The 56,271-nt window shown below is 68.9% G+C and carries 50 protein-coding genes (1 of these 50 cut by a window edge); 26 read left to right on the top strand and 24 right to left on the bottom strand.

Features of this window, described 5'->3' with window-relative positions:
- Window positions 1-103: 103 nt before the first annotated feature.
- Window positions 104-1,612 carry a glycerol kinase GlpK gene (gene glpK, locus D5S08_RS10205; protein ID WP_121118194.1) on the top strand — a complete coding sequence of 503 codons (1,509 nt, stop codon included), beginning with the start codon at window positions 104-106 and terminating at the stop codon, window positions 1,610-1,612.
- Here glpK and D5S08_RS10200 read toward each other — a convergent pair.
- Both D5S08_RS10200 and D5S08_RS10195 read right to left on the bottom strand, forming a co-directional pair.
- The gene (locus D5S08_RS10200; RefSeq protein WP_121118107.1) at window positions 1,609-2,493 is read right to left on the bottom strand and encodes a DMT family transporter; all 885 of its coding nucleotides are present in this window, start codon (window positions 2,491-2,493) and stop codon (window positions 1,609-1,611) included. The genes glpK and D5S08_RS10200 overlap by 4 nt on opposite strands.
- 70 nt (window positions 2,494-2,563) lie before the next feature.
- On the bottom strand, window positions 2,564-4,324 hold the full coding sequence (locus tag D5S08_RS10195) for an SLC13 family permease (protein WP_121118105.1): 1,761 nt from the start codon (window positions 4,322-4,324) through the stop codon (window positions 2,564-2,566).
- Window positions 4,325-4,494: 170 nt separating this feature from the next.
- Here D5S08_RS10195 and D5S08_RS10190 point away from each other — a divergent pair, with 170 nt between their 5' ends.
- Genes D5S08_RS10190 through D5S08_RS16985 form a run of 3 tightly spaced genes read left to right on the top strand, consistent with a single transcriptional unit; the run spans window position 4,495 to window position 7,442 of the window.
- Complete coding sequence (locus D5S08_RS10190; protein WP_162301956.1) at window positions 4,495-6,441, top strand: ATP-binding protein; 1,947 nt, start codon at window positions 4,495-4,497, stop codon at window positions 6,439-6,441.
- A gap of 6 nt (window positions 6,442-6,447) precedes the next feature.
- Window positions 6,448-6,828 carry a response regulator gene (locus D5S08_RS10185; RefSeq protein ID WP_121118101.1) on the top strand — a complete coding sequence of 127 codons (381 nt, stop codon included), beginning with the start codon at window positions 6,448-6,450 and terminating at the stop codon, window positions 6,826-6,828.
- Window positions 6,825-7,442, top strand: coding sequence for a DUF533 domain-containing protein (locus D5S08_RS16985; RefSeq protein WP_206610314.1), 618 nt, complete (start codon window positions 6,825-6,827; stop codon window positions 7,440-7,442). The genes D5S08_RS10185 and D5S08_RS16985 overlap by 4 nt, the downstream gene beginning before the upstream one ends.
- Here the strand turns inward: D5S08_RS16985 and D5S08_RS10175 are convergent.
- Window positions 7,423-7,830, bottom strand: a complete 408-nt coding sequence (locus D5S08_RS10175; RefSeq protein ID WP_121118192.1) for a CBS domain-containing protein — start codon at window positions 7,828-7,830, stop codon at window positions 7,423-7,425. The two genes, D5S08_RS16985 and D5S08_RS10175, sit on opposite strands and share 20 nt — an antisense overlap.
- A 318-nt stretch (window positions 7,831-8,148) precedes the next feature.
- Here D5S08_RS10175 and D5S08_RS10170 point away from each other — a divergent pair, with 318 nt between their 5' ends.
- The 3 genes from D5S08_RS10170 to D5S08_RS10160 are packed head-to-tail and all read left to right on the top strand — an operon-like array spanning window position 8,149 to window position 13,987.
- Window positions 8,149-9,330, top strand: coding sequence for an efflux RND transporter periplasmic adaptor subunit (locus D5S08_RS10170; protein ID WP_338322967.1), 1,182 nt, complete (start codon window positions 8,149-8,151; stop codon window positions 9,328-9,330).
- An 8-nt stretch (window positions 9,331-9,338) separates the two neighbouring features.
- Window positions 9,339-12,563, top strand: coding sequence for an efflux RND transporter permease subunit (locus D5S08_RS10165; RefSeq protein ID WP_121118097.1), 3,225 nt, complete (start codon window positions 9,339-9,341; stop codon window positions 12,561-12,563).
- Between the two features lie 2 nt (window positions 12,564-12,565).
- Entirely contained in the window at window positions 12,566-13,987 is a 1,422-nt protein-coding gene (locus D5S08_RS10160; protein WP_121118095.1) for an efflux transporter outer membrane subunit, read from the top strand.
- 58 nt (window positions 13,988-14,045) lie between these two features.
- Here D5S08_RS10160 and trpC read toward each other — a convergent pair whose 3' ends face one another.
- Genes trpC through D5S08_RS10135 form a run of 5 tightly spaced genes read right to left on the bottom strand, consistent with a single transcriptional unit; the run spans window position 14,046 to window position 19,920 of the window.
- Window positions 14,046-14,831, bottom strand: coding sequence for an indole-3-glycerol phosphate synthase TrpC (gene trpC / locus D5S08_RS10155; RefSeq protein WP_121118094.1), 786 nt, complete (start codon window positions 14,829-14,831; stop codon window positions 14,046-14,048).
- Window positions 14,832-14,869: 38 nt separating this feature from the next.
- Window positions 14,870-15,844, bottom strand: coding sequence for an anthranilate phosphoribosyltransferase (gene trpD, locus D5S08_RS10150; protein ID WP_277750407.1), 975 nt, complete (start codon window positions 15,842-15,844; stop codon window positions 14,870-14,872).
- Entirely contained in the window at window positions 15,841-16,449 is a 609-nt protein-coding gene (locus D5S08_RS10145; protein WP_121118188.1) for an anthranilate synthase component II, read from the bottom strand. Before D5S08_RS10145 ends, trpD begins: the two co-directional genes overlap by 4 nt.
- A gap of 8 nt (window positions 16,450-16,457) precedes the next feature.
- Complete coding sequence (locus D5S08_RS10140; RefSeq protein ID WP_121118092.1) at window positions 16,458-17,984, bottom strand: anthranilate synthase component I family protein; 1,527 nt, start codon at window positions 17,982-17,984, stop codon at window positions 16,458-16,460.
- Between the two features lies 1 nt (window position 17,985).
- A complete protein-coding gene (locus D5S08_RS10135; RefSeq protein WP_162301955.1) occupies window positions 17,986-19,920 on the bottom strand; it encodes a peptidylprolyl isomerase in 1,935 nt (644 codons plus the stop codon).
- 242 nt (window positions 19,921-20,162) lie between these two features.
- Between D5S08_RS10135 and tpiA the strand changes: the two genes are divergently transcribed.
- From tpiA to D5S08_RS10110, 5 genes are all read left to right on the top strand, one after another.
- Complete coding sequence (gene tpiA / locus D5S08_RS10130; RefSeq protein WP_121118088.1) at window positions 20,163-20,927, top strand: triose-phosphate isomerase; 765 nt, start codon at window positions 20,163-20,165, stop codon at window positions 20,925-20,927.
- 117 nt (window positions 20,928-21,044) lie between these two features.
- Complete coding sequence (gene secG / locus D5S08_RS10125) at window positions 21,045-21,449, top strand: preprotein translocase subunit SecG (RefSeq protein ID WP_421757459.1); 405 nt, start codon at window positions 21,045-21,047, stop codon at window positions 21,447-21,449.
- Between the two features lie 170 nt (window positions 21,450-21,619).
- Window positions 21,620-23,251 carry a CTP synthase gene (locus tag D5S08_RS10120; RefSeq protein ID WP_121118086.1) on the top strand — a complete coding sequence of 544 codons (1,632 nt, stop codon included), beginning with the start codon at window positions 21,620-21,622 and terminating at the stop codon, window positions 23,249-23,251.
- A gap of 46 nt (window positions 23,252-23,297) precedes the next feature.
- Window positions 23,298-23,804 carry a GNAT family N-acetyltransferase gene (locus tag D5S08_RS10115; protein ID WP_121118184.1) on the top strand — a complete coding sequence of 169 codons (507 nt, stop codon included), beginning with the start codon at window positions 23,298-23,300 and terminating at the stop codon, window positions 23,802-23,804.
- A 122-nt stretch (window positions 23,805-23,926) separates the two neighbouring features.
- Complete coding sequence (locus D5S08_RS10110) at window positions 23,927-24,592, top strand: hypothetical protein (protein WP_121118084.1); 666 nt, start codon at window positions 23,927-23,929, stop codon at window positions 24,590-24,592.
- Between the two features lie 47 nt (window positions 24,593-24,639).
- On the opposite strand, the gene D5S08_RS10105 is transcribed toward D5S08_RS10110, so the two are convergent.
- Genes D5S08_RS10105 through trpB form a run of 5 tightly spaced genes read right to left on the bottom strand, consistent with a single transcriptional unit; the run spans window position 24,640 to window position 28,994 of the window.
- Window positions 24,640-25,938, bottom strand: a complete 1,299-nt coding sequence (locus D5S08_RS10105) for a bifunctional folylpolyglutamate synthase/dihydrofolate synthase (RefSeq protein ID WP_121118082.1) — start codon at window positions 25,936-25,938, stop codon at window positions 24,640-24,642.
- A gap of 11 nt (window positions 25,939-25,949) precedes the next feature.
- The gene (gene accD, locus D5S08_RS10100; RefSeq protein ID WP_121118080.1) at window positions 25,950-26,798 is read right to left on the bottom strand and encodes an acetyl-CoA carboxylase, carboxyltransferase subunit beta; all 849 of its coding nucleotides are present in this window, start codon (window positions 26,796-26,798) and stop codon (window positions 25,950-25,952) included.
- Window positions 26,795-27,586 (bottom strand): tryptophan synthase subunit alpha, encoded by a 792-nt coding sequence (gene trpA, locus D5S08_RS10095; RefSeq protein ID WP_121118077.1) that lies wholly within the window; start codon window positions 27,584-27,586, stop codon window positions 26,795-26,797. The genes accD and trpA overlap by 4 nt, the downstream gene beginning before the upstream one ends.
- Complete coding sequence (locus tag D5S08_RS16685) at window positions 27,583-27,756, bottom strand: hypothetical protein (protein ID WP_155522968.1); 174 nt, start codon at window positions 27,754-27,756, stop codon at window positions 27,583-27,585. Before D5S08_RS16685 ends, trpA begins: the two co-directional genes overlap by 4 nt.
- A gap of 5 nt (window positions 27,757-27,761) precedes the next feature.
- On the bottom strand, window positions 27,762-28,994 hold the full coding sequence (trpB, locus tag D5S08_RS10085; protein ID WP_121118074.1) for a tryptophan synthase subunit beta: 1,233 nt from the start codon (window positions 28,992-28,994) through the stop codon (window positions 27,762-27,764).
- A 104-nt stretch (window positions 28,995-29,098) separates the two neighbouring features.
- On the opposite strand from trpB, the gene D5S08_RS10080 reads away from it, so the two are divergent.
- From D5S08_RS10080 to D5S08_RS10070, 3 genes are read left to right on the top strand one after another with little or no spacing between them, the layout of a single operon-like run.
- On the top strand, window positions 29,099-30,712 hold the full coding sequence (locus D5S08_RS10080; protein ID WP_206610313.1) for a (2,3-dihydroxybenzoyl)adenylate synthase: 1,614 nt from the start codon (window positions 29,099-29,101) through the stop codon (window positions 30,710-30,712).
- The gene (locus D5S08_RS10075) at window positions 30,709-30,945 is read left to right on the top strand and encodes a phosphopantetheine-binding protein (protein WP_121118072.1); all 237 of its coding nucleotides are present in this window, start codon (window positions 30,709-30,711) and stop codon (window positions 30,943-30,945) included. Before D5S08_RS10080 ends, D5S08_RS10075 begins: the two co-directional genes overlap by 4 nt.
- A complete protein-coding gene (locus tag D5S08_RS10070; protein WP_121118070.1) occupies window positions 30,942-34,781 on the top strand; it encodes a non-ribosomal peptide synthetase in 3,840 nt (1,279 codons plus the stop codon). The genes D5S08_RS10075 and D5S08_RS10070 overlap by 4 nt, the downstream gene beginning before the upstream one ends.
- On the opposite strand, the gene D5S08_RS10065 is transcribed toward D5S08_RS10070, so the two are convergent.
- Window positions 34,762-35,913: an amidohydrolase gene (locus D5S08_RS10065; protein ID WP_121118068.1), complete on the bottom strand. Its 1,152-nt coding sequence runs from the start codon at window positions 35,911-35,913 to the stop codon at window positions 34,762-34,764. The genes D5S08_RS10070 and D5S08_RS10065 overlap by 20 nt on opposite strands.
- Entirely contained in the window at window positions 35,910-36,872 is a 963-nt protein-coding gene (locus D5S08_RS10060; protein ID WP_121118066.1) for a hypothetical protein, read from the bottom strand. Before D5S08_RS10060 ends, D5S08_RS10065 begins: the two co-directional genes overlap by 4 nt.
- A 266-nt stretch (window positions 36,873-37,138) precedes the next feature.
- On the opposite strand from D5S08_RS10060, the gene D5S08_RS10055 reads away from it, so the two are divergent.
- Both D5S08_RS10055 and D5S08_RS10050 read left to right on the top strand, forming a co-directional pair.
- Entirely contained in the window at window positions 37,139-38,200 is a 1,062-nt protein-coding gene (locus D5S08_RS10055) for a FecCD family ABC transporter permease (protein ID WP_206610311.1), read from the top strand.
- Window positions 38,193-38,978, top strand: a complete 786-nt coding sequence (locus D5S08_RS10050) for an ABC transporter ATP-binding protein (protein WP_121118064.1) — start codon at window positions 38,193-38,195, stop codon at window positions 38,976-38,978. Before D5S08_RS10055 ends, D5S08_RS10050 begins: the two co-directional genes overlap by 8 nt.
- A gap of 118 nt (window positions 38,979-39,096) precedes the next feature.
- On the opposite strand, the gene D5S08_RS10045 is transcribed toward D5S08_RS10050, so the two are convergent.
- Together D5S08_RS10045 and D5S08_RS10040 are read right to left on the bottom strand one after the other, a co-directional pair.
- Window positions 39,097-40,506, bottom strand: a complete 1,410-nt coding sequence (locus D5S08_RS10045) for a hypothetical protein (RefSeq protein WP_121118061.1) — start codon at window positions 40,504-40,506, stop codon at window positions 39,097-39,099.
- Between the two features lie 4 nt (window positions 40,507-40,510).
- Window positions 40,511-41,665, bottom strand: coding sequence for an ABC transporter substrate-binding protein (locus D5S08_RS10040; protein WP_121118059.1), 1,155 nt, complete (start codon window positions 41,663-41,665; stop codon window positions 40,511-40,513).
- A gap of 65 nt (window positions 41,666-41,730) precedes the next feature.
- Between D5S08_RS10040 and D5S08_RS10035 the strand changes: the two genes are divergently transcribed.
- The 3 genes from D5S08_RS10035 (at window position 41,731) to D5S08_RS10025 (ending at window position 43,830) form a co-directional block, all read left to right on the top strand.
- The gene (locus D5S08_RS10035; RefSeq protein WP_162301954.1) at window positions 41,731-42,540 is read left to right on the top strand and encodes an alpha/beta hydrolase; all 810 of its coding nucleotides are present in this window, start codon (window positions 41,731-41,733) and stop codon (window positions 42,538-42,540) included.
- A 252-nt stretch (window positions 42,541-42,792) separates the two neighbouring features.
- Window positions 42,793-43,509, top strand: a complete 717-nt coding sequence (locus D5S08_RS10030; RefSeq protein ID WP_121118056.1) for an acylneuraminate cytidylyltransferase family protein — start codon at window positions 42,793-42,795, stop codon at window positions 43,507-43,509.
- Window positions 43,510-43,599: 90 nt separating this feature from the next.
- Window positions 43,600-43,830, top strand: a complete 231-nt coding sequence (locus D5S08_RS10025; protein ID WP_121118054.1) for a hypothetical protein — start codon at window positions 43,600-43,602, stop codon at window positions 43,828-43,830.
- A 4-nt stretch (window positions 43,831-43,834) separates the two neighbouring features.
- On the opposite strand, the gene D5S08_RS10020 is transcribed toward D5S08_RS10025, so the two are convergent.
- From D5S08_RS10020 to purB, 4 genes are read right to left on the bottom strand one after another with little or no spacing between them, the layout of a single operon-like run.
- Window positions 43,835-44,482, bottom strand: a complete 648-nt coding sequence (locus tag D5S08_RS10020; protein WP_121118052.1) for a phosphoribosylanthranilate isomerase — start codon at window positions 44,480-44,482, stop codon at window positions 43,835-43,837.
- Window positions 44,482-45,168: an orotidine-5'-phosphate decarboxylase gene (pyrF, locus tag D5S08_RS10015; RefSeq protein WP_121118050.1), complete on the bottom strand. Its 687-nt coding sequence runs from the start codon at window positions 45,166-45,168 to the stop codon at window positions 44,482-44,484. Before pyrF ends, D5S08_RS10020 begins: the two co-directional genes overlap by 1 nt.
- On the bottom strand, window positions 45,165-45,527 hold the full coding sequence (locus D5S08_RS10010; RefSeq protein WP_121118048.1) for a DUF1049 domain-containing protein: 363 nt from the start codon (window positions 45,525-45,527) through the stop codon (window positions 45,165-45,167). Before D5S08_RS10010 ends, pyrF begins: the two co-directional genes overlap by 4 nt.
- 24 nt (window positions 45,528-45,551) lie before the next feature.
- Window positions 45,552-46,871 (bottom strand): adenylosuccinate lyase, encoded by a 1,320-nt coding sequence (gene purB, locus D5S08_RS10005; RefSeq protein ID WP_121118046.1) that lies wholly within the window; start codon window positions 46,869-46,871, stop codon window positions 45,552-45,554.
- Window positions 46,872-47,019: 148 nt separating this feature from the next.
- Here purB and D5S08_RS10000 point away from each other — a divergent pair, with 148 nt between their 5' ends.
- A complete protein-coding gene (locus tag D5S08_RS10000) occupies window positions 47,020-49,812 on the top strand; it encodes a DUF3857 domain-containing transglutaminase family protein (RefSeq protein ID WP_121118044.1) in 2,793 nt (930 codons plus the stop codon).
- Between the two features lie 88 nt (window positions 49,813-49,900).
- Here the strand turns inward: D5S08_RS10000 and D5S08_RS09995 are convergent, their stop codons facing one another.
- The 3 genes from D5S08_RS09995 to D5S08_RS09985 are packed head-to-tail and all read right to left on the bottom strand — an operon-like array spanning window position 49,901 to window position 53,732.
- Window positions 49,901-50,284: a YdbL family probable chaperone protein gene (locus tag D5S08_RS09995; RefSeq protein WP_121118042.1), complete on the bottom strand. Its 384-nt coding sequence runs from the start codon at window positions 50,282-50,284 to the stop codon at window positions 49,901-49,903.
- Window positions 50,284-50,523 (bottom strand): YnbE family lipoprotein, encoded by a 240-nt coding sequence (locus tag D5S08_RS09990; RefSeq protein WP_121118040.1) that lies wholly within the window; start codon window positions 50,521-50,523, stop codon window positions 50,284-50,286. Before D5S08_RS09990 ends, D5S08_RS09995 begins: the two co-directional genes overlap by 1 nt.
- Window positions 50,520-53,732 carry an intermembrane phospholipid transport protein YdbH family protein gene (locus D5S08_RS09985; protein ID WP_121118038.1) on the bottom strand — a complete coding sequence of 1,071 codons (3,213 nt, stop codon included), beginning with the start codon at window positions 53,730-53,732 and terminating at the stop codon, window positions 50,520-50,522. Before D5S08_RS09985 ends, D5S08_RS09990 begins: the two co-directional genes overlap by 4 nt.
- A gap of 47 nt (window positions 53,733-53,779) precedes the next feature.
- Between D5S08_RS09985 and radC the strand changes: the two genes are divergently transcribed.
- From radC to D5S08_RS09960, 5 genes are all read left to right on the top strand, one after another.
- A complete protein-coding gene (radC, locus tag D5S08_RS09980; RefSeq protein WP_121118036.1) occupies window positions 53,780-54,508 on the top strand; it encodes a RadC family protein in 729 nt (242 codons plus the stop codon).
- 109 nt (window positions 54,509-54,617) lie between these two features.
- Window positions 54,618-54,935 (top strand): AtpZ/AtpI family protein, encoded by a 318-nt coding sequence (locus tag D5S08_RS09975; protein ID WP_121118178.1) that lies wholly within the window; start codon window positions 54,618-54,620, stop codon window positions 54,933-54,935.
- A gap of 121 nt (window positions 54,936-55,056) precedes the next feature.
- The gene (locus D5S08_RS09970) at window positions 55,057-55,815 is read left to right on the top strand and encodes a F0F1 ATP synthase subunit A (RefSeq protein WP_421757460.1); all 759 of its coding nucleotides are present in this window, start codon (window positions 55,057-55,059) and stop codon (window positions 55,813-55,815) included.
- 45 nt (window positions 55,816-55,860) lie between these two features.
- Window positions 55,861-56,085: a F0F1 ATP synthase subunit C gene (locus tag D5S08_RS09965; RefSeq protein ID WP_039094371.1), complete on the top strand. Its 225-nt coding sequence runs from the start codon at window positions 55,861-55,863 to the stop codon at window positions 56,083-56,085.
- A gap of 90 nt (window positions 56,086-56,175) precedes the next feature.
- On the top strand, window positions 56,176-56,271 hold the beginning of the coding sequence (locus D5S08_RS09960; RefSeq protein WP_121118032.1) for a F0F1 ATP synthase subunit B family protein. Its footprint extends 399 nt past the window's final position; the window shows 96 of its 495 coding nt (coding positions 1-96); it begins with the start codon at window positions 56,176-56,178; its stop codon lies off the right edge, out of view.

Below are 56,271 nucleotides of genomic sequence, written 5' to 3'. Positions count from 1 at the left end.
CATCCTTCGGGTGCCGTGCGGGCGTTGGCATCCTGCGCCTCTTTCCGGCCCGTAAGGCAGGGTGTGCCGCAATGCGCGCCATATCAGGCAGGAGAGCGAGCGCGTGAGCCGGCCAACCCACATCCTGGCGATCGACCAGGGGACCACCTCCACCCGCGCGAGCGTGTTCGATGCGCGGGCGCGCCCGGTCTCCATCGCGCAGGTGGAGTTCGGGCAGCATTACCCGCAACCCGGTTGGGTGGAGCACGATCCAGAGACGATCTGGCGTGACACGCTGGCGACCGCACGGTCCGCGATCGAGCGAAGCGGAGTGGGCGCGGCCGGAATCGCCGGCATCGGCATCACCAACCAGCGCGAAACCGTGGTGGTTTGGGATCGCGCCACGGGCGAGCCGATCCACAACGCCATCGTCTGGCAGGACCGCCGCACCGCCGAATGGTGCCGCCGGCTGAACGAGGATGGGGTCGAGGCCGATGTGCGCGCCCGCAGCGGCCTGCTGATCGACCCCTATTTTTCCGCCACCAAGCTCAGCTGGATCCTGGATCACGTGCCCGGTACGCGCGCCCGCGCGGAGAGGGGCGAGCTGGCCATGGGCACGATCGACAGCTTCCTGCTGTGCCGGCTGACGGGCGGCGCTGTCCATGCGACCGATGTCACCAACGCGGCGCGCACCATGCTCTACAACATCCATGACCAGTGCTGGGATGAAGAGCTGTGCCGCCTGTTCCGGGTGCCCGTGGCGCTGCTGCCTGAAGTGCACGACAATTCCCGCATCTTCGGCACCACGGCGGCCAATCTGTTCGGTGCGGCCATCCCGGTGGCAGGCATGGCGGGGGACCAGCAGGCGGCGCTGTTCGGCCAGGCCTGCTTTGCGCCCGGTACGGTCAAGTCGACCTATGGCACAGGCTGCTTCATGCTGCTGAATACGGGATCGGATGCAATCCGGTCGAACAACCGGCTGCTGACGACGCCGGCCTACCGACTGGGCGGGCAGATGACCTACGCGCTGGAAGGATCGATCTTCGTGGCCGGAGCGGCGGTGAAGTGGCTGCGCGACGGGATTGGCGTGATCACCCACGCCAGCCAGACCGACGACATGGCGACCCAGGTTCCCGACAATCACGGCGTCTACATGGTGCCGGCCTTTGTCGGCCTGGGCGCGCCCCACTGGGATCCGGATGCCCGTGGCGCGATCTTCGGGCTGACGCTGGGCGCCACGCAGGCGCACCTCGCGCGCGCCGCGCTGGAGGCGGTCGGATACCAGTCCATGGATCTTGCCGCGGCGATGGTCGCCGATGGGGCCGCCAACCCGGAAACGTTGCGGGTGGACGGGGGGATGGCGGCCAATGACTGGCTGTGCCAGTTCATGGCCGACATGATGGACGTACCGGTGGAGCGGCCCGCCCAGCTGGAGACCACCGCGCTGGGGGCCGCCTTCCATGCGGGCCTGGCCACCGGCATCTGGCCCGACCTGGATGCGCTCGCCCGAACCTGGCAGCGGGGCGACGTGTTCCGTCCCCGGATGGATGCCGACAGCCGCCGACGGCTCGCCAGCGGGTGGCGCGACGCGGTCGGCAGGACGCTGAGCGCTGGACGGGTGCTCGCGACCTAGCGCCGGATCGCCGCGCCCACTCCGGAGCCTGCGATCAGGATCATCCCGATGACGCTGAGCCAGTCCGGCAGATGGCCAAAGATCAGCCAGCCCAGCAGACCGGCCCAGAACAGCTGCAGATAGCTGAGCGGCGCCAGGACGGAGGCGTCGGCGTGACGGTAGGCGGCCGTGAAGAGGTAGTGGCCTAGCCCGCCGTAAACCCCCAGGCTCAGGAACAGGACGAGCTCGAGACCGGTTGCGAACTCACCCTCCCACAGCCAAAGTCCCATGATGCCGAAGATGACGGTACCGACCAGGGCGGCGTAGAAGAGGAGGGCAGTCGTCCGTTCGGTGCGCGCCAGGGTTCGGGACAGGAGCTGGTAGGCAACGTTCGCGCCGACCGCGGCCAGAGCACAGGCAAGCCCGGTCAGTTCCAGACCGCTGCCCGGCCGCGCGATCAGCAGCACGCCGCCAAACCCGATCAATGCCGTAGCCCAGCTCGCTGCTCCGACCTTTTCGCCGAGCAATGGTCCTGCAACCACGACGACAAGCATGGGGGCGAGGAAGTTGATGGCGGTCGTTTCCGCCACCGGCATGCGCTGCAGCGCCAGTCCCACGAGCAGGGAGGCGACTGCCAGGCTGCAGGCCCTGACGAGGACGAGGCCCGTCCGATGCGTCCGGACCAGGCGGCCCCGGCAGACCGGGCCGACGATCGCCACCAGCAGCAGCCAGTTCACCAGATAGCGCACGGCAACGATGATCGGAACGTCGTGCCGCATCGCCAGATATTTGATGGTCGCATCCATGCAGGCGAACAACAGCACGCCGAGGCAGCAGAAGAGCACGGCCTGAACGGAGCCAGTAAGGTGCAGGCGTTCGCGCCAGGCTGCGGTTGCGAGCATGTGGGGGATCAGTCGTTCGGGAAGGCGGAGTGCAAGGTTTGCGAAGGCCGCGCGGAATATCCGGTCGTGCTCACAGCGGCCAGAAGTGCATGATGAGCGCGGTGCCCAGGACCAGGATCATCAGCGACAGAGGAATACCCAGCCGCGGATAATCAGCGAACCGGTACCCGCCCGGACCCATGACCAGCGTGTTGCACTGATGGCCGATGGGGGTGAGGAAATCGCTCCCCGCGCCCACGGCCACCGCCATGAGGAAGGCGTCAGGCCGCAGGTCGAGCTGCTGGGCCATGGTGGCGCCGATGGGGGCCATCACCAGCACGGTGGCGGCATTGTTGAGGAACGGCGTCACCGCCATCGCCGCCGCCATGACCAGCGCGATGATCGCGAAGGGTGGCAACCCGCTGGCGATCTGGGACAATCCACTGGCGATAAGCGCACTGCCGCCTGTGGTTTCGAGCGTGGCACTGACGGGAATGAGGGCGCCGATCAGGACCAGGATCGGCCATTCCACCGTATTGTAGGCTTCTTCCGGTTTCAGCACACCCGTGACGATCATGGCGGTTGCCGCCGCCAGAAAGGCGATGGCTACAGGCACGATCTGGAATGCAAGCACGATGATGGTTGCAGCGATGATGCCGCCGGGGACCCAGAGGGAGCGGCGCTGCCCGATCTGAAGCCGCCGCTCCGCTAGGGGGAACAGGCCGGCCGAGATCAGGCGATCGCCAAGGCCGTCCTCAGAGCCGCGCAACAGCAGCAGATCGCCTTCCTGGAATGACACGCGACCCAGCCGGCGCCGTGCCTGATGACCCTTCCGGCTGAGCGCCAGCACGGTGAGCCCGAACACGTCCCCAAGACGGGCAGCATGCGGGGTCTGCCCGATCAGCGGGGATCCCTTCTGGATAACGGCTTCCGCGATGGCCGATTCGTCCCTGCCGGTCTCGAGCCTGGCGACCGGCAGCAGACCGGCACCCACGATCGCGCGCTGCAGGGCGGGGGCATCTCCTTCGATGACCAGCACATCGTCCGACGAAATCGACCAGTCCGGGTCCGGAACAAGCCGCCGATATTGCTCGCGCACGATGCCCACCACGCGGATCTCCCCGGGCGCAAGCTTCTCCAGCTCGGCAACGGTCCGGCCAACGAAGGTCGAGGTTTCGCTCAGCCGCAGTTCCGACACGTAGTCCTCGACGGAGAAAGCGTCCTCGGCTGGCCTTGAGCCCTGCCGGTCGGCAGGCAGAAGGCGCCAGCCGACCGACAGGAACAGCATGCCGGCGATCGTGATGCCGAGGCCCACGGGAAGGTAGTCGAACATGCCGAATGGCTGCCCCACAATGTCCTGCCGCACCCGGCTGACCACCAGGTTCGGCGACGTCCCCACCAGCGTCATCAGGCCCCCCATCAGGGAGGCGAAAGCCATTGGCATCAGCAGATAATGCGGCTTGGTACCGTGCCGCCGCGCAAGCTGCGATGCGACCGGCATGAAGATCGCCAGCGCGCCGATGTTCTTCATCACGGCCGACAGCAGGGCCACCGCCGTGCCCAGCCCGATGATCTGCCGGCCGGATGTGCTCAGCCAGCCGGCGATGGGGCGGATCACCACATCCACGATTCCCGATCGCGCGATGCCGGCGCTGACCACCAGGGCCGAGGCGATGATGATGACGATGTCATCGGCAAAGCCGTCAAACGCCTCGTCCGCGGGTACGAGCCCGATCACCACGCTGACGAGCAGCGCGAGTATCGCCACCACGTCGTACCGCAATCTGTCCCAGATCAGCAGAACGACCACGGCACCGATAATGCCGAATGATGCCACCTGATCGACGTTCAACGATAATTCCCCGTGTTGCGGATCTCAACTACAGCATACCGCCGGTGTTCCGCATCTTTCCGCAGGGACCGATAACGTGATCGGGCGTTTGGACAGGCATGAGCGTCAGCGACGAGGGCCTGAGCCGCAATCTGAGACTTGGAATCGGTGCGATCGGGGCAGTCGCCCTTGTGAGCGCATCGTGGCGGGCGCGGGTTTATGCCCGCTCCCGCGCCGCGATCCGTCGCGTGGAACGGGACAAGCGCGTGAGCGAGGCCCGGTTCCGCTCCCTGATCGAGGCGACCGCCGCGATCGTGTGGACGGCCGACAGCCGGGGCTCCTTTGTCGAGGACCAGCCGCGCTGGCGGGCGTTCACCGGCCAGACCACCCAGGAGATGATCGGTTACGGATGGCTGGAGGCGATCCATCCCGATGACCGGGCGGGATCGCTGGCAGCGTGGCGGGCCGCGGCGGCGGCGAACACCGCCTATGAGGTGGAACATCGCGTGCGCCGGCGCGATGGAATTTATGTCGACATGCAGGCCCGGGCCGCGCCGATGGCGGAGGACGGCACGATCGCCGAATGGGTCGGCGTTCACAACGACATAAGCGCGCGCAAGGCGGATGAGCGCGCGCTGACCGCGGCGAAGGAGGGGGCGGAGCAGGCCGCTCTCGCCAAGAGCCAGTTCATCGCGAATATGAGCCACGAACTGCGTACTCCGCTGAGTGCCGTGATCGGGTATGCCGAGATGCTGGAAGAGGATCTCGAGGCGGTCGATCCGGACGAGGTGCGGGCAGATCTGGGCAAGATCACCGCCAACGCCCGCCACTTGCTGGAACTGATCAATTCGGTGCTCGACCTTTCCAAGATCGAAGCTGGCAAGGATGAGCTGTATCTGGAGCAGGTGGACGCGGATGCGCTGGTCCGCACCGTGGCGGACACGGCGGCCGGGCTGGTGGAGCGCAACAGCAATCGGCTGGTCGTCGATCTGACTTCCTCGCTCGGCGAGATCACCTCCGACGTCGTCAAGCTGCGCCAGTGCCTGTTCAACCTCGTCAGCAATGCAGCGAAGTTCACCAGCAATGGCACGGTCACGATCAGCGCGCGCCGGGACGAGGACACGCTTGTCTTCGCCGTGTCCGACACAGGGATCGGCATGACGCCGGAGCAGCTCGCCCGCCTGTTCGAACGCTTCGTGCAGGCCGACAATTCCGTGACCCGCCGCTATGGTGGCAGCGGGTTGGGGCTGGCCCTGACGCGCGGCTTTGCCGAACGGCTGGGTGGTACTATCGAGGTGGAGAGCGAAGTGGGGAAGGGCTCGACCTTCCGGTTGCGTGTGCCGCTGGAGACGCTGCCCGACCAGAAGGCGGAAGATGCCGACACCCACGGTACCGCGCCGGGCGGAACCGCCCCGGTGGTCCTGGTGATCGACGATGAACACGAGATGCGCGAATTGCTGGACCGGTTTTTGCGCCGGGAAGGCTTCGACGTCGTCACTGCGGCCGATGGGGAGCAAGGCATTGCGCTCGCCCGCAGCGTTCGCCCCAGTGCGATCATGCTGGACGTGATGATGCCGCAGGTGGACGGCTGGTCGGTGCTTGGCACGTTGAAGGCCGATCCCGAGCTCCAGGCCGTTCCCGTGGTGATGGTCACTGCGGCCCGCGAACGTGCCCTGTCCTTGTCGATGGGGGCGGTCGATCACCTGGCGAAGCCGGTCGACTGGCAGCGGCTCAAGGGGCTACTCAACCGCTACGCCCTCGCCACGGAACGCCGCATCCTGCTGGTTGGCGCGGACGCAGACACCTCGGCCACCATCGAGGCGGCCGTGGCGCAGGAAGGCTGGAAACTGGAAAAGGCCAGCGTGGACGCGGTCACCGGGGAGGGGATAAGTGCTCCGCACGATCTTGTTCTCGTCGATGGAGACCGTCTGGCGGATGTGTTGCCCGCCTTGCGGCGCCAGTTCGGTTTTGCCATGCCGCTGGCGGTGATTTCCGAAGGGCTGGGATCGTCGGAACGCGCGGCGGTCGCTGCCGCCCATGCCGACACCATCGACGGCAGCGATATCGAACTGCTCGTTGCCGAGCTGAAGGACAAGCTGGCCGAGCTGAAAACGGCGCCGGCGATCAACGGAGATTAGATTACAATGGCAAGGCTGCTGCTGGTCGAGGATCACGAGGAGATCTGGGACTTCCTTTCGCGCCGTTTGCGCCGCAAGGGTCACGAGGTGGCGCTCGCCTTCGATGGCCGGGCAGGGCTGGAAAAGGCGCGCGCGGAACGGCCCGAACTGATCCTGATGGACGTTAACCTGCCCGTGCTGGACGGTTATTCCGCCGTGCGTGAACTGCGTCAGGATCCAAGCTTTGCCGATGTTCCCGTGATCGCCCTGACCGCTCACGCCATGGCCGGTGATCGCGACAAGGCAATCGAGGCCGGATGCACGGACTACCATCCCAAGCCGATCGACTTCTCCTTGCTGCTGAAGCAGATCAACGCGGCCACCGGTACGGAAGAAGCCCTGCCGTGACGGGGCGTGACCTGGCCCGTGCGCCCGACGGCGTCGCCAACGCCGACTGGATTGCCGCCGAAGCCGTCACGCCATCATCATGGCCGCCCCAGTCTGCGCCCGTCGGGGCGGACTCCCCACCGGCAGAGCTACGATTGCGCCGCGTGGAACTTGCGCTCGCCTCGAAGCTGCTCGACGCCCACCTGCGCAACCGGCGCCAGCTGATGCAAAGCGATCCCGCCGATCTGACCGGATTGAGCCCGTCCGACACCCGGCTGCTCATTCGCGGGATGATCGCCGCCGCTCACGCTGACGGAGCCGTGAGCGATGAGGAACGCCAGCGGCTGAGCAAGCTGGTACGATCCTGGATCGAGGACGCTGCGGTTCGGGATCAGCTATGGAGCGAACTGGACGCGCCGCCCTCGATCGAGCAGTTGATCCGGACCGTAGGGACGCCCGTACTGGCGGAACGGTTCTACGCCGTGTCCGTGGAGATCGTCGGCTTCGACCGTCCGGTGGAGCGCACCTACCTGGCCTATCTGGCCGCACGGCTGGACATCGCGGCCGACGTCGTGCTGCGGATTAATCGGGAGCGCACCGGACAGCGGACACGGGTCAGAGAGCCGTCCGGTTGAGTTCATCCAGCCCGTCGCGCACGACCGGGCTGTCGATCAGGAGGCGGCGCGCAATATCGCTGAGGGTGATCCAGCCAACCATCCGACCGTCCGCGTCGCTCACCATCAGCCTGCGGACATGATGGGCCGCCATCACGTCCATCGCCGCGCCAAGGTCATCTTCCGTCGAGCAGGCGAAGATGTTCGGGCTCATCACCTGCCTGACAGACGTGCTCGCGGGATCAAGCCCTGCCGCGCACAGCCGATACACAAGGTCACGTGTGGTCACGATCCCCAGCGGCTGTTCCCGCGTACCCACGGGTAGTCCGCCGACGTCGATCTCGCCCATCAGCACGGCAGCGTCCTGGACACTGGCGTCGGGCGAGACAAACTCGACGTCCTCGCTCATGACGTCCGATACCTGCATCTCGACCCCGGCTGAAGATTTCCACTCGAATGGTCGTGGCGCCGCGATGTTCCCCGCGTCATCTAGGGGACTGGATCGGCGCGCCAGGCAGCAGCACGGTTGCAGATCGGCCTTGGTGCAAGCCGGCTTCGATGGTGGCCACCGACATGCATCCGTTTGCCCGGATCGGGCCGCCACCAAATTCGTCGCCCGCGGTTGACGCCCATCTGCGATGGCTGCAATATTTCAGTGTATTACGGCGACGTTTGCGCCATGGACAATGGTGACCGTCTGCCGACGGCCTGCAGGGAATCACTGGATTTGACGAGGTTTCTTCGGGCTGTTCGTGTCGGCAGCCTCGCCATGGGTCTTGCGGCGCTCTCCGGATGTTCGTCTGGCGAGGAGCGTGCTGCCGAGCCGGCTCCGCAGGTCGGGTTCGTCATGGTCGAGCCGGTGGCAGTGCCGATCTCCGTCACGCTCGCGGGCCGGACCGTCGCCTACGAGACGAGCGAGGTCCGCCCGCAGGTGAGCGGGATCATCCGCCGCCGGCTGTTCGTGGAAGGCAGCTTCGTCCGGGCCGGGCAGCAGCTGTACGAGATCGACGATCGACTGTTCCGCGCCGCCGTTCGCCAGGCGGAGGCGAACCTTGCCAGCGCGCGCGCCACGGCCCAGGGTGCCGAGGCTCTCGCCCGCCGCTACAAGCCGCTGGCCGAGATCGAGGCGGTTGCCGAGCAGGACTACACCAATGCGGAGGCCCAGGCCGGGGTGGCGCGGGCAACCGTGGCGCAGGCCCAGGCGGCGCTGGAGACTGCGCGCATCAACCTGCGTTTCACACGGGTCGATGCGCCCATCAGCGGGCGTATCGGCCGCTCGCTGGTCACGAATGGCGCGCTCGCCAATGCCGCCCAGACACAGCCGCTGGCGATCATTCAACGGTTGGACCCGATCTTCGTCGACATGCAGCAATCGAGTGCCGAGCTGACCTCCTTGCGCCGGGCGCTGCGCGACGGCGAGGTGGATGCCGGCAGCACCAGTGCCCGGCTGCAGCTGGAGGATGGCAGCACCTATGGCGCGGCGGGCACCGTGCAGTTTTCGGACGTGACGGTTGATGTGAGCACCGGCACCGTGGCGCTGCGCGCGCGCTTTCCCAATCCACAGGGCGTGCTGTTGCCCGGCATGTTCGTGACCGCCGTGTTCGATCAGGCGGTGCGGCCTGCCGCCTTCGTGGTTCCGCAGCCCGCGGTGCAGCGCGACTTCAACGGCTCTGCCTTCGTCTACGTGGTCGGGCCCGGCAACAAGGCGCTGCGCCGGCCGGTCACCACCAGCCGCACGCAGGGCCGGAACTGGGTGATATCCGACGGGCTGCGCAGCGGAGACCGGGTGATCACCCAGACGCCAAAGGCGTTGCGGCATGACACGGAGGTCCGGCCGGTCCCCCAGGGTACGCCGCAGCGGATCGGCGTTCCCGCTGGTCCGACGGCCGCCCCGGCGCGGGCGGACTGACCAGACCCATGTCGCGGATATTCATCGAACGGCCGATCTTTGCCTGGGTGCTCGCCATCATCGTGATGCTGGCGGGCGTGGGGGCGCTGCGGGCGTTGCCGGTCGAGCAATATCCGGACATCGCGCCCACCAACGTCAATGTCAGCGCCTCCTTCCCCGGCGCCTCGGCGGAGACGATCGAGAACAGCGTGACGCAGGTGCTGGAGCAGACGCTCACCGGCCTCGACGGGCTGTTGTACTTCAGCTCGCAATCGAGCTCGCGCGGGCAGGCGAGCATCACCGTCACCTTTGCCAAGGGCACCGATCCGGACATCGCCCAGGTGCAGGTGCAGAACGCCATCCAGAGCGCCATCGCGCGGCTTCCGGGCGAGGTGCAGCAGCAGGGCGTGCGGGTCAGCAAGTCCAATCCCGATGCCCTGCTGCTGGTGGCAGTTTATGACGTGACAGACACCCGCACGTTCCAGGACGTGTCGGACTACCTTTCGTCCAACATCCAGGACCCGCTGTCGCGCGTGGCGGGCGTGGGTGAGGTCAATGTGTTCGGCAGCCCCTATGCCATGCGGATCTGGCTCAATCCCCACCGGCTGGCCGCCTTTCAGCTGATCCCCGGCGACGTCATCAGCGCCATCCAGACCCAGAATGCGGAAGTCGCAGCGGGTGACGTGGGCGGCCTGCCGGCGCCCCCGGACCAGCTGCTTAACGCCACAGTCACCGCGCAGTCCCGGCTGCAGACGCCGGAGCAGTTCCGGGCCATCGTGCTCAAGACGCTGCCCAACGGCTCCACCGTGACGATCGGCGACGTGGCGCGGGTGGAGCTGGGCTCGCAAAGCTACAACGCCATCCTGCAGATGAACGGCCATCCGGGTGCGGGCATGAGCATCTCGCTGTCCCCCGGCGCCGATGCGCTGCGCACGGCGGAGCTGGTCAAGGCCGAGATGGACACCCTCGCGCGCGATCTGCCCGACGGTCTCGACTATGCCTACGCCAACGATTCCACCAACTTCATCCAGCTGTCCGTGGACGAGGTGGTCAAGGCGCTGCTTGAGGCGATCGTGCTGGTGGTGATCGTCATGTTCGTGTTCCTGCAGAGCTGGCGCGCGCTGCTGGTGCCGGTGATCGCGGTGCCGGTGGTGCTGCTGGGCACGCTGGCGGTGTTCTATGTCGCCGGGCTGACGCTGAACACGCTGACGCTGTTCGGCATGGTGCTGGCGATCGGGCTGCTGGTCGATGACGCGATCGTGGTGGTCGAGAATGTCGAGCGCCTGATGGAAGAGAACCCGGGCATGGGCCCGCGCGAGGCGACGATCGAATCGATGCGCGAGCTTAACGTGGCACTGGTCGCGATCGCGCTGGTGCTGTCGGCGGTGTTCCTGCCGATGGCCTTCTTCGGTGGCTCCACCGGCGTCATCTACCGGCAGTTTGCGGTGACGATCATCTCCTGCATGATCCTGTCGGTGCTGGTCGCACTGATCCTGAGCCCGGCGATTACCGCAACTCTGCTGAAGCCCAAGGCGGCGCACCTTGCCGGTGGTGGCTCGGGTCCGGACGCGGATTCAGGTCCGGCCCACCCACGCGGCCGCCTCGCCCGGATGCAGGACCGGCTCCGCCGGGCGGGCGACTGGTTCAACCGCAACTTCGAACGGATGGTGGCCCGCTACCTCGTTGCGGTGCGCGCGGTGGTGGATCGCAAATGGCTGTTCCTCGTCATCTATCTGGCGACGCTGGTGCTGCTGGCGTGGCTGTTCATGCGCCTGCCCGGCGGGTTCCTGCCGATCGAGGATCAGGGGCGGGTACAGGTCCAGTTTCGCCTGCCCGCCGGCGCCACCCAGGCGCGGACGCTGGAGGTGCGCGACCTTGTCCGCAGCTACATGGCGGGGCCGGAGGCCGAGAACATCGATTCCACCTTCCTTGTCGCGGGTGGCGGGGGCGGTGGGGCCTCGGGGCAGAACACCGGCCAAGGCTGGATGAACCTGAAGCATTGGGATGACCGCCCCGGACCGGAGAACACCGCCCAGGCGATTGCCGACCGGGCGAGCAAGGCCTTCGCCGGGTTGCGCGACGCGCAGGTGTTCACGCAGGTGCCTGGCGCGGTGCGCGGCCTGGGCGATGCCGGCTTCAACATGCAGTTCCAGAACACCAGCGGCCTCAGCCGGGCGCAGTTTGCCGAGGCGCGCGACCGGCTGATTGCACAGGCCAACGGCAATCCCCTGCTCGCGCAGGTGCGCCTTGGCGACCTGCCCGATGTGGCGACGCTGAAGGTGGATTTGGATACACGGCGCCTCAGTGCCTACGGCCTGTCACCGGCCGACGTGAATGCCACCCTCGGAACAGCCTGGGGTGGGCGCTACGTCAACGACTTCATCGACCGGGGCCGCGTGAAGCGGGTGTATGTCCAGGGAGACGCCGAATACCGCGCCAAACCCGAAGATCTTTCCCAATGGTTCGTGCGGTCCAACACCGGCACGATGGCGCCGTTCTCCTCCTTCTCGCAGCTGGGCTGGGCGACCACTCCGTCCACCACCAGCCGGTTCCAGGGCGTACCCGCCTATGGCATCTCCGGGCAGCCGGCCGCCGGCGTGAGTTCGGGCGAGGCGATGGCGGAAATGGAGCGGCTGGCCTCCGCCTTGCCCGGCACGGGCGTGGCCTGGGCCGGATCCTCGTACGAGGAGCGGATATCCTCCGGCCAGGCGCCGCTGCTGTACGGGCTGTCGCTGCTGGTGGTGTTCCTGTGCCTGGCGGCGCTGTACGAAAGCTGGTCCATCCCGATCGCGGTGCTGCTGGTGATCCCACTCGGCCTGGTGGGGGCGGTGTTCGCAGCCACGATCCGGGGGCTGGAGAACGACGTCTTCCTGCAGATCGGGCTGCTGACCACGATGGGGCTGACCGCCAAGAACGCGATTCTGGTGATCGAGTTCGCCGAGCAGGAGGAGAAGAAGGGCGCCCGCGTCATCGATGCCGTGGTCAGTGCCGCGCGCATCCGTCTGCGCCCGATCCTGATGACCAGCTTCGCCTTCATCTTCGGCGTGCTGCCGCTGGCCATCGCCACCGGCGCCGGAGCCAACAGCCGCATCGCCATCGGCACATCGGTGATCGGCGGAATGCTGACGGCCACTCTGCTGGCGATCTTCTACATCCCGTTGCTGTTCGTGCTGGTGCGGCGCGGCACCCGCGACGGATTGAAGGCGCTGCGCCGCAGGATTGGTCGCCAGCCCCGCAGAGAAGGTCTGGCGTGACCATGCGCCCATCATTCCGGCTGCTGGTGCTGGCGCTCGCCGCGCTGGCGAGTGCGTGTTCGCTGGCGCCCGACTACGCCCGGCCGCAAGCGCCGGTGCCGCCCACGTTCCCCGTGGGCCCGGCCTATGCGCCGTCGGGGGCGGCGCTGCCCGATGTCTCCTATACCGACCTGTTCCGCAATCCTCGCCTGCTCCAGCTGGTGGGGCTCGCGCTCGACAACAATCGCGACCTCCGCATTGCCGCCGCCAACATTGCGGAGGCGCGCGCGCTCGTCCGGGTGACCCGCTCGGCCCAGTTCCCCGTGGTGGCAGTGGGTGCCTCTGCCGATGCCACCACGCAATCCGCGCGGGAAGGGCAGGCCTATGCGCTGCAGGGCGGCATCGCCAGCTACGAGCTGGACCTGTTCGGCGGTCTGGCCAATGCGACCGCAGCGCAGCGGGAGCTGGCACTGGCAAGCGAAGCGGCGGCGGCATCGGTGCGGATCGGCCTGGTGGCGGACATCGCCTCCGTCTGGGCAACCTATGCGGCCGACGAGGACCTGCGCGCCATCGCCCAGGACACGGCCGACAATGCCCGCCGCAGCGTGGAGCTGACGCAGGCCCGGCTGGAGGGCGGGATCGCGCCCCGCACGGATGTGCGCCAGGCCGAGCAGGTGCTGGCGACGGCGGAGGGCGATCTGGCCCGCCAGACCGCCGCGCTGGCGGAGGACGTGAACCTGTTGCAACTGCTCGTCGGCGCGCCGGTCGACCCGGCACTGCTGCCCGGCGGCCTCGCTGAGATCATGGAGGCGGTCGGCACCCTGCCAGCAGGCACCAGTTCCGAAGTATTGCTACGCCGGCCCGACGTGCAGGAGGCCGAGTTCGTGCTGCGGGCCGCCAACGCCGATATCGGCGTCGCCCGGGCGGCGCTGTTCCCGAGCCTCACATTGACCGGGCTCCTTGGCCTCGCCGGCGACGGGCTTGGCGGCCTGTTCACCGGCGGCGCGTTCAGCGCGTCCGGCGGGGCAGGCCTGGCGCAGACGATCTTCGATGCCGGCGGGCGGCGGGCGAATGTGGAGGCCACCGCGGCACGACGCGATGCGGCGCTGGCGGGTTACGAACGCGCTATCCAGACCGCCTTCCGGGAGGTCGCCGACACGCTCGCCACTCAGAGCACGATCCTGGACCAGACAGAAGCCGCGCGCCGCAACACGTTTGCGGCGGCGGACACTGCGCAGCTGACCGAGGAGCGTTACCGGGGCGGCGTCGAGAGCTTCCTGGCCAATCTCCTGGCGCAGCGAACGCTTTACCAGGCGCGGCGCGAGGAAGTGGCGATCCTGCTGATCGCGCTGCAGAACCGCTTCCAGCTCTACCGGGTGCTCGGAAGCGATGCGGAATTGGCACGCGTTTCTTCCCCAGCCTTGCCCGCCCCCACATCGAGGTAGCCGCCAACGGCATCAGAGGGTCCGAAGGCGCGCGCCATGCCGGCGCGACGTTGCCGGATTACCCGCCCAGCAAGGCCCGTGTGGCTGCAGCGATGTCGGGCTGGCGCATCAGGCTTTCGCCCACCAGGAAGGTGCGCACGCCGCTCTGCGCCAGGGTCATGCAATCGGCGTGAGTGGCAATGCCGCTTTCGCCGACCAGCAGTGTACCTTCCGGCGCCAGCGGGGCCAGTGCCTGCGTGATGCCCAGGTCGGTGCTGAACGTCCTGAGGTCGCGATTGTTGACGCCGATCAGCCGCGATCGCAGCCGGGCGGCGCGCTCCATCTCGGCGGCGTCGTGGACCTCCACCAGCACGTCCATCCCGCGTTCCAGCGCGGCGGCTTCCAGTTCGGCCATCTGGCCATCTTCCAGCGCGGCGACGATCAGCAGGATCGCGTCGGCGCCGATCGCCCGGGCTTCGGCTACCTGCCACGGATCGAGCGTGAAATCCTTGCGCAGCACCGGCAGGCCGCATGCGGCGCGGGCGTCCATCAGGTAATCCTCGTGCCCCTGGAAGTAGGGCGCATCGGTCAGGACGGAGAGGCAGGCGGCGCCGCCCTGTTCGTAAGCCAGCGCGTGTTCCGCCGGGCGGAAATCGGCGCGGATCAGGCCCTTGCTGGGGGAGGCTTTCTTGATCTCCGCAATCACGGCGAAGCCAGTGGCGGCCTTCGCCTCCAGCGCGGCGCGGAAGCCGCGGGGCGGGGTGGCCTCGGCCGCGCGCCGGTCGAGATCGGCAATGGTGGCGTGGCCCTTGCGGTCGGCCACTTCCTCACGCTTGGTGGCGCAGATCTCGATCAGCTTGTTCATGGCGCGCGCTATGCCGCGAGTGGTGGCCGGTGTCGAGATTACCGCGCGGCCGCGATCCAGCGGGCGAGCAGGTCGCGCGCGGCGCCGCTGTCGATCGCTTCGGCGGCGCGGGCGGCACCGGCCTGCCAATCGGGGGCGGCTTCCGCCACGATCAGCCCGGCGGCGGCGTTCAGCAGCACGGCATCGCGGTAGGGGCCCGCCTGCCCGTCCAGCAGGGCGGACAGGGCGGCGGCATTGTGCGCCGCATCGCCGCCGCGGATGGCGCTGACCGGCGCGGTGGGCAGGCCTGCATCGGCCGGGTCCATGCGGCCCATGCGCACTTCGCCGTCGCGGATGGTCGCGACTTCGTTGCCGCCGGCAAGGCTCAGTTCGTCCAGTCCCTCATCGCCCGAAACGATCAGGGAGTGGGCGGTGCCGAGTTGCGCCAGCGCGTCGGCATAGATGGGCACGTAAGCGGGGCGGGCGATGCCGATCAGCTGGCGGGTGACGCCGGCGGGGTTGGCCAGCGGGCCGAGCAGGTTGAAGATGGTGCGCCGGCCGATCGCCCGGCGGATCGGCATGATGCGGCCCATGGCCGGATGATGCGCGGCGGCGAACAGGAAACCGATGCCGATGCTGTCCAGCGTCGTCTCCGCCGTGCGGGCGGCGGCATCGAGGTCAAGGCCCAGCGCCTCCAGCGTGTCCGCCGCGCCGGCCTTGCTGCTGGCCGCGCGGTTGCCGTGCTTGGCCACGGGCACTCCACAGGCGGCGATGATGATCGCGACCGCGGTGGACACGTTCAGCGTATGGTGCCCGTCGCCGCCCGTGCCGCAGACGTCGATCGCGCCGGCCGGTGCGGCGACGGGGATCATGCGCGCGCGCATTGCGCGGGCGGCACCGGCGATCTCGGCCGCGCTCTCGCCCCGTTCGGTCATGGTGATCAGCGTGCGGGTGATCGTGGCATCGTCGATCTGCCCGTCCAGCATCCGGCCGAACAGCGCCTCCGCCTCCTCGGCAGTGAAGGGGTGGCTCACGCTCGCGCCTGCGGCTCTATGCCGCAATCGCGCAGGAAGTTGGCCAGCAGGTCGTGGCCATGTTCGGTGGCGATGCTTTCCGGGTGGAACTGCACGCCATGGATCGGCAGGTGTGCGTGGCGGAAGCCCATGGCGACGGTACCGTCCAGCCCGGGCGTCTCGCTGTGGGCGTTGACCACCAGCACCTCCGGTATGTCGACCACCACCAGCGAGTGATAGCGGGTGGCGGTGAACGGGCTGGGCAGGCCGGCGAACACGCCGCTGCCATCATGGGTAACGGGGCTGGTCTTGCCGTGCATCAGCCCGCCACGGGTGACGGTGCCGCCGAAATATTGCCCGATCGCCTGATGGCCCAGGCACACGCCCAGCAGCGGCCGGCCGGCATCGGCGCAGGCACCGACCAGGTCCAGGCTGATGCCGGCTTCCGTGGGGGTGCAAGGGCCGGGGGAGATCAGGATGCCGGCGGCGCCGGTGTCGAGCGCCTGGGCGGCGGTCAGGGCATCGTTGCGCACCACCTCCACCGCGGCGCCCAGTTCCATCAGGTAATGGACCAGGTTGAAGGTGAAGCTGTCGTAATTGTCGATGACGAGGATGGGTGCGGTCATGGTCGCGCTCATTGGCCGAAGCCGGGTTCGCCGGCAATCCGGGCGGCTTCGCGGGCAGCGGCGATCAGCGCGCCGGCCTTGGCCTCGCATTCGCGCTGTTCGTAGGCGGGGTCGCTGTCGGCGACGATGCCGGCCCCGGACTGGACGTGCATGGTGCCTTCCTTGACCACGGCGGTGCGCAGCACGATGCAGCTGTCGACCGAGCCGTCGGGCGCGAAATAGCCGACGCCGCCGGCATAGGGCCCGCGTGTCTCCGGCTCCAGCCCGGCGATGATCTCGCAGGCGCGGATCTTGGGGGCACCGCTGACCGTTCCGGCGGGGAAGCCGGCGAACAGTGCGTCCAGCGCGTCCTTGTCCGGAGCAAGCTGGCCGACCACGTTGCTGACGATGTGCATGACGTGGCTATAGCGTTCGACGGTGAAGCTGTCGGTCACCGTCACGCTGCCCGCCGTCGCCACGCGGCCGACATCGTTGCGGCCGAGATCCAGCAGCATCAGGTGCTCCGCTAGTTCCTTGGGATCGGCCAGCAGATCCGCCTCCGCCGCGCGGTCCGCCGCCTCGCCGAGCCCGCGCGGGCGGGTGCCGGCGATGGGGCGGATGGTCACCTCGCCATCGCGCACCCGGACCAGGATCTCCGGGCTGGAACCAACGATGGCAAAGCCGGGCAGGTCGAGGAAGTACAGGAATGGGGACGGGTTCACCCGCCGCAGCGCCCGGTAGAGCGCCAGCGGCGGCAGCGGGAAGGGGCAGGTGAAGCGCTGTGCCAGCACAACCTGGAAGATGTCGCCGGCGGTGATGTACTCCTTCGCCCGGGCCACCATCGCCGGGTAATCGCCGGGGGCGAGCACCGGGTTCAGCGCCATGTCCGGCAGCGGCTGCGCAGCCCCGGGCAGGGCCGGCGCAGGCTGTGCCAGGCGGCGCAGCGTGTCGTCGATCCGTTCGCCGGCTTGGGCCAGCGCCTGTTCGGCGGCGGTGCCGTCGGCCCATAGCGGGGCGACGCAGAACAGCGCATCCGTCAACCCGTCGAACACCAGCACCACCGTCGGCCGCACGAACAGCATGTCCGGCAGCTCCAGCGCGCCCTGCGGCGCGCGCGGCAGGTCTTCCACCAGGCCGATCGTCTCGTAGCCGAAATAGCCGACCAGGCAGGCGAGCGCGGGCGGCAGTTCGGCGGGCACGTCGATGCGGCAGGCGGCGGCGAGCGCGCGCAGTTCGGCCAGCGAGTCGCCGGGCAGGGCGGCAAAGGCGGCGCGGTCATCCTGCCATGCGCGATTGATCTCGCAAGCATGGCCGGTGGCGCGGAAGACCAGGTCCGGATCCAGCCCCATCAGGCTGTAGCGGCCGCGCACGGCCCCGCCTTCGACCGATTCCAGCAGGAAGTCGCCCCGGCCCGGCTCGATCAGCTTCAACGCGGCGCCGACCGGGGTGTCCGTGTCGGCCACGACCCGGCGCCAGACCAGCGCCGGCTGCCCGGCAGCAAGCTGCCGGCTGGCGGCGTCGGCATTGGCAAGGGTGCTGCTGGCGAGCGGCGCCATCCTACTGCCCGCCGGTCAGCCGGGCGGTCACGCCGGCAATCGCGTCCGCATTGCGCTCCACGCCGACCTCGGCCTCCACCGCGGCCAGGAACTGCTGCACATATTCCTCGCCCGTGGCGGTGCCCAGCTGCTGCAGGGAGGCGAGGACCAGCGGATCGGTCTGCGCGATCGCGGGCGCCTGCACATCGGCCAGCTGCACCACGTACCAGCCGCCATCGCCCTGTTCCTCAAGGGTCTTGGTGGTGCCTTTCGCCATGGAGAAGAACAGCGCCAGCGGACGGGGCACCTGCTGCTGCCCGGCCAGCTGGTCGCGCGTCAGGTTGACGGTGCGCGGGGCCGGCAGGCCCTTGTCCTCTGCGGCCAGCGCGGCCGCCAGCGTGGCGCCCTTGCCGATGCGCTGCTGCACGCGCTGCGCGGCGGCGCGGGCGGCGGCTGCGCCCTGGTCGCGGCGCCACAGGGCGACGACCTCGTCCCGGATCTCCGCCAGCGGGGCGGTGGCCGACGGGGTGATCTCCGCCACGTCATAGGCGACGAAGCGTTCGCCCGGCACCACTTCGGCGACCTGCGCCTCGCCTTCCGCCATCTCGAAGGCGGAGGGCAGCACGCGCGTCAGTTCTTCCGGCACGCGTTCATTGCTGGTGGAGCCGTAGATCGAGCCTTCGGCCGTGGCAGGCCGGGTGGTGGTGACAGTGCCCTTCACGGAGGTGGCGACTTCGGCCAGCGTGGCGCCATCGTCCAGCTGGTCCTGCACCCGCGCGCCAAGTCCGGCGATGGCGGCAGTGCGCGCTTCGGTGGCCAGGGTCTGCGCGATCTCGCCGCGAACCTGGTCCAGCGTGCGGGCGGCGGTGCGTTCGATCCCGTCCACCTGCAGCACATACCAGCCTAGCGGCCCGCGGGCCGGAGCGGCGATGGCGCCCTGCGCCGCGCCGAACGCGGCAGAGGCGACGGCGGTGGAGGCCTGGCTGGTCAGCTGGCTCTGCGTGACGGGGCCGATGCCTGCGGTGCGCAGCCCCTTGCCCTGCGCCGATGCGGCAAGCGACGTTCCCCCGCGGACCTCGTTCACGATGGCCTGCGCCGCCGCCTGGGTCGGCACGATCAGCTGCGTGAAGCGACGCCGTTCGCTGGCACCATATTGCGCGCGGTCACGCTGGAACCGCTGGGCGATCTGCGCCTCTGTCGGCGCGGGCAGGCCCGCCAGTGCGTCTTCCCCGAAGGTGACAAAGCGCAGCACGCGCCGTTCCGGGCGGATATAGCTGCTGCTGGTCTCGCGATAGAAGGCCTGCAGCTGCGCATCGGTGGGTGCCGCCGTCGGCGCATAGGCATCGCTGGGGATCAGCGCGATGGCCCCCTGCCGCCGTTCACGCAGCAGCGCGGCATAGCGCGGGCCGAAGCTGGCGGGCATCACCGGCGACAATGCGACGGGCGACAGCAGCTGGCGGGCATACAGGCCGGCGGCGAGATCTTCGCGCACTGCAGCCTCCGTCAGGCCCCGCTGTGCCAGCGTGGCACGAAACAGATTGGCGTCGAACTGGCCGTCCGCGCCGCGGAAAGCGCCGATCTGCAGCAATTCGCTGTCGATCAGCCGGTCACTGACCTTGAGGCCATGCTCCTGTCCGAACACGGACAGTGCCGTGCGGCTCAGCAACTGGTCCAGCACCTGCGTCAGCCCGCCCTGCGCGATGAAGGCCGGCATGGTCAGGCTGGGATTCTCCTGCCGCTCCGCCTCCAGCGCATTGGTGGCGTTGCTGATCAGGTCCGCGCTGTCGACGCGTTCGTCGCCCACGGTCGCCACCCGATCCCCGCCGGCGACGCCGCCGAACAGGTTGCTGTTCGCGACATCACCCCCGACGAAGGCCAGGGCCATGATCGCCAGGAAGACGAGCGTGACGCCGACGCCGAGCCTGGACTTGGTAAGATTGCGGAACAGCTGGAGCATGGGGGCGGGCGCTTCTTGCGAGTGGACAGGGTGACAGGCACCCGGGTGGGCGCTGCGAGAGCGGCGCTTTATCCGGCCTGCAACCCTTCCGCAACAGTGCCGGCGGTGTGCGACGGGCGCCCGGCTGGCGGCTTTGACAAGCGTTGCGGCCGGGGGTAGCGGCATCGGACCGGAACGGTGGCGGCCCCGCCGCAGATCGACCGATCACTCATTCGCACATTGACAAGCATCAAGGACTATAGATGGCCCAGCGCCCCTATATCGTCGGCAACTGGAAGATGCACGGAACCCGTGCCATGGTCGCGGAAGCCCGCGCCATCGACCGTGCGGCCGAACGGTTGATCAAGGTGGAGGTGGCGCTGGCGCCGCCCGCCACCCTGATCCAGGCGATCCGCAAGGAAGCCGGCCTGATCGGCGTCGGCGCGCAGGATTGCCACGCGGCCGAAAGCGGCGCGCATACCGGCGGCATTTCCGCCGGCATGGTCAAGGATGCCGGCGCCAGCTTCGTGATCGTGGGCCATTCCGAACGCCGTACCCACCATCGGGAAAGCGACAGTGAGGTGCGGGCCAAGGCGCAGGCGGCGCTGGCCTTGAGCATGGGCGTGATCGTCTGTGTCGGCGAGACGGAGGAGCAGCGCGACGCGGGCGAGGCCGAGGCGGTCGTCGCCGCGCAGCTGGAGGGGTCGCTGCCGCGCGGGGAACATGTGCTGGAACGCGTGACCGTGGCCTACGAACCCGTCTGGGCGATCGGCACCGGCCGCACGCCCACCGTGGAGGACGTGTCCGCCATGCACCGGGCGATCCGCGCGCAATTGCTGGCCATCTATGGCCCGGGCGCGGAAGCGATCCGCATTCTGTATGGCGGATCTGTCCGGGCGGACAACGCGGCCGAGCTGCTGGCGGCGGACGAGGTCGGCGGCGCGCTGGTCGGCGGCGCCAGCCTGACGGCGGAAAGCTTCGTCGGCATCGTGGTGGCCGCGGCGGAGCGGCTGGAGCACCACCACTAATCGCCCATAGTCGGCAGGCATCGCGGTCTTTGGTTCCCGCAATGCTTGAGAAAACACGCCCGGCGGACTAGATGCGCGGCTTCACGCGCTCCGCCGCGCCTTGCCTTAAGGTAGTTCATGTCGCTGTTTATCTTTCTGTCCGTGGTCCAGGGGATCATCGCCGCCGCACTGGTTGGCGTTGTGCTGATGCAGCGCAGTGAAGGCGGCGGTCTGGGCGTCGGCGGCGGCGGCAGCCCCGGCGGGCTGATGTCCGCCCGTGGCGCGGCCGATTTCCTGACCCGCACCACCAAGTGGCTGACGGTCGCCTTCGTGGCGCTGGCCATCCTGCTGGCCGGCATGGCCGTGAACCAGGCGGGCACCAGGGAACTCGACACCAGCCTCGACCGGACGGTCTCCACTCCGGCGGTCAACCCGCAGCAGGCGCCCGACGCGATCCCCGGCGATCCGGGGCTGGACGGGCAGGCGCCGGTATCGCCGGTGCCGCAGGCGGAAGATGATCCGCTGGCCGGCGTCGCGCAGTAAGCGCGCTGCTCCAAACCGGCGCAGTAAGCGCGCCAGTCCGAACCGGCGCAGTCAGCAGGCGCGCGCCTTTCCACCTGGCGCAGCCCTGCTGCGCCTCCCACGATTTCTGTGCATAGCGTGATGGCCCGGCCTTGCGCCGAATCCGCTTGCCCGCTTAAGGCTCAACTCCCATGACCCGGTACATTTTCATCACCGGCGGCGTGGTCTCCTCGCTTGGCAAGGGGCTGATGGCTGCCAGTCTGGCGGCGCTGCTGCAGGCGCGCGGCTACACCGTCCGCATCCGCAAGTTCGACCCCTACCTCAATGTCGATCCGGGCACGATGAGCCCGTATCAGCATGGCGAGGTGTTCGTGACCGATGACGGCGCGGAAACCGACCTGGACCTGGGCCATTACGAACGCTTCACCGGCGTCTCCGCGCATCAGAGCGACAATGTCACCAGCGGCCGGATCTACCAGCAGATCATCGCCCGCGAACGGCGCGGCGACTATCTGGGCGCGACGGTGCAGGTGATCCCGCATGTGACGGACGCCATCAAGGAATTCGCGCAGGCGGATACGGACGGGCTCGACTTCGTGCTGTGCGAGATCGGCGGCACGGTCGGCGATATCGAGAGCCTTCCGTTCATCGAATCCATCCGCCAGCTGCGCAACGAGCTGGGGCGTGAACGCACCGCGCTGGTCCATGTGACGCTGGTTCCGTACATCTCCGCCGCGGGGGAGCTGAAGACCAAGCCGACGCAGCATTCCGTGCGCGACCTCACCAGCCTGGGCGTGCAGCCCGATTTGCTGCTGTGCCGCTGCGAACACCCGCTGCCCGCCGCCGAACGCGCGAAGATCGCGCTGTTCTGCAATGTGCGGCCAGAGGCGGTGATCCAGGCGCTGGATGCCAGCTCCATCTATTCGGTACCGCTGCAATATCACCGCGAAGGGCTGGATGCGGAAGTTCTGCGCCATTTCGGCCTGACCGCGCCGCTGCCGGACCTGTCCACCTGGGACGAGGTCGTCGACCGCTACCAGAACCCGGAAGGCGAAGTGACCATCGCCGTGGTGGGCAAGTATGTCGGCCTGCCGGACGCCTATAAGAGCCTGAACGAGGCGCTGGTGCATGGCGGCATGGCCAATAAGGTGAAGGTCCACATCAAGTGGATTGATGCGGAGCTGTTCGAACAGGACGACGCCACGATCGCCGCGCAGCTGGAGCCGATGGACGGTATCCTGGTGCCCGGCGGCTTTGGCGAGCGTGGCAGCGAGGGCAAGATCGCCAGCGTCCGCTTCGCGCGCGAACGCGAGATACCGTTCTTCGGCATCTGCCTGGGCATGCAGATGGCCTGCATCGAGGCCGCGCGGAACAATGCCGGCCTCGCGGAGGCCAGCTCCACCGAATTTGGCCCCACGCCGGAGCCGGTGGTGGGCATCATTACCGAATGGATGAGCGCGGAAGGCCTGCAGCAGCGATCGGCCGAGGGCGACCTGGGCGGCACGATGCGCGTCGGTGCCTATGATGCGGTGCTGGCGGGCAACAGCCATGTCGCGCAGGTCTATGGCGGCACCGCGATCAGCGAACGGCATCGCCACCGTTACGAGGTGAACGCCGCCTACAAGGACCGGCTGGAGGCCGGCGGCCTGCTGTTCTCCGGCATGTCGCCGGACGGCCTGCTGCCCGAGATCGTGGAACGGCCGGACCATCCGTTCTTCATCGGCGTGCAGTTCCACCCCGAACTGAAGAGCCGTCCGTTCGACCCGCACCCGCTGTTCGCCGGATTCATCAAGGCGGCTCTGGCGCAGTCGCGGCTGGTCTGAGGCGGCGCAGGGTGCCGAAGCTGCGCCGGTGACGCATTCGGGTGTGATGCCGGACCCCATCATCCGCGACGCCGTACCCGGCGATGCCGCCGCCATCGCGGCGATCTACGCGCACCATGTGCGCCACGGGACCGCCACCTTCGACATCGATCCTCCCGCGGCCGACGCGTGGGCGGCGAAAATCGCCGGGATTGCCGGCCGGAACTCGCCGTTCATCGTCGCCATGATGGATGGTGCGGTGGTCGGCTATGCCTATGCCGCGCAGTTCAGGGATCGCCCCGCTTATGCCGGCACCTGCGAGAACAGCATCTATGTCGCGGCGGACCAAGTGGGGCGCGGCCTGGGCGCCGCGCTGCTGACTGCGCTGGTGGCGAAGGCCGCCGATGCCGGCTTCGGCCAGATGATCGCCGTCATCGGCGGTGCGGAACCCGCCTCCGTTGCGGTTCATGCGAGATGCGGCTTCGTCGAAGCCGGGCGCTTGCGGAACGTGGGCAGGAAGTTCGGCCGGTTGCTCGACACGGTCTACATGCAGCGCGACCTGCAGGGCTGCTGAACGCGGGACGGCTGTTGCGCAGCATGGGCGGAATGGTTTCGTGTTGCACAGCGACCGTTGCTTTTTCTCGGTCCGCAAACGAGCCCATTGCGGACATACGCCGGGCGCGGCAGGATGCGTTGATGTGGTGCCACGTACCGTTCAGCGAGTGGGAAACCCCGCGTCGCCAACTGCTCTCCTGGCTCATCGTCGCAGTATGCTCCTTTGTGGTCATATCTGCCGTGATGTGGTTTGGCGGCTTCATCGGCGTTCCCGTTGCGATGCTTGCGGCTTGCGGTTTGACGCTCGCTTGGGTCGTCCTCTTTGTGGTGAGCCTAAACGCCGCTTGGGATTGTCGACAAGACCTTGGAAAGTCTCTGCTCGCCAGCGTCGCTCCGTTGGGAGCATTCGGGTTGGCTGTCGCCTTGGCATTGCCGGTCATGTGGGCAACCGCGTGGGTCTTCGACTGGACTTTCGTCTTACGTAATCACAGTAGTTTTCAAGAGATCGTTCGCGTGGCCGAAGCTGGGCGTTTTGATGGCAGCGCTGGCGGCTATCAAGAATATAAAGGGACAACATTCTTGATAGACGAGGGCCCGCCAAAACGGGTGGCCTTTTTGAAGCCCGGCGGCTTCCTCGATAACTGGTCAGGCATAGTCTACGATCCCACAGGCGATGTAATGCTGGCAGACGGCTGGATTGCGACCGGCCAGTTTGTCGCGCCGGAGCGAATTACAAAGCTGTTTGACGGCGACCTCGTCTCTTGCCGACCCTTGTTGAAAAACTTCTACAACTGCTCGTTTACCTAAGGTCCGCTCTCCACCTGAAGCAGTCGCCTGCTCCCGGCTGCCCCGCCTCAGTCGGGCGCCTCGCCATTGGCGGCCAGCACCTTGCCCGCCAGATAGAGCGACCCCGCGATTAGTACCGGCAGGTCGTCTGCCGGCAGGGCGTCCAGCGCCTCCGCCACGCTGTCGTGCCAGCGCGCTTCAGCACCATACGCCTCCGCCGGGTGTGCGGCGCTGCCTTGGATGGGTACGGCGGACAGCGTGGCGATGCTGCCCGCCAGCGGGGCGATGATCGCCTGCGGGTCGCGATTGGCCAGCATGCCAATCACCAGATGCACCCGCTGCCCGGCAAAGTGCCGCGCAATCGCCAGCCCGGCATCGGCATTGTGCCCACCATCCAGCCAGATCGCCCGGCCGGGCGCCCGTGCGGTCAGCGGGCCAGTGCCCAGCAATTGCAGCCGCGCGGGCCAGCGGGCGGCGCGGATCCCTTCGGCCAGGGCGGCCGGATCGACGCTCACCCGGTCCTGGTGGCGCAGCACGGCCACGGCGAGCGCGGCATTGTCGCCCTGGTGCCGGCCGGGCAGGGCGGGCAGCGGCAGGGTCAGCGCGCCATGGCGGTCGCGGTACTCGATGGAGTCCTCGCCGATCTCCGCCCACCAGTCGACACCGCGCATGTGCAGCGGGGCGCCGGCGGCGGCGCACAGGCGCGCGATCTCCAGCTCCATTCCTTCGGCATAGGCCTGCGTCACCATGGGCGCGCCGGCGCGGGCGATGCCGGCTTTCTCGAAGGCGATGCGGACCAGCGGTTCGGACGGGGCGCCATCTTCCGGCACCAGCAGGAACGCCTCGTGATCCACGCCCAGGCTGGCGATCGCGGTCGCCGCCGGATGCTCCAGCACATTGGTCGCGTCCAGCCGTCCGCCCAGGCCCACCTCGATCACACAGGCATCCGCCGGGTTGCGCGCGAAGGCGAGGAAGGTGGCGACGGTGGTCACCTCGAAGAAGCTGGGCTGCAGGTCTTCGCTGGCGTCCAGCACCTCGGCCAGCAATTGCGCCAGCAGCGCGTCTTCGATCAGCCGGCCGGCGATGCGGATGCGTTCGTTGTAGCGGACCAGATGCGGCTTGGTGGCGCTGTGCACCACCAGGCCCTGCGCCTCCAGCATGGCCGCCAGATAGGCGCAGGTGGACCCCTTGCCATTGGTGCCGGCGACGTGGAACACCGGCGGCAGGTGCAGCTGCGGGTCGCCCAGCCGGCGCAGCATATCGCGCACCACCTCCAGCCCCAGCCGGCCCTGCGGCAGGCTGAGGGCGGCCAGCCGGTCCAGCTGGCGCTGCACTGCCGGATCGCTGGAGGCGGCGAAGTCCTTCACCGCAAGCTCCGTCAGGCGACCTTGGCCGGGGACAGATAGTCCAGCAGCTTCGCCAGCGTGGGCTTCAGGTCACGGCGGTGCAGGACCATGTCGATCATGCCGTGCTCCAGCAGATATTCCGCCCGCTGGAAACCCGGCGGCAGCTGCTCGCGGATCGTCTCCTGGATCACCCGCTGCCCGGCAAAGCCGATCAGGGCGTTGGGTTCGGAGATGTGGATATCGCCCAGCATGGCATAGCTGGCGGTGACGCCGCCGGTCGTGGGATCGGCCAGCACCACGATATAGGGCAGCCCGGCCTCGCGCAGGCGCCGCGTCATCACGGTGGCGCGCGGCATCTGCATCAGGCTGAGGATGCCCTCCTGCATGCGCGCGCCGCCCGCGGCGGTGACGACGATATAGGGCACGCCTTCGCGCAAGGCCGCTTCCGCCCCGTTGCAGAAGGCCTGGCCCACGGCCTGACCCATCGAACCGGCCATGAACATGAAGTCCTGCACGCCCACAATCGTGCGCCGCCCCTCGATCGCGCCGGTGGCGGCGGTGAAGGCGTCGCAATGGGCGTTGCTGGCGCGGGCCTGCTTCAGCCGGTCGGGATAGCGCTTGGTATCGCGGAACTTCAGCGGATCGTCCGCCACGCTCGGGTCCGGCAACAGGTGGAAGCCGGGGTCGAGCAGCTGTGCCAGCCGGGTGTCCGCACCGATGCGGCCATGATGGTCGCATTTGGGGCAGACATACAGGTTCGCCTCGTATTCACGGGTGAACAGCATCTCGTTGCAGCCGGGGCACTTGACCCACAGATTGTCGGGCGTGTCGCGCCGGGGCGCGAAGGGCAGCGAATTGCGGACGCGGCTGATCCAGCTCATGCGTGCGCCTCCCGCGCGGCATGCACCGCGGCAGACAGGCCGGCGGCCAGCGCCTGCAGGTGAGCGGGTGCCGCGGCGCCATGCTCGCCCACCAGTTCCACAAAGGCGGAGCCGACCACCACTCCATCGGCCACGCGGGCGATGGCGGCGGCCTGGTCCGGGGTCCGCACCCCGAAGCCGACCGCCACGGGCAGGTCGGTCTGTTGTTTCAAGCGCATCACATTCTCTTCGATGGAGGCCATGGCGGCCTGCTGCTTGCCGGTGATCCCGGCGACAGACACATAATACAGAAACCCGCCCGCGCCTGCCAGTACCGCGGGCAGCCGGGCATCGTCGGTGGTGGGGGTGGCCAGCCGGATCAGCGCGATGCCTTGGTCGCGCAGAGCGGGGCCGAGATCGGCATCCTCCTCCGGCGCCAGGTCCACGCTGATCACGCCATCCACACCCGCATCGGTCAGCGCGTTCGCGAACCAGTCCGGCCCGCGCCGCACCATGGGATTGGCATAGCCCATCAGCACCAGCGGCACGGCCGGATGGCGTGCGCGGAAGGCGGTGGCGATGGCCAGTACATCGGCGGTGCTGGTGCCCGCCGCCAGCGCGCGGATGTCCGCCGCCTGGATCGCCGGGCCATCGGCCATCGGATCGGTGAACGGCATGCCCAGCTCGATCACATCGGCCCCGCCGGCGACCAGCGCATCCAGATTGGCGGCGGTGTCGCCATCGCCGGCGGTGAGGAAGCAGATCAGGGCCGGGCGGCCCCTGGCGAAAGCATCGGCAAGACGGGTCATGCGCGTCCCAGCAAGGTAGCACCGAGCGCGATGATGGCCGCGCCGATGGCGATTTCGATCAGGTCGTTCATCCCCACGGTCACGCCACGCGACAGCAGGTAACGGGTCAGCAGCCGCGCGCCGACCAGGGCGGTGAAGAAGATGGCGAAGCTGGTCGCCAGTGTGGTCACGAACTTCACATCCGCACGCCCAGCCGTTCGGCCACGGTGAAGATGTCCTTGTCGCCGCGGCCGCACAGATTGGCCAGGATCACCTGGTCGCGCGGCATCTCGCGCGCACGATACACGATCGCGGCGATGGCATGGGCCGGCTCCAGCGCAGGGATGATGCCTTCGGTGCGGCACAGCAGCTGGAACGCATCCAGCGCCTCCTGATCGGTCACCGCGGTATATTTCACCCGTCCGACTTCCTTCAGCCAGGCATGTTCCGGGCCAATGCCGGGATAATCCAGCCCGGCGCTGATCGAATGGCCTTCGGTGATCTGGCCGTCCTCGTCCTGCAGCAGGTAGGTCTTGTTGCCGTGCAGAATGCCGGGGGCACCGCCCGCCAGGCTGGCGGCATGCTTGGCATCGAGGCCGTAGCCCGCCGCCTCCACACCCAGCATCTCGACCTCCGCATCGTCCAGGAACGGATGGAACAGGCCGATCGCGTTGGACCCGCCGCCGATTGCCGCCACCAGCAGGTCGGGCAGGCGGCCGGTGCGGCGCAGCATCTGCTCGCGCGCCTCGCGCCCGATCACGCTCTGGAAGTCGCGCACCAGTTCCGGATAGGGATGCGGCCCGGCGGCGGTGCCGATGATGTAGAAGGTGTCATGCACATTGGCGACCCAGTCGCGCAGCGCCTCGTTCATGGCGTCCTTCAGCGTGGCGGCCCCGCTGGTCACCGGCACGACCTCCGCGCCCAGCAGCTTCATGCGAAACACGTTGGGCTGCTGGCGCGCCACGTCCGTCGCGCCCATGAAGATGGTGCAGGGCAGGCCGAAGCGAGCGCAGACGGTGGCGGTGGCGACGCCGTGCTGGCCTGCGCCGGTTTCCGCGATGATGCGGGTCTTGCCCATGCGGATCGCCAGCAGGATCTGGCCGACGCAATTGTTGATCTTGTGCGCGCCGGTATGGTTCAGCTCGTCCCGCTTGAACCATACCTCCGCCCCCATGCCCTCCGGCGCATCCATCCGCAGCGCATCGGTCAGCCGCTCCGCAAAATAGAGCGGGCTGGGACGGCCGACATAATGTTCCAGCAGGTCGTCGAACTGTTCCTGGAAGCGCGGATCGGCCTTGGCGGCGCGGTATTCCCGCTCCAGGTCCAGGACCAGCGGCATCAGGGTTTCGGCCACGTAACGTCCGCCGAACTGGCCGAAATGGCCGCACTCGTCCGGCTGGTTGCGGAAGGAATTGGGCTGGCTGCTCATGGCTGTGCGCCTGCCACGCACGGCGGGCGCTGTCCAGCATCGGCAGGTTGCCAACGGCGCCCGCGCACCATAAGGCGCGAACCATTAGCAACAAGGAGCTGACGGTGACGGTGCCGCTGCAACAGGTCTGGCCGGAGGAACTGGCGGAGCGCTACCGCGCGCAGGGGTACTGGGCGGGCGAGACCTTCCGCGCCATGCTGCAGCGGCGGATCGCGGAAAGCGCGGACCGGATCGCGGTGGTCGGCGGGGCGACACGCTGGACCTATGCCGAGCTGGGACGGCGGATCGACATGGCGGCGGCCGGCTTCGTCGCGCTGGGCCTGCAGCCGGGCGAGCGGGTGGTGGTGCAGCTGCCCAATGTGCCCGAGTTCCTGTCGGTCACCTTCGGCCTGATGCGCGCCAATCTGGTGCCGGTCTTCGCCCTGCCGGCGCATCGTCAGACGGAAATCTCCCACTTCGCCCGCAAGGCGGAGGCCGCGGCGCTGGTGGTGGCGGAGCGGCATGACGGGTTCGATTACGCGCCGATGGCCCAGGCTGTGCAGGCCGAGGTGGCAACGCTGCGCCACGTGGTGGTGATCGCGCCGGGCACCGCGCCCTTCGGCGATGGCGCCGTTGCCGAGTTGCCGCAGGAGGATGTCAGTCCGTCCTCCGTGGCTCTGGTGCAGATCAGCGGGGGCAGTACCGGCCTGTCCAAGCTGATCCCCCGCACGCATGACGATTATCTCTACTCCATCCGCGCCAGCAATCCGATCTGCGGAGTGGATGCGGACAGCGTCTATCTGTGCGCGCTGCCGGCGGCGCACAATTTCCCGATGAGCTCGCCCGGCCACTTCGGTGCGATCCTGGCAGGGGCGCGGGTGGTGATGGCGCCCGCGCCGACGCCCGACATCGCCTTCCCGCTGATCGCGGCCGAGCGCGTGACCATCACCGGGCTGGTGCCGCCGCTCGCCTTGCTGTGGCTGCAGGCGGCGAAGCGCGGGGCCCATGACCTGTCCAGCCTGCAGGTACTGCAGGTGGGCGGGGCCAAGTTCATGGCGGAGGCAGCGCGGCGCGTGCGGCCGGAACTGGGCTGCACGCTGCAGCAGGTGTTCGGCATGGCCGAAGGGTTGGTCAACTACACACGGCTCGACGATCCGGAGGAGATCATCACCACCACGCAGGGCCGCGCGATCAGCGCAGGAGACGAGGTGCTGGTGCTGGACGATGCCGGCAACCCGGTGGCCGAGGGTGAGGCAGGCAACCTGCTGACCCGTGGCCCCTATACGATCCGCGGCTATCACGACGATCCGGGCGCCAATGCCCGCGCCTTCACGCCCGACGGGTTCTATCGCACGGGCGACGTGGTGCGGCGCTTTCCGGGGGGCCATCTGGAGGTGCAGGGCCGGGCGACCGACCATATCAACCGCGCTGGCGAGAAGGTCAGTGCCGAGGAGGTGGAGGATCACCTGCTGGCCCATCCGCAGGTGTTCGACGCTGCGGTGGTTTCCTTGCCGGACAAGTTTCTGGGCGAACGCAGTTGTGCCTTCATCATCGCGGACGGGGAGACGCCCGATTCCGCTGCGCTGAAGGCGTGGATGCGCGGGCGCGGGATCGCAGCGTTCAAGGTGCCGGACCAGATCGTGTTCGTGGACGACTTCGCCACCACGGCCGTGGGCAAGGTCAGCCGCAAGGAACTGCGTGCGACCTTGCGGGCGCGGATGCTGGAAGGGACGGAATGATGCTGCCATCGTTTGATGCGTTTCGCGCGCAAATGGCTGAAATGCTGGAACTCGCGCCGGGCGATCTGTCGGCCGATGCGCCGCTGATGGATCAGGGGCTGGACTCCATGCGCGCCATGAACCTGGCCATGCAGTGGGAGGAGGAGGGCGTCCCGCTCGACTTCGCCGATCTTGCGGAGGCGCAGAGCCTGGCCGAGTTGTGGGCGCTGGTGGAGGAGCGGCAGGCCTCTTGACCCGCTTCCCGCTCACGGAAGCGCAGGAGGGGCTGTTCTATGCCCAGCTGCTCGATCCGGCCAATCCGGTATTCAACACCGGGCAGTACCTTGACCTTGCTGGCGAACTGGACGTGCCGGCCCTGCAACGCGCCGTCGCGCAGGCCGGCCGGGAGGCGGAGGCGCTGCGGCTGCGCGTTCATTCGACGGGTCATCAGGACTTGCAGGACGACCTGCAGATCGAATTGCAAGTCGTTGATTGTGCTGGCGCGGCCGATCCGGAGCAGCTGGCGCTGACGCTGATCCGGGCGGACATGGCCACGCCGGTGGACCCGGCGCGTGACCCGCTGGTGCGGCAGCGGCTCTATCGGTTGGGGGCGCAACGGCATCTGTGGGCGCAGCAGGTGCATCATCTGGCAATCGACGGATATGGCATGGTGCTGCTGACCGCGCGGGTGGCTGAGCTGTATGGCCGCTACCTGGCCGGGCAGGACACCGGCGGGCGGGCACTGGCGCCGCTCGCGGGCGTGCTGGCGGAGGATGCGGCTTATCGTGCGTCGCCCGATCGGGTCGCCGATGCGGCCTGGTGGCGGGACTATCTGCACGGCATGGACGATGTGACCGGCATGGCGCCGGGCCGCGCGGTGTCGTCGCACAGCTTCATCCGCACGGAGGCTGCGCTGCCGGGCGATGTCCGTGCCGCCCTGCTGGACCGCGCCAAGGCGGCCGGGCTGGGCTGGCCCGATGTGCTGACCGCTCTGACCGCCGCCTATTGCCGGCGCTTCACAGGTGACGGCGAGCTGGTGGTGGGCGTGCCGCATATGAGCCGCATGGGCAGCGCTTCGGCGCGTGTGCCGGCGATGGTGATGAACGTGCTGCCGCTCCGCGTGACGGCGGACGAGTTGCAGCCGCTTGATAGATACCTCGCGCAAGTCGCTGAGAATCTGGCGCAGATACGCGGGCATGGTCGCTTCCGGTCGGAACAGGTGCGGCGCGATCTGGGGCTGATCGGTGGCGACCGGCGGCTTTATGGTCCGCTGGTCAACGTGCAGCCGTATGATCGTCCGCCGCGCATGGCGGGGCTGAAGGTGGGCCTGCGTGTCACTGGCACCGGGCCGGTCGACGACATTCACTTCACCTTTCGCGGGGACGGGCGCACCTCCCTCACGATCGAGGTGGACGCTAATCCCGCACTTTACGGCCCCGATGATGTGCGCGCGCACGGTAATCGGCTGGCGGCGTTCCTGGCAGCTGCGCTGGCAGCGGAGCGGCTGGCGGATGTGCCGACCGCCCTGCCGCAGGAGGCGGATGCCGAACTGGCGCAGTTCAACCGCACCGCGCATCCGGTGCCCGATGTAACGCTGGTGCAGCTGCTGGAGGATGCCTTCGCGGTGCACGGCGATGCCGTGGCGCTGCGGTTCGCAGGCACCGCCATCAGCTATGCGGAACTCGATCGGCGCACGCGGGCCTTGGCCGCTGCATTGCAGCCGCGAGGCGTGGGGCCGGAGGCGATCGTGGCCGTTGCCTTGCCGCGATCGGTGGAGCTGGTGGTGGCGCTGGTCGCCGTGCTGCGCGCCGGCGGGGCCTATCTGCCGCTGGACCTGGAGCATCCGGCGGAACGGATCGCGACCATTCTGGAAGGTGCGTGCCCGGCGGTGGTGCTGGCCGGGGACGATCCGCACGGCCTTTATGGCGACCGGTTGCTGGTGCCTGCCGACTGGGCCCGTGCTGGCGAGGCGCAGCCCTGTGCCGCCACGCCCGGTAATGCCGCTTATGTGATCTACACCAGTGGTTCGACCGGCGCGCCCAAGGGGGTGGTGGTGGAGCATCGCTCGATCGTGAACCGCCTGCTGTGGATGGCGGAGCATTACGGCTTCGCAGCAACAGACCGCATCCTGCTGAAAACCCCCGCGACCTTCGACGTATCGGTGTGGGAGTTCTTCCTGCCGCTGATCCGCGGGGCCACTCTGGTGGTGGCACCGCCGGAGGCGCATCGCGACCCGGTCGCGCTGGCGCGGCTGATCCGGGGCGAGGGCATCACCACGCTGCACTTCGTCCCCTCCATGCTCGCCGCCTTCCTGGCCGCGCCGGAGAGTGCCGGGCTGGCCATCGCCCGGGTGTTCACCAGCGGGGAGGAGCTGCCCGCCGAGCTGCGCGACCGGTTCCACGGGCGCATCAGGGGCGAGTTGCACAACCTCTACGGACCGACAGAGGCGGCGGTGGACGTCAGTTACTGGCCCGCCAGCGCCGATGATCGCAGCCGGCCGGTGCCGATCGGCCATCCGGTGTGGAACACGCGGCTGCTGGTGCTGGACGCGGCCCATCGCCCGGTGCCGCTTGGGGTGACCGGACAGCTGTTCATCGGCGGGGTGCAGCTGGCGCGTGGCTATCTGGGCCGGCCGGACCTGACGGCGGAGCGGTTCATCGCCGATCCGTTCCATCCCGGAGAGCGGCTGTATGCCACCGGCGACCTGGCGCGGCGGCGGGGCGATGGGGCGATCGAGTTTCTGGGGCGGGCCGATCATCAGGTTAAGATCCGGGGCCTGCGCATCGAATTGGGCGAGATCGAGGCGGCGATCGCCGATAGCGGGCTGGCCAGCGCTGCGGTGGTGCTGGCCCGGGGAGAGCGGCTGGTCGCGTGGCTGGTGCCCGCCACGGGCTACGACGCCGAAACCCTGCGCTTGGCGCTGGCGCGGCGCCTGCCCTCCTACATGGTGCCGGCCGCCTTCGTGCCGCTGGCCGCGATGCCGGTGACCGCCAATGGCAAGCTGGACCGGCGCGCCTTGCCGGAGCCGGACTTCGCCAGCGAGGGCGGCGATGCGCCGGCCACGGCGACGGAGCGGAAGCTGGCGGAGCTGTTCGCCGCGGTGCTGGGGCATGAGGGACCGCTGGCCGCAGGGGACGATTTCTTCGCGCTGGGCGGCCATTCGCTGTCGGCGGTGGACCTGCTGCTGCGCATCCGGGAGGAGTGGGGGCACGATCCGGGTCTCGCTACCCTGTTCGAGGTGGCGGATATTCGCGGGCTGGCGGCGCGGATCGATCACGCGGCGGACGCGGATCACGGGCTGGGGCCGTTGATCGTGCTGGCAAGGGGCGCGGGGAACCCGCTGTTTCTGGTGCATCCGGCGGGCGGGCTCAGCTGGGGTTACCGCACGCTGGCCAACTGCCTGCAGCCGAAGCGCGATGTCTATGGCTTGCAGGCGCCCGCGCTCGACCCGGCGGTGCCTGCACCGGAAAGCCTGGAGCGGCTGGCGCATGACTATGCGCATCGGGTGGATCGGGCGGTGCCGGAGGGTCCGGTGCATCTGGCGGGGTGGTCCGTTGGCGGGGTCATTGCGCAAGGGGTGGCGGTGGCGTTGCAGGATATGGGGCGCGAGGTCGGCCTGCTGGCGTTGCTGGACGCCTACCCCGCCGATTGCTGGCGCGCGGAGCCGGAGCCGACCGAGGCGCAGGCCTTGCGCGCCCTGCTGGCGATCGCCGGGCTGGATCCGGAAGCCTATCCGCAGCTGACCACACGGGAGCAGGTCACCGCCTTCCTGCGGGACGGCGATTCTCCGCTGGGCAGCCTGCCCGCGCCCGTGCTGGACGGGGTGGTGCGGGTGGTGCTGGACAACAACCGGCTGGTGCGCGGGCACCACCATCGGCGGTTTGCCGGCACGCTGACCCATATTCGCGCTGGGCTGGATCACGGGGACAAGCCGCAATTGCAGCCGACCAGCTGGGGCGCCTACTCCGGCGCGGTGGAGTGCCTGACCGTGCCGTTCCTGCACCCGCAGCTGACCGGCCCGGAAGCCAGCGCGCTGATCGCGCCGCTGCTGTCGGAACGGATGGCGCTGTTCACCCCAGTTTCCGCCTGACGATCTCCACGAAGATGGCCGCCGCCCTGGGCAGCAGCGCATCATCGAAATCATAGGCTGGGTTGTGGCACATGGCGCTGTCCTGCCCCAGGAACAGGTACGCGCCGGGCGCGGATTGCAGCAGCAGGGCCATGTCGTCCGTGAACGGGTAGGGCGGATGGTTGCGCACCACCTGATCGGCGCCGATCACGGCGGCGGCAGCGGCGGCCGCCTCATCCGCGGCGGCGGGGTCGTTCACGCAAGGCGGCACTTCGGCCTGCGCGGTGCAGGTGACGGTGCAGCCGGTGAGCGCGGCCACGCCGGTGCAGGCCTGCTGCAAGCGGTTCCATAGCAGCGCCAGCACATCGGGCTTCAGCGCCCGCAGCGTCCCGCCCAGCGTGGCGGTGGCGGGGATGATGTTGTGCGAGGTGCCGGCCTGCAGCGAACAGCAGGTGACGAGGCCGCTTTCCGCCGGGTCGAGATAGCGGCCGGCGATGGAGGATATTTCCACCGCCAACCGGGCGGCGGCCTGCAGCGGATCGACCGCCTTGTAGAAGGCCGCGCCGTGGCCGCCGGTGCCCTCCACCAGGATATCCCAGATAATGTAGCCGTTCAGCACCGGCCCGGCCGCGATGCCGGCGGTGCCGGGGGGCAGCAGCGGCATGTTGTGGAAGGCGTAGACCGCATCGAAGGGGAAGCGGTCCAGCAGGCCATCGGCCAGCATGGCGCGGGCGCCCTTGCCGTTCTCCTCCGCCGGCTGGAAGATCAGCACCACCCGGCCGCTGGCGGGCGGGTTGGCGGCGAGGTGCTGCGCCACGCCCAGCAGCGCGGCGGTGTGGCCGTCATGCCCGCAGGTATGCGCGACGCCGGGCACGGTGGAGTGCCAGTCCTTGCCGCCTTCGTCCGCCATCGGCAGCGCATCCATGTCGGCGCGCAGGGCGATCGACGGGCCGGGCCGGCCGCTGTCGATCACCGCCACCACGCCGGTGCCGCCGATGCCGGTGACGGGATCGAGCCCGAAGCTGCGCAGCCGGTCCGCCACGATGCCGGCGGTGCGGTGTTCCCCGAAAGCGAGTTCGGGGTGGCGGTGCAGGTCGCGGCGCCATTCGGTCATGGTGGGGGCGAGGGCCTGCAGGGCGGCGGGGATGGTCATGAGCGGCGCTGTAGCGGCGGGTGCGCGTGGCGGCCAGACCGGGTGTTGGGCAGGGCCGGGCGGCACTTGCGGCCGCGGCGGCGGCGTTCTGCGCGGTTGGTTTCAGGAGCGGAGAGTGTGCCAGCGCCTTGCAACCGATCCGGCGAAGTTGACACGTCTGACACTGTGCTGGCTCGCATATCCGCGAGGTCCGGAGAGGCGGCGGGAGCCCCTCCACCCCCGCCTTCGGCGGCGGTCCCCCTCCCCGTGCCGGGGAGGATTTGGGAGGAAGTTGACAAGCCTGACACTGTTATCGCCGGTGTGTCGTCGCCAAGAAGTGCATCGACATGGGCGCAGGCTTCGCCTCGCCAGCTGTCCCATGAGTGGCCGGCATCGGTGCGGGCCTGCTCGACTCGTTCGGCCGCCTCGCGGCGTTCGCGTTCCCATTCGTCTTCGCCGAAACCGCCGGCTTCCTCCTCCTCCTGCCGGTCCGCCTCCTGCCCGGCGGCGCGTTCCATGACGCTGGCCCGGTCGGGCGGGAGGTCGTCATTGGCGGCGAGCATCGCGGGCGGTTGCGCGCCGGCGAGGCAGGCGACCAGTTCATCGAAGCGGGCGGCATCGGCGCTGGCTGTGTCGTCCAGCGCGAGCCGGTCCAGCCGGGCGATGTGGGCCAGCAGCAGGCGGTTGTCGTAGCGGATGCGGGTGCCGACGACCTCGCCACGGAACCACACCTCTTCCTCCACGCCCTCCAGCTCGCGGTCGGCCAGGATGTGGCCGCCTTCCTCCCGCGCCAGCAGCATGGCGGCGGCCCAGGCGCGGGCGAACAGCGGATCGCGCCGGCGGCGGCAATAGGCGGTTTCGCGCGACAGGCCGATGGCGGCGGCGGCGCGGCTGACATTGCCCCTGTGCGAGAGCGTGTCGAGGAAGCGGGCGGTGCGGTCGGGGGACCAGCCATCGTGGCGGAGCTGTGGTGCGGTCATGATTCGCGGGTTCTCCTGATTGTGGAGCGGGTTGGCGAATCGGGCCTATTATGCAGATGCGGGCGTGTAGGACAGGCCTGCTTTGTCCTCCCCGTGCGCAGCATGAGGAGGGGGACCAGCCGCGGGCTGGTGGAGGGTGAGCGCGATGCTGGCGGTCGTTGCGCCATGCCCCTCCACCACTCGCTGCGCGAACGGTCCCCCTCCCCATCATCGATGGGGAGGACAGGGGTGGTGACAATGCGGGGCGTTTGCGTCACGGGGGCGGCGTGATCCAAGGCACCGAACATGATCCGGCGACGATCCTGGCCGCCTATCGCGCGACGCGGCGGCGGCGGGGGGTGATCCTGCTGGGCATGGTGGTGCTGGGGATGGCCGCGTTCCTGCTGGACATCTCCACCGGGCCATCGCCGTTGCGGCTGGCGGACGTGCTGCTGGGCCTCTTCCAGCCCGACCAGCTTTCCGCGCCCGAACAGACCATCATACGCCAGGTCCGGCTCCCCTATGCGCTGATGGCGCTGCTGGTGGGGGCGGCGCTGTCGCTGGCGGGGGCGGAGATGCAGACGATCCTGAACAATCCGCTGGCCAGCCCGTTCACGCTGGGCGTGTCGAGCGCGGCCAGCTTCGGCGCGGCGCTGGCGATCGTTTCCGGCATCAGCCTGCCCTTCGTGCCCGCCGACTGGATGGTGCCGCTGAACGCCTTCATCGCCGCCTTTGCATCGGTGCTGCTGCTGGAGGCGCTGGCGCGCAGCCGGGCGGCGGGGATGGAGGGCGTCGTGCTGTTCGGCATCGCGCTGGTGTTCACCTTCAACGCGCTGGTGGCGCTGCTGCAGTTCGTGGCCAGCCAGGAGGCGCTGAGCCAGCTGGTGTTCTGGACCATGGGATCGCTGGGGCGGTCCACCTGGGGCGGGCTGACGACACTGGCGGTGGTGCTGGCGCTGGTGCTGCCGTTCAGCTGGCGCGCGGCGGATGCGATGACGGCGCTGCGGCTGGGCGAGGACCGGGCGCGTTCGTTCGGCGTGGATGTGCGGCGGCTGCGACTGTTCAGCCTGCTGCGCATCAGCGCGCTGGCGGCGACGGCGGTGGCCTTCGTGGGCACGATCGGGTTCATCGGGCTGGTCGGCCCGCATATAGCGCGGATGCTGCTGGGGGAGGATCACCGCTTCCTGCTGCCGGCATCGCTGCTGACGGGGGCGGTGATCATGTCGCTGGCGAGCGTGCTGTCCAAGGTGCTGGTGCCGGGCGTGCTGCTGCCGGTGGGCATCGTGACCAGCATGATCGGCGTGCCGGTGTTCCTGTTGCTGATCCTGAAGAAGCCGAACCGTGTCTGAGGCGCTGGAAATTGCCGGGCTGAGTGCGGCCTATGGCGGGAGGTCGGTGATCGATGGCCTGTCCTTGCCGCCATTCGCGCCGGGGACCGTCACCAGCCTGATCGGGCCGAATGCGGCAGGCAAGACCACCTTGCTGCGCGCGCTGGCGGGGTTGCACCCGGCGAAGGGATCGGTGCGGCTGGGCGGGCGGAACCTGCTGGCGCTGCCGCTGGCGGAGCATGCGCGATTTGTCACCTACATGCCCCAGAGCCTGCCACAACGGGTGGCGCTGAGCGTGCTGGAGGGCGTGGCGGGGGCCTTGCGGGCTTCGCCTGTCGACGGGCCGGCGCTGTCGGATGCGGAGCTGATGGCGCGGGCGCTGGAGGTGATCGAGCTGGTCGGCATCGGGCACAAGGCGCTGGCCGGGCTGGACCACCTGTCCGGCGGGCAGCGGCAGCTGGCGTCGCTGGCGCAGGCATTGGCGCGCAGCCCGCGCGTGCTGCTGCTGGACGAGCCGATCAGTGCGCTGGACCTGTATTACCAGCTGCGCGTGATGAAGCTGGTGCAGCAGCTGGCGCGGGAGCGGGGCATGATCGTGATCATGGTGCTGCACGACCTCGCCATCGCGGCGCGCTGGTCCGACCGGGTGGTGGTGCTGGCCGAAGGGCGCGTGATGGCCGATGGCGCGCCGGCGCAGGCGATCAGCGCGGAGGTGCTGGCCAGCGTCTACAAGGTGCGGGGCCGGGTGGAGCAGGATGGCGCCGATCTGCGGATCGCGATCGACGACATCCTGCCTTAAGCCCATTCTCGTCATCGCGAGGAGCCGCAGGCTCCGTGGCGATCCAGAGCCACACAGGCTGCGCCCCTTGGCCCTGGATCGCGTCGCTTCGCTCGCGATGACGAAGGATGGTGGCGGTTTACCGCTTCGGCGTGATGCGCATCACCGTGTCGCCATCCTCGCCCGCAGCCTGGCCGGACTTGACGGAGGCATAGACCACGCCCGCCTCGCCCAGCGACACATGGTTGGCCATGGGCGCGGGGCCGAGATTGGCGACGATCGCGCCATCCGCATCGGTGACGGTGACCGTGCCGGCACCGCGGCTGGTGACATAGGCCTGCCTGGTCGTCGGATCGAACGCCACGTTCAGCGCGCCTGCGCCCACCGGCGTGTCGGCGATGACCGCGCCGGTCTCTCCATCCAGCACCAGCAGGTTGTCCGTTCCCTGCGCCGCGACATAGATGCGGCCGGTGGCGGGATCGTGCGAGACGCCGATCGCGCCGCGGGCGCCCGGCAGCGGGAACACCTTGCCGGCCTGGCCGGTGGCGAGGTCGACCACCGCGACCTCCGACGAGCCGAGGCTGACGACATAGAGCCGGTTGTTGGTGGCATCGAGCGAGAGGCTGGCGGTGCCGAAGGTCTCGCCCCGCTTGCCCGACTGGATCTGGATGGGGGCGAGCGGCTCCAGGGTGGCGGCGTCGAACACCGCGACCATGGGCTCGTTCGTGGCGCTGACATAGGCCTTGCCGCCGTGGATCCGCACGTCGCGCGGGTGGGCGACGGTCTCGGGCGGGAACTGCTTCACCAGCGACAGGTCGGACTGCTTGTACACCGCGACCGTGTTCTGGCGGGTGTTGGTGACCCAGACATTGCCGGTCGCATCGTCCACGCCGACGCCATAGACAGCGTACAGGCCCGGCTCACGCGGCGGCTGGCCAGGGCGCGGCGCGGTGGCCGGGGCGGCGGCGGGGGTGGTGCGGGCGAGGACGGCCAGCGTGTCCGCATCCATCTTCACCAGTTCGGACACGGTCACCGGCGGGCGGCCGACGGAGGTGGTCACGAAGATGGCGCCGGAGGCCGGGCTGTAGGCCGTCTGGTAGATGCCGCGCGCGGCGATAGCCGAGGTGACGGTGAAGCGGTCCTGCCCCTGCAGCGGCACGTTGGGGCTGACCTTCAGGTCGGCGACCAGCGCGGTGTAGGGCGCGTTCGTGACCGCCACGACCGGGTGGTTCCCGCTGACGGCGTTGGCCGGCACGGTGACGGTGCCGGTGACCTTGCCGTCCGCATCGGCGGTCAGCGGAGTGCCGAGCGGGGTCGTGCCGATCATCAGCGTGACCTGCTGGTTCGGCTGGAACCCTTCGCCGCTGACGGTGACGGTGGAGCCGGCCTGGATCGGCGTGCGGCGGTCCGGGCCGGAGAAGCTGATCTGTGCCGCCGACGCGCGGTTCAGCGTGGTGAAGGCGTCCTGCGCATGGGCCGCGCCGGCGCCGGCCAGCAGGGAAGCAGCGGCGAGCAGCGACAGGCTGCGGCGCTTGGTGAACGAAAGCATCGGCTTACTCCTTGGATGAAGCGGGCAGGTCGACCCAGAAGGTGCCGCGATAGGGCACCGCCAGGAAGCGGCGGTTGATGGTGTCCAGCGTGGCGGCCGGGTCCAGATCGGCGAACAGGTCGGGGTGCAGCCATTTGGCGAAGGTCTCCACCGCGACGATGTCGAGCGGAGAGTTGATCAGCTGGTGCGAGAAGCCGTGGGCATTGCCGCTGCGCACCGCGGACAGGCCGGCGATGCCGGGCCGCGCGGTCACGCGGGCGAGGGCGGCGCGGGCCTGCTCGGGCGAGACGGCGGCGCCCAGCACCAGCCCGTTGGCCTTGGCCAGATGCGGGCCGCCGGTGCCGATATAGACCGCCGGATCGCGGCTGATGACATATTCCAGGTTCAGCTTGCCGAAGCTTTGTTCGATCACATCGGCGCCGATATTGTGGCCGCCCACGAAGGACAGGTAATCGCCGATATTGCCGCGGCCCGGGCTGTTGCAGCAATCACCGCCCATGCCGGCATGTGCCTCCAGGAACACGGTCGGCCGGTCGGCGGCGGGCAGGGTGGCGACGGCTTTCGCGATACGGTCCATGCGTTCGCGGCGGAACTGGACGAATTCTTGCGCCTGCCGCTGCCGCCCGGTGACTTCGCCCAGCAGCAGCAGGCTGCGTTCCAGGTTCTTCAGCGGCTGGACGAAGAAGTCGACAAAGGCGACGGTGATGCCGGCGGCTTCGAGCTGGGCGACCTGTGTGTCGGTCACATTGCTCTCCAGCGAGAGCAAGGCGAGCTGCGGCTTCGCGGCGAGCAGCGATTCCAGGTCGAAGCTGCCGGCGGAGCTGGCGACCTTGGGCAGGGTGGCGAGGCCGGGCGATTTGGCGAGGAATTGCTGGTAGGTCTCCTCCCCCAACCGGTTCACGTCCTGCGGCCAGGCGACCAGCAGCGAACCCGGATCGGGATGGATCAGGCCCAGCGCCACCAAATAGCGGGCATCGTCGATCGCGATCTGGCTGAGCGCGCCGCGCAACTGGATGGGCCGCCCGCGCACATCGACGAGGCCGGCCGGGCTGGCCGCCGCATCTTCCCCGGGCGCGGAGGCATCCTGACAGCCGCCCGCCAGCAGGCCGGAGAGGGCAACCGCAAGAAAGGCGCCGCGTGCCCGGCTGCGAATGGTCATCTTGCCCCGTTCCCCCTGATGCTGCAGGCTGCTTCACCTGCCGCCCGCCTCTCGCGCAAATGATAATGATTGTAAAGAACGAGATCACCGTGCCTGACGATTGTTACCGCCTGCCCGGCGCCACCAGCTGGATCGCCGGGGATTACCGGATCGACCTGCTGGTGCCCGATGGCCCGGCCCCTGCAGCGGGCTGGCCGGCGGTGTGGCTGCTGGATGGCGCCAGCTGTTTTGGCACCTGTGCGGAGGCGATGCGGCGGATGAGCCGGCGGAGCGACGCGACCGGCGTGGTGCCACAGGTGGTGGTCGGCATCAGTGCCGCCGATGGCGACCGCGCGCGGCGGCAGACGATGTTCACCACGCCGCGCGACGATCGGCCGGACGCGGGCGGGGCGGGAGGCTTCCTGCGCTTCCTGCTGGAGGAGGTGCGGCCGGCGGTCGCGGCGCGGGTGTCGGTCGACGAGAGCAGGGCGACCCTGCTGGGCCATTCGCTGGCCGGCTACTTCACACTGTGGGTGCTGGCGACCGCCCCCGCCGCCTTCCGCACCTATGCCGCGATTAGCCCGTCGACCTGGTGGGACCGACCGCTGCTGGACGAGGCGCTGGCGCGGGCCAGTGGAGACCGGCGGGTGCTGGTGTGCATCGGCGAGTGGGAAGATGCTCTGCCGCCCTGGCAGGCGCGGGCGCCGGGCGCGGCCGAGGCGCTGGCCCGGCGACAGGCGCGGCAGATGGTGACGGGTGCGCGCGAGATTGCCGCGCTGCTGGCGGGCGTGCTGGGGGAAGAGCGGGTGCAGTTCCGCCTGCTGCCGGAAGAGGACCACGCCTCCATCCTGTCAGCCGCGATCCCGCGCATGTTGCGAATGGCATCGGTGTCATAGGCCGCAAGGGCCATGACGTGTAGCCATCGCGCCTAGAATGCTGCTCCGCACAGGTTGCTAAGCCATTGTTTGTTAGGGCGAAGGCGGCAATCCGCTGGCGATTGTTGCGCTGCAACATTGACACGATTATGCCTGCACCGCTAACCTTGTCCGCGCGCTCGAATTCATTGAACGATTGCGAGCCCTGTGTCCGGCGGAGTGCCGAAGGGCAGGGTGCCGCGCTGCGATCAACACCGGCCGGGGATTGAGAGAATGCACGATACCTTCAAGGATATCTCCGTCATCATCCCCGTGCGCGAGGGATCGAGCCGCGTGCGCGAGAAGATTTTCCTGCCGTTCCACGAAGAGATGTCGCTGCTGGACTGGAAGATCGCGCAGATGAAGCAGGTGCAGGATCCTGCCCTGATCTTCCTCAGTTCCAATTCGGAACGCGTCCGCGAAGTGGCCGAGGCCAGCGGCGTGCAGTTCCTGAAGCGCGACGATTATCTGAGCACGGGCCATGTCGCATCCTTCAGCGAAGTGATCAGCGGCGTGGTGAAGGATGTGCCGACGGAGCATTTCGCGTGGGTGACGGTGGTGGTGCCGCTGATGCGCCCTGACGAATATCGCGACGGATTCCAGATGTATCTGGACGATGTCGTCGGTTCCGGCACCCATGACAGCCTGGTTTCGGTGAACCTGGTGAAGGAATATTACTGGGATGCCGAGAAGCCGCTGAACTATCGCGCGGATCGCAACCACACGATCAGCCAGGAACTGCCCGACTGGTTCCGCGTGACGAACGGCCTGTACATGCGGTCCACGGAGGACACGCTGCGCGAGGGGTACTTCCTGGGGCCGAGGCCTTGCATGCACCAGGTCAGCAAGGCGTCCGGCATCGATATCGACGAATATGAGGATTACGAGGTGGCGATGGCGATGAAGGCCATCTACCTGCGCGGCGAGGCCGAGCGGGAAGTCGCCGCCTGAACCTGACCGTGGCGCTTCCAACAGGAGCGTCACGGACCGATGATTGCACTTGTTCGTTCCACCGCAAGATCCAGCGGAAGGAATGCAATCATGTCCGACGATAACGTCGTGAACTCCCGCCAGCGGGAGATCGCCACCGAGCATGTGCTGTTCAAGCTGATCGAATATGTCGAGGCGCAAAAGCCGGGCCTGCTCGACTTCATCGAAGGAAGCCTGGACCATCTTGGCGATCCAGCGACCGACGGAACGAAGGATGACGAGCGTGTTCGGCAGATCGCGCGGCGGATGATTGACGGCGCGCGCAGGCAGGGCGTGGATTGACGGCCTAGCCCGCCGATTCCACCGCCCGCGCCGCCGCCAGAAAGTCGCGGATCAGGCCGGCATCCTTTACGCCCGGCTCGCTTTCCACGCCCGAGGAGACATCCACCAGCGGGGCGCCCGTGCGGCGGATGGCATCCGCCACATTACCGGGGTTGAGGCCGCCGGCGAGGCCCCAGGGCATGAAGGGGCGGAAACCGTCCAGCAGGGTCCAGTCCAGCCGCAGGCCGTTGCCGCCCGGCAGCTTGTTGGCGGGGGCATCGAACAGCAGCAGATCGGCCGCGCCCTGATATTTGCGCGATCGTTCCAGTGCGGCGGCATCGCGCAGGCCGAACGCCTTCCACACTTCGACCTGCACATGGCTGCGCAGCAGCGCCAGCCATTCGGGCGTTTCCTTGCCGTGGAACTGCACGACATCGGGCCGGATGGCGGCGATCGCCTCCAGCGTGGGTTGCGGTTGCTGGTTGACCAGCAGCAGCACCGTCTTGACGTGCCCCGGCACCTGCGCGCGCAGCTTCGCGCCCTGGTCCAGCGTGACATGGCGCGGGCTGTCCGGGTGGTGGACCAGCCCGACATGAGTGGCGCCGGCCTGGATCGCGGCGTCCAGCGTGGCGGGCGTCGACAGGCCACAGATCTTGACGGCTGGTGCCGGCATCAGAGCGTAGTCTCGATCGCGCGGGCGGCGGCGAGCGGATCGGCGGCGCGGCTGATCGGGCGGCCGATCACCAGCACAGATGCGCCGGCATCGCGCGCGGCGCGGGGGGTGGCGACGCGCTTCTGGTCGCCTGCCGCGCCGGCGGTCGTGCCGTCGGGCAGGCGCAGGCCGGGCACCACCAGATAGCCGTTCTTCCACCGCTGGTGCACGGCGGCGACCTCCTGCCCGGAACAGACAATGCCGTCGACGCCGGCTTCCTGCGCCAGGTCGGCCAGCCGCAGCACGTGATCATGCGCGCTGCCGCCGATGCCGGTCTGCGCCAGGTCGGCATCGTCCATGCTGGTCAGCGTGGTGACGGCGACGACCTTGCAATGTTCGCCCGCGGCGGCCTTGGCATCCTCCATCATGGCGCGCCCGCCGCTGGCATGAATGGTGACGATGGCCGGTTCCAGCACATGGATCGACTGCATCGCGCGGGCCACGGTGTTGGGGATGTCGTGCAGCTTCAGGTCCAGGAAGATCGGCAGGCCGAGCTGCGCAACCTCGTGCACGCCGTGGTGGCCGTGGGCGCAGAAGAATTCCAGGCCGAGCTTCACCCCGCCGACATGGCCGCGCACCTTGCCCGCCAGCGTCAGCGCCGCATCCAGCCGGGGCAGGTCCAGCGCGAGGAAGACGGGGTTGCTCACAGCGGTTCTCCGAACGGGTGGGGCGTGCCGGGGGGCGCAGGGACGGACGCGGGAGCGGGCGTCGCGGGCGCGGTGACGGCCGGCGATGGCGCGGGCGCCGGATCGGCCGCCAGCGCGGCGGTGCGCACGGCGCTTTCCAGCGAGGCGATGCGCCGCTTCAGGTTCCAGACGCGCGCGCGGTGCAGCAGCCACAGCGGCACCAGCCCGGCCAGGAAGGCGAGGATCACCAGCGCCGGCAGGCGGGTTTCCAGCACCAGGCTTTCCCAGATGCGCACCTCCACCGGCGTCCAGTTGTTGGCCGCGAACAGCAGCAGCGCGGCGAGCAGCAGGACCCACAGGACAGTGCGCACGATCCCCATCAGACTTGTCGCTCCCTCTTGCTATCAGGCCGCCGGGCCGAACACCCGGTCGAAGATCCTATCCACCTGCCGGAAGTGATAGTCGAGATCGAACTTCTCCGCCAACTGCTCCGCGCTGAGCGCGGCGGTGACCTCGGGATCGGCCTGCAGCAGTTCGAGCAGCGACAGCTTGCCGTCGCTTTCCCACACCTTCATCGCGTTGCGCTGCACCAGCCGGTAGGAATCCTCCCGGCTGACGCCCGCCTGCGTCAGGGCCAGCAGCACGCGCTGCGAATGGACCAGCCCGCCCATGCGATCCAGGTTCGCCTGCATGCGGTCGGGGTAGATCACCAGCTTGTCCACCACGCCGGTCAGACGGGCCAGCGCGAAGTCCAGCGTGATGCAGGCATCGGGGCCGATGAAGCGCTCGACGCTGGAATGGCTGATGTCGCGTTCGTGCCACAGCGCCACGTTCTCCATCGCGGGGATGGTGGCGGAGCGGACCATGCGGGCGAGGCCGGTGAGGTTCTCGGTCAGCACCGGGTTGCGCTTGTGCGGCATGGCGCTGGAGCCCTTCTGGCCCGGGCTGAAATATTCCTCCGCCTCCAGCACCTCCGTGCGCTGCAGGTGGCGGATCTCGATGGCCAGCCGCTCGATCGAACTGGCGATCACGCCCAGCGTGGCGAAGAACATGGCGTGGCGATCACGCGGGATCACCTGGGTGGAGACAGGTTCGGGCACGAGGCCGAGCTTGTCGGCCACATATTCCTCCACCTCCGGCGCGACATTGGCGAAGGTGCCGACGGCGCCGCTAATGGCGCAGGTGGCGATCTCCGCCCGCGCGGCCACCAGGCGCGCACGGTTGCGGGCGAATTCGGCGTGGTAGCCGGCCAGCTTCAGCCCGAAGGTCACGGGTTCGGCATGGATGCCGTGGCTGCGGCCGATGGTGGGGGTGTAGCGATGCTCCTGCGCCCGGCGCTCCAGCGCGCCGAGCAGCGCGTCCAGATCCGCCAGCAGCAGGTCCGCCGACTGGGCCAGCTGCACCGACAGGGTGGTGTCGAGCACATCCGAACTGGTCATGCCCTGATGCATGAAGCGGGCAGCGTCGCCCACCTGTTCCGCCACCCAGGTGAGGAAGGCGATCACGTCATGCTTGGTCACCGCCTCGATCGCGTCGATCGCGGGCACGTCGATGGCAGGCTCTGTCCGCCACCAGTCCCACAGCGCCTGCGCCGCGGCGGGGGGCACGACGCCCAGCTCGCCCAGCTTCTCCGTCGCCAATGCCTCGATCTCGAACCAGATGCGGTAGCGCGCCTCCGGCTCCCACAAGGCGGTCATTGCGGGGCGGGAATAGCGGGGGACCATGGGGAGCTCCAATTACGGGTAGAGGCGCCCGTTATGGAACAGCCCGGCGCTTGGCAAGCTGGATGGGGCGGGCGCGGATTGCCAAGGGGCGCGGGCCGTGGTGATATGCGCCGCAGCGCCACGGGGGGTGGCGCGGAGGGGATCGGATATGCGCTTGGGCGGCAGGCTGGCGATGGTGTCGGCGGCGTTGATGGTGTGGGCGGCGGGTGCGCCCGTGCTGGCGGGGGACGAGGTGCTGTACCGGCCGGCGCCGGACTGGGTGGTGCCGCTGGATCTGCCGGCCGAGCGCGCCGGGGCCCCGATCGTGCTGTTCGACGATCAGCGCCGGATCGAGGAAGGGCGGCTGACCAGCTTCGCCGACCGGGCGATCCGGATCGACAACCCGCAGATGCTGACCGCGGCCGGCACCATTGTCGCCCCGTGGCTACCGGACAAGGGCGACCTGATCGTCCACCGCGTCGCGATCCTGCGCGGGCGCGAGGAGATCGACGTGCTGGCTGGCGGCGCAAAGTTCGAGGTGCTGCGGCGCGAGCAGGGGCTGGAGCAGCGATCGCTGGACGGCATGACCACCGCCACGCTGGCAGTGCCGGGCCTGCGGGTGGGTGACGTGCTGCGGGTGAGCTTCACCACTACACTGTCGGACCAGGCGCTGGACCGGGAGGTGCAGGCGATCGCGGTGCTGCCGACCGAGCCGTTCCAGGCGCAGCGCGCGCGGGTGCGCCTGTCCTGGCCGGAAGCATCTGCAGTGCGCTGGCAGGCGACGGGCGGCGTGCAGCTGCCGGAGCCGGAGGTGGCGGCGGGCTTCGCCACGATCGAGGTCGCGCTGCCTTTGGCCAAGCGCCCGGACATGCCGGAGGATGCGCCGCTGCGGTACCGCATGCCGCCGCTGCTGCAGGCCGGCACCTTTGCCGACTGGCCGGAGGTGAGCCGGGTGATGGCGCCGCATTATGCCACCGCCGGCGTGATCGCGGCCGGCAGCCCGCTGGCGGCGCAGGTCGCGGCGATCCAGGCGGCCGAAACCGATCCGCTGGCGCGCGCGGTCGCCGCGCTGCGGCTGGTGCAGGACGAGGTCGCGTATCTCGCCAATGGCATGAACGGCGGCAACTACATCCCGCAGGCGCCCGCGCAGACCTGGGAGATGCGCTATGGCGACTGCAAGGCCAAGACGCTGCTGCTGCTGGCCATGCTGCGCGAGATGGGCGTGGAGGCGGAGGCGGTCGCCGTCGCGAGCCAGACCGGCGACGGCGTGCCCGACCTGCTGCCGATGCCGGCCGCGTTCGACCATGTGATCGTGCGGGCGACGATCGCCGGGACCGAATACTGGCTGGATGGCACCAGCAGCGGCGCCAGCATGGCGATCGTGGCGGGAGTGCCGAGCTTCCACCATGCCCTGCCGCTGCGCGAGGACGGGGCGGGGCTGGTGGCGATGGCGCAGCGCCCGCAGGACTATTTCGACAATGAGGCGGTGGTGACCTTCGACCATCGCGCCGGGCTGGACCTGCCGATGCTGGTCACCGGCGAATGGCAGCTGACCGGGCCCCACGCGGCGATGGTGCGGTCGATCATCGGCCAGGGCTCGCCCGAGCAGCTGGACGAGTTCGCGCAAGCCTTCGTCAACGAGTCGCTGGGCGAAGCGCAGGTCATCACGCACGATCTGGCCTATGACGCGGCGACCAACCGAGCGACGGTGACGGCGACGGGCCTGATGACCACGCCGTGGGAGTGGGAGCGGCGACGCGGCAAGCGCGCCTTTGCCCTGCCGAGCAGCGCATTCCAGTTCCTGCCCGATCGGGCCCGGCCCGCTTGGCGGGACATCCCGGTGGCGCTGTCCGGTCCCTATGCCGGCAAGAGCCGGATCACCGTCCTGCTGCCTGCCGGATCGGACGGGTACAGCCTGCAGGGGCCCGCGAGCTTTGCCGAAGAGATTGCCGGCATCGCCATCAGCCGGGCAGCCGAGCTGGACGGTGACCGTCTGGTGATCACCGACAGCGCGGTCTGGCCGGGTGGCGAGATGGCGGCGGAGCAGGCCACGGCCGAGCGCAGCCGCGCCGTGCGGTTCGGCACCCCGGAACTGACGCTGCGCGCGCCGGCGGGGGTGCAGCGGCGCTTCGCGATGGCCGGCGCGGCTGACCGGTCCCGCCTGGCGGCGATCGAAGCGGCGTACCAGACGATGATCGACGACGATCCGGACGACATGGAAGGTTACGCCAACCGCGCCCGTTTCCGGGAGGGTACCTTTGACCGGGAAGGGGCGCTGGCCGACGTTTCCCGCGTGCTGGAGGTGGAGCCCGATGCCGACACCTATCTGTGGCGTTCGGGCCTCCATGCCGATCTCGACCGGATGGACGCGGCGCTGGCCGATGCCGAGGCGGCCTGGGCGCTGTCCCCTTCCGTGCAGGCGGCGGGGCAGCGGGCCGAGCTGCTGCGCTACATGGGGCGGACGGACGAGGCGATCGCCCTGCTGGAGGACCAGCCTGCGACCGGAGACGAGAAGATCGGGCTCGAGATCCGGCTCAGCGACCTGGAGGCGCAGGCCGGACGCAAGGAGGATGGCCTGGCCCGGATCACCGAGCTGCTGGCGCAGCGGCCCGGCCAGCCATCGCTGCTGAATGCCCGCTGCTGGTACCAGGCGACGTGGGACTACCAGCCGGAGGAGCTGGCCACGATATGCACCGAAGCGGTCGAATCGGCCGACTGGTCACCGCCGGTGCTTGATAGTCGGGCGATGGGCTATTTCCGGCTGGGCCGGTATGATGACGCGCTGCGCGATCTGAACGCCGCGCTGACGGCCAGCCCGGACCTGGCATCATCGCTGTTCATGCGTGGCGTGGTGCGGCAGGCGAAGGGCGAGGAGGGCGGGGCGCAGGACATCCGCGAAGCCCTGGCGCGTTCCCCTTCGACCAAGCGGTATTACGCCCTGTTCGGCATCAGCCCGGAATAGGGCGGCGGTGCGGGGCGGCGGGCGTGGTGCTCGCAGCCCTGGCCGTTCGCGCCGTCATTGCGCGCCGTCATTGGTCTGGACGGCCGACTCAGCCGGGGCAGCGGGGGTCGCGCTGGGGCGCGCCATTGCCGCGGGTCTGCCAGCTGCCGTCGGGTGCCTGGTACTTTTCGCCGGGTCGGGTCCGGCCGATGGCGATGCAGCCTGCGGTGAAGCTGTATTCCTCCATCGTGGCACCTTCGGCCTGCGCGCGGCGGGCATAGATGGCGCGGCGGCGGATGTTGATGTCGTCCACCATCTTGCGCAACGCCCCATCGCCGCCGATCGCGGCCAGGTAACCATCCGTCCGCTCGCCCACGGTGCCTGCGGAACGGGCAGCCTCGTAGGCCGGGTCGCGCTGCGCACTGGCCGGGGCGGCCAGGGCCAGGCCGGCAAGTGCGGCCAGGGTGAACAGGGTAGGACGGATGCGGGTCATCAGAATATCTCTGCGTTCTGATCGATCGCGGTGCCGGCATCTGCCGCCAGGCGATAGATCACTTCCTGTTTGATGTTGATGTTCAGCTCGATCACGATCGGCTCCTCTGGTGCGTTGACCGTGATGCAGCCGGCCAGCAGCATCGCAAGCGGGGCAACCGGCCAGCATCGCGCAGGTCTGTGCCACGTCTTGTTGGCAGGTAGATGCGGGCGCCGGCAGGTCAATTCAAGCAGCGTCATGGCACGGGCTCACTTTCGGAAGGCTGAATAATCGGGTCGGGACGTGCGATCCCGTCGGTGAATTGTGAATTTCCATCCGTGGGCAGCAGCCCCAGCGTACGGGGATCGCGGATGGCGGTGGGGTCGTAGAGCGATCGGACCGAGCCGATCAGCGACAGGAACGGCGCGCGCACATTGACGATGAAGCGCAAAGGCAGGCTGGCGAGCTTGCGGATGATGAAGTTGCTGCTCGCCCCTTCGCCCTGGCTGATCCCGTCGAAGCTGACCCGGGTCACGATCTCCCCCGTCAGGCTGCCGTCCAGCTGGATGCTCATCTTCTCGTAATCGAGCGAGCGCAGCGAATCGAAGGCGAAGTTCACGATGGGCGACAGGTCCTCGTATGTCAGTTCGCCGACATAGGAGACATTGCCACCGGGCGCGTTGGACACCAGCAGCCCGCCCGCCAGCTGGCCATTGCCGGCGGCGTCGAACACGATCGGCATCGTGCCGTCGAACGTGCCGGTGGCGGACAGGTTGGACATGCCCAAATTGGTCACGAAGCGTGCGGCATCCAGGCCGGTGATCTCGAAGGTGTAGCGCCGCACTTCCGGCACGCCGAACCTGATGGTCACCGGCTGCATGACCAGCCGGCCGCCGAAGAATGGCCACTGCCCCTCATGCACCGTCAACGCTTCTCCGTTCCGCAGGGCATAGCGGATCACGCCGTCGACCACCTCGATCCCCGGATTGACCGTGGCGATGCGCAGCACCTGGTCCGGCGCGGTGGTCAGGCCCAGCAGATCGGCAAAAGCGATGGTGCCGGACGCGCCCGTCACCGGGCCGAAGGCGGCGGCGAGGTCCAGATCGTCGGTGGTGAAGGTGCCGGTGCTGCTGACGCCGGTTTCATTCCATTCGATCAGCCCGTCGCCCGTGACGTCGCCCGCCACATCGGCCACCACGCCCAGCGCCAGCGGGGTCAGCGTCACCGGCTGCAGCCCCTTGTCGAAGGTGATCCGGTCCACCGCCAGGTCGGCCCGGCCGGCGCCGGTGGCAAGGTCGTGCGCGATGGCCACGCGGGTGATCGCCCGGTCGCTGGCAGGTTCGCGCAGCAGCGCATCGGCGGTGATGCGGTTGTCGAGCAGCGACAGGGTGGCACCGCGCGCCACCAGCGGGTTGAAGCGGTCGACCGGCGCCCGATCCTCCAGCCGGAAGCTGCCATCGGCGAGCGTCAGCTGCCCGCCCGCATAGCGCCAGGTGCCGGCCCCGTCCCGAATGTCGAGCGGGACCGCGTTGAGCAGCACATCGGTGCCGGCAAAGGTGCCGCCGAGCTCCTGCCCCAGTTGCGCGGTCAGGCCGGTCAGCACGAAGCGGGTGGCGGTGTCCCGCGGGCCGAGCGCCACGGTCACGGCGCGCGCGGTCAGCGTGCCGGGCCAGGCGAAGCCGACCGGGCCGCTGTCGATGGCGATGGGTGTCTCCCCCAGCCGGCCGGTCAGCTGCAGCGCCGGTGCGCCCGCCGCCACCGCCAGCCGGCCACCGGGGGACAGGCGCAGGATCGGCACCCCGCGCGGCGGGCACAGGGTCAGGCGCCGCCGGTCGAGCGCAAGATTGGCGTAGGCCAGCGCATCGAACCGCAGATCGGTGCAGCCGCGCCACATGGCCAGGCCGCCGCGGCGCGACCATGTGCCGTCCAGCGGCACCTGGAGATTGCGGGCGCTGCCGCCGGGCAGGGCGCCGCTGGCCTGGATGGCCCCCGCGAAGCGCCAGCTGCCACCGCCGGCATGGGCCAGCGTCAGGCGCGGCACGGCCAGGCTGCTGTCGCCCACGCGCCAGGGGGCCATGCTGCCGACCAGTTCCAGCCCGCCATCGCGCGCCTGTTCCACCCGGGCATTGATGCGCGGCAGATCGCCCCCGGTCAGCATGTTGCCCGACCAGCGCAGCGGCTGCCCCCCGCCATCGACCAGCTGCACGCGCGACACCCGCAGCAGCGTGTCCCCGCTGCCGCCCCGCAGGGTGGCGGATGGTACCAGCAAAGTGAGCGTGGGCTCGCCGGCATCGTCTGCCCCCGGCACGCGGCGGGCGATCAGGTTCCCCGTCAGGGTGCTGCCCGGCGTCTCACGCGCCAGGGTGCGGCGCATCTGGCCCAGCAGGGGGTAGAGCAGGGTGTTGCGCGTGCCGGCCTGCGCGCCGGCGAGGGCGCGGTCCGGCGCGGAGCCGAGCGCGATGCCGGCCGCGCTGGCATCCGCCTCCAGCTCGACGCGCTGCAACCCGCCACGCGTGCGCAGCGCACCTTCCAGCGCCAGGCTCGCCAGCGCGACCCCGCCGGCCTGCACCTGCGTGCCGGTCAGCTGGTAATCGGCGGTCAGCGCATCCTTGCGCCAGGTGAAGCGCAGCGTGCCTTCCGTGCCGCGCGCCGTCACCTGCGGCAGGGTGGTGGCGCCACTGGCGAGTTGCGCGCGGCCGCTGAACCCGTCCAGCGCCTGTTCCGCGGTCACGTCCAGCGGGGCGGTCACGCCGGCGAGCGCGATCCCGGCATCGGGGCAGGCCAGCCGGCCGAGCCGCAGCGGCCCGGCGATGTGCGGGCGAGCGTTGCGGATCGACAGGCGGCCATACAGGCTGGCATCGGTGGCCGTGCAGCCGGCTTGCGCCCATCGCGGGGTGATCGCGGCGATCTCTCCCGTCCAGCCATCGCGCAGCCAGCCGCTGCCGGCCAGGCTGATGCCCAGCCGGCCATCATTGCCGGTCAGCAGGCCGCGCCCGTCCTCCACCGCCAGCCGCAGGTCGGGCAGGGTAAAGGGGCCGGTCCGCTCGCCTTCGAACAGAAGGGGGTCGAGCGCACCGAAGCTGAGCTGGCCATCCGTGTAAGTGCCGTACAGGCGCGGGCGGATCAGCCGCACCGATTCCAGCGCCGGCGTACCCAGGCGGGGGCCGATCCGGACCACGATCCGCTCGACGGTCAGATCGGGCCGGGCGGGGTCGCCCACCACCACATCGGCCAGCACCTGCTGGCGCGGGCCGATGCTTTCGATGCGGTAGGTCGCCTGGATGCGGTTGTCGTCCAGCAGATCGGTGATGATGTCGCCGGCGATGCGCTCTCGGCTGAGCCATAGGAACAGCAGGCTGCCCAGCAGGAACACGAGCATGGCGACAGCCGCCCAGCAGCCAATGCGGCCGCGTGGCGGCACTTCCGGCGATGCGGCGGCCTCGGGATCGGATGCGACATCGTCGGCCATCGGCGTCCACTTGCAAGCAAGCATCGGCAAAGGCAATGCGTCTTGCGATGGTCGCGCCGCTTCTGCCCCTGGACGATACGCCTGCCGTGCCCGCCAGGGTGGATGGCGCGGCGGGCCACCGTGCGCGGCTGCGCCAGCGGCTGATCACCGGCGGGCCGGATGCGCTGGCGGATTACGAGGTGATCGAGTTCCTGCTGTTCGGCGCCAATCCGCGCGGCGATACCAAGCCGCTGGCGAAGGAACTGCTGCGCCGCTTCGGCAGCCTGGGCGCCGTGCTGGATGCCGATCCCGTGCTGCTGCGGCAGGTGAAGGGCATGGGCGAGGGCGGCATCGGCGCGCTGCGCATTGCCGCGGTCGCTGCCCGGCGGATGGCCAAGGGTCAGGCGAAAGCGCGCCCGGTGCTGGGCAACTGGCAGGCGCTGGTGGATTACCTTTCCATCGACATGGCGCACCTGACGACGGAGCGCGTGCGGGTGCTGTATCTGGATTCGCGCAACGGGCTGATCGACGATCATCTGTTCAGCGACGGCACGGTGAACGAGGCTGCGGTCTATGCCCGCGAGGTGGTGCTGAAGGGGGCGAATATCGGCGCGGCGGCGTTGATTCTGGTGCACAATCACCCCAGCGGCAATCCGAAGCCGAGCCAGGCCGATATCCAGCTGACCAATCATATCGCCACGGTGGCGCAGCACATGGGGATCGCGCTGCATGACCATGTCATCATCGGGCGCGAAGGACATGTCTCCTTGCGGGCGCTGGGGTTGATCGCAAGGTAAGGATCACGGCCGGCGGCGTGTTGACTTGGGGGTGCAGCCCGCCTACGGGATCGGCGCCCCAGGCGGGCAGGCCGTCTGTCACGTCGTTGCCCAGGTAAGGGAACCGGTGATGAACGACGACCAGTCCGCTCGGGAACCTGACGGGGGGGATGCGAGGATCGACGCGCTCGGGCAGCGGCTTAAGGCCGCGCAGGAGCGTGAAGAGGAGCGCAATCGTCCGCGCGGTACCGGCGCCGACGCTTCCTACAAGCTTGGCAACCGGGTGCTGGCGGAACTGCTCGGCGGGATCCTGGGTGGCTTGGTAATCGGCTGGGTGATCGATCACTTCGCCGGCACCGGGCCTTGGGGCCTGTTGATCATGCTGTCCCTGGGGATAGTGGTGGCCTTCAGGAATATCATTCGGATTTCGAGCCGGCGCCCTGACTGAACCCGCGACGATACGCGAAGGGTGCAGGAACGGCGCCGACTTTCTTGGCGACGCCCCGTTCGCAGGGCGGCAATGAACGAAGGACGTTAACGTGGCAGCCGAACCGGCCAAGGTCGATCCGATGCACCAGTTCACGATCGAGCCGATCTTCGGCTCCGCGAACTGGGAGCTGGCGGGCTACAACATTTCTTTCACCAACAGTGCGCTGTGGATGGCGATCAGCGCCGTCGTGCTGTGGCTGTTCATGCTGGGTGGCATGAAGCGGTCGCTGGTGCCGGGCCGCTGGCAGATGGCGGTGGAGACCTTCACCGGCTTCATCGACGACATGCTGCTGGCCAACGTCGGCCCGGCGGGGCGCAAATATGTGCCCTACATCTTCACGCTGTTCATGTTCATCCTGTTCGCCAACATGCTGGGGCTGATGCCGCTGGGCGTGGTGGGCGTGCACCCGTTCACCTTCACCAGCCACTTCACCGTGACCGGCGTGCTGGCGGTGCTGTCCTTCTCCATCGTGCTGATCGTGGGCTTTGCCAAGCACGGCCTGCACTTCTTCAGCCTGTTCCTGCCGCACGGCACTCCGTGGTGGATGGCGCCGATCATCGCCCCGATCGAGCTCATCTCCTTCATGGTGCGTCCGTTCAGCCTGGGCCTGCGACTGTTCGTGGCAATGATGGCCGGGCACGTGCTGCTGGAAGTGCTGTCGTCCTTCGTGATCTCTGGCGGCAACGCCGGAATCGGCTATGGCATCTTCATCGGGCTGCCCAGCCTGGCGCTGATGGTCGGCATCTGCGCGCTGGAGATCCTGGTGGCCGGCATTCAGGCCTATGTCTTCGCTCTGCTGACGTCGCTGTATATCAACGACGCCGAAAACCTTCACTAACCCGTTCAATCTGCCCAACCTTTTCAATCTGCAAGGAGTTTTATCATGGAACCTGAAGCCGCCAAGCTGCTCGGCGCCGGTCTCGCTGCCATCGGTTGCGGCCTCGCCTCCATCGGCGTGGGCAATGTGTTCGCCAAGTTCCTGGAAGGCGCGCTGCGCAACCCGGGTGCTGCCGACGCGCAGCAGGGTCGCCTGTTCATCGGCTTCGCCGGTGCCGAGCTGCTGGGCCTGCTGGCCTTCGTCGTCGCCGCGCTGCTGATCTTCCAGTAAGCGTTGCGCGATCATGCCGCCTGTCCGGTGCCGCGTGGCGGCGCCGGACGGTGGCTGACGAAATGATGATTTTCCCCGGCTAGGCGAACCATGCCCCAGATCGAACAGCTCGCAGGCACCTATTCCAGCCAGATCTTCTGGCTGCTGGTGATCTTCGCCCTGGCATTCTTCATCATCGGCCGCGGC

This window comes from Croceibacterium ferulae, assembly GCF_003660445.1.
GTDB lineage: Bacteria > Pseudomonadota > Alphaproteobacteria > Sphingomonadales > Sphingomonadaceae > Croceibacterium > Croceibacterium ferulae.
Note: the sequence above shows the minus strand (reverse complement) of the source record. Positions and strands in the feature narration are given on the sequence as shown.

Excerpts from the sequence above, each read along its gene's own strand:
- D5S08_RS10200 (WP_121118107.1), bottom strand. The coding sequence starts at position 2,493 with ATGCTCGCAACCGCAGCCTGGCGCGAACGCCTGCACCTTACTGGCTCC.
- D5S08_RS10185 (WP_121118101.1), top strand. The coding sequence starts at position 6,448 with ATGGCAAGGCTGCTGCTGGTCGAGGATCACGAGGAGATCTGGGACTTC.
- D5S08_RS10175 (WP_121118192.1), bottom strand. The coding sequence starts at position 7,830 with ATGAGCGAGGACGTCGAGTTTGTCTCGCCCGACGCCAGTGTCCAGGAC.
- D5S08_RS10165 (WP_121118097.1), top strand. The coding sequence starts at position 9,339 with ATGTCGCGGATATTCATCGAACGGCCGATCTTTGCCTGGGTGCTCGCC.
- D5S08_RS10160 (WP_121118095.1), top strand. The coding sequence starts at position 12,566 with ATGCGCCCATCATTCCGGCTGCTGGTGCTGGCGCTCGCCGCGCTGGCG.
- trpC (WP_121118094.1), bottom strand. The coding sequence starts at position 14,831 with ATGAACAAGCTGATCGAGATCTGCGCCACCAAGCGTGAGGAAGTGGCC.
- D5S08_RS10145 (WP_121118188.1), bottom strand. The coding sequence starts at position 16,449 with ATGACCGCACCCATCCTCGTCATCGACAATTACGACAGCTTCACCTTC.
- D5S08_RS10140 (WP_121118092.1), bottom strand. The coding sequence starts at position 17,984 with ATGGCGCCGCTCGCCAGCAGCACCCTTGCCAATGCCGACGCCGCCAGC.
- D5S08_RS10135 (WP_162301955.1), bottom strand. The coding sequence starts at position 19,920 with ATGCTCCAGCTGTTCCGCAATCTTACCAAGTCCAGGCTCGGCGTCGGC.
- tpiA (WP_121118088.1), top strand. The coding sequence starts at position 20,163 with ATGGCCCAGCGCCCCTATATCGTCGGCAACTGGAAGATGCACGGAACC.
- secG (WP_421757459.1), top strand. The coding sequence starts at position 21,045 with ATGTCGCTGTTTATCTTTCTGTCCGTGGTCCAGGGGATCATCGCCGCC.
- D5S08_RS10120 (WP_121118086.1), top strand. The coding sequence starts at position 21,620 with ATGACCCGGTACATTTTCATCACCGGCGGCGTGGTCTCCTCGCTTGGC.
- D5S08_RS10115 (WP_121118184.1), top strand. The coding sequence starts at position 23,298 with ATGCCGGACCCCATCATCCGCGACGCCGTACCCGGCGATGCCGCCGCC.
- D5S08_RS10110 (WP_121118084.1), top strand. The coding sequence starts at position 23,927 with ATGTGGTGCCACGTACCGTTCAGCGAGTGGGAAACCCCGCGTCGCCAA.
- accD (WP_121118080.1), bottom strand. The coding sequence starts at position 26,798 with ATGAGCTGGATCAGCCGCGTCCGCAATTCGCTGCCCTTCGCGCCCCGG.
- trpA (WP_121118077.1), bottom strand. The coding sequence starts at position 27,586 with ATGACCCGTCTTGCCGATGCTTTCGCCAGGGGCCGCCCGGCCCTGATC.
- trpB (WP_121118074.1), bottom strand. The coding sequence starts at position 28,994 with ATGAGCAGCCAGCCCAATTCCTTCCGCAACCAGCCGGACGAGTGCGGC.
- D5S08_RS10075 (WP_121118072.1), top strand. The coding sequence starts at position 30,709 with ATGATGCTGCCATCGTTTGATGCGTTTCGCGCGCAAATGGCTGAAATG.
- D5S08_RS10065 (WP_121118068.1), bottom strand. The coding sequence starts at position 35,913 with ATGACCATCCCCGCCGCCCTGCAGGCCCTCGCCCCCACCATGACCGAA.
- D5S08_RS10060 (WP_121118066.1), bottom strand. The coding sequence starts at position 36,872 with ATGACCGCACCACAGCTCCGCCACGATGGCTGGTCCCCCGACCGCACC.
- D5S08_RS10045 (WP_121118061.1), bottom strand. The coding sequence starts at position 40,506 with ATGCTTTCGTTCACCAAGCGCCGCAGCCTGTCGCTGCTCGCCGCTGCT.
- D5S08_RS10040 (WP_121118059.1), bottom strand. The coding sequence starts at position 41,665 with ATGACCATTCGCAGCCGGGCACGCGGCGCCTTTCTTGCGGTTGCCCTC.
- D5S08_RS10035 (WP_162301954.1), top strand. The coding sequence starts at position 41,731 with ATGATTGTAAAGAACGAGATCACCGTGCCTGACGATTGTTACCGCCTG.
- D5S08_RS10030 (WP_121118056.1), top strand. The coding sequence starts at position 42,793 with ATGCACGATACCTTCAAGGATATCTCCGTCATCATCCCCGTGCGCGAG.
- D5S08_RS10025 (WP_121118054.1), top strand. The coding sequence starts at position 43,600 with ATGTCCGACGATAACGTCGTGAACTCCCGCCAGCGGGAGATCGCCACC.
- D5S08_RS10020 (WP_121118052.1), bottom strand. The coding sequence starts at position 44,482 with ATGCCGGCACCAGCCGTCAAGATCTGTGGCCTGTCGACGCCCGCCACG.
- D5S08_RS10010 (WP_121118048.1), bottom strand. The coding sequence starts at position 45,527 with ATGGGGATCGTGCGCACTGTCCTGTGGGTCCTGCTGCTCGCCGCGCTG.
- purB (WP_121118046.1), bottom strand. The coding sequence starts at position 46,871 with ATGGTCCCCCGCTATTCCCGCCCCGCAATGACCGCCTTGTGGGAGCCG.
- D5S08_RS10000 (WP_121118044.1), top strand. The coding sequence starts at position 47,020 with ATGCGCTTGGGCGGCAGGCTGGCGATGGTGTCGGCGGCGTTGATGGTG.
- D5S08_RS09995 (WP_121118042.1), bottom strand. The coding sequence starts at position 50,284 with ATGACCCGCATCCGTCCTACCCTGTTCACCCTGGCCGCACTTGCCGGC.
- D5S08_RS09990 (WP_121118040.1), bottom strand. The coding sequence starts at position 50,523 with ATGACGCTGCTTGAATTGACCTGCCGGCGCCCGCATCTACCTGCCAAC.
- D5S08_RS09985 (WP_121118038.1), bottom strand. The coding sequence starts at position 53,732 with ATGGCCGACGATGTCGCATCCGATCCCGAGGCCGCCGCATCGCCGGAA.
- radC (WP_121118036.1), top strand. The coding sequence starts at position 53,780 with ATGGTCGCGCCGCTTCTGCCCCTGGACGATACGCCTGCCGTGCCCGCC.
- D5S08_RS09975 (WP_121118178.1), top strand. The coding sequence starts at position 54,618 with ATGAACGACGACCAGTCCGCTCGGGAACCTGACGGGGGGGATGCGAGG.
- D5S08_RS09970 (WP_421757460.1), top strand. The coding sequence starts at position 55,057 with ATGCACCAGTTCACGATCGAGCCGATCTTCGGCTCCGCGAACTGGGAG.
- D5S08_RS09965 (WP_039094371.1), top strand. The coding sequence starts at position 55,861 with ATGGAACCTGAAGCCGCCAAGCTGCTCGGCGCCGGTCTCGCTGCCATC.